The organism is Streptomyces sp. NBC_01116, assembly GCF_041435495.1.
Taxonomy (GTDB): domain Bacteria; phylum Actinomycetota; class Actinomycetes; order Streptomycetales; family Streptomycetaceae; genus Streptomyces.
This window is the reverse complement of sequence record NZ_CP108644.1, coordinates 5,661,747-5,717,832: the sequence shown is the minus strand read 5'-3', so window position 1 is coordinate 5,717,832 and position 56,086 is coordinate 5,661,747. Positions and strand designations below refer to the sequence as shown.

General features: G+C 69.8%; 55 protein-coding genes and 1 pseudogene (2 of these 56 only partly in view). 25 read left to right on the top strand and 31 right to left on the bottom strand.

Annotated elements, in window-relative coordinates; genetic code table 11:
- The 3 genes from OG245_RS25285 to OG245_RS25275 form a co-directional block, all read right to left on the bottom strand.
- A protein-coding gene (locus OG245_RS25285) for an ABC transporter permease (protein ID WP_371625736.1) crosses the window boundary here: on the bottom strand, nt 1-814 show its 5' portion. Its footprint begins 164 nt before the window's first position; the window shows 814 of its 978 coding nt (coding positions 1-814); it begins with the start codon at nt 812-814; its stop codon lies off the left edge, out of view.
- Entirely contained in the window at nt 807-1,730 is a 924-nt protein-coding gene (locus OG245_RS25280; protein ID WP_361874489.1) for an ABC transporter permease, read from the bottom strand. The genes OG245_RS25285 and OG245_RS25280 overlap by 8 nt, the downstream gene beginning before the upstream one ends.
- 101 nt (nt 1,731-1,831) lie before the next feature.
- A complete protein-coding gene (locus OG245_RS25275) occupies nt 1,832-3,466 on the bottom strand; it encodes an ABC transporter substrate-binding protein (protein ID WP_371625735.1) in 1,635 nt (544 codons plus the stop codon).
- Nucleotides 3,467-3,962: 496 nt separating this feature from the next.
- Here OG245_RS25275 and OG245_RS25270 point away from each other — a divergent pair, with 496 nt between their 5' ends.
- Both OG245_RS25270 and OG245_RS25265 read left to right on the top strand, forming a co-directional pair.
- Nucleotides 3,963-4,346, top strand: a complete 384-nt coding sequence (locus OG245_RS25270) for a hypothetical protein (protein ID WP_371625734.1) — start codon at nt 3,963-3,965, stop codon at nt 4,344-4,346.
- A 216-nt stretch (nt 4,347-4,562) separates the two neighbouring features.
- On the top strand, nt 4,563-5,171 hold the full coding sequence (locus OG245_RS25265) for a hypothetical protein (RefSeq protein WP_371625733.1): 609 nt from the start codon (nt 4,563-4,565) through the stop codon (nt 5,169-5,171).
- Between the two features lie 136 nt (nt 5,172-5,307).
- On the opposite strand, the gene OG245_RS25260 is transcribed toward OG245_RS25265, so the two are convergent.
- The 7 genes from OG245_RS25260 to OG245_RS25230 all read right to left on the bottom strand — a co-directional run bounded on the left by OG245_RS25260 (nt 5,308) and on the right by OG245_RS25230 (nt 16,493).
- Nucleotides 5,308-6,450 (bottom strand): ABC transporter ATP-binding protein, encoded by a 1,143-nt coding sequence (locus OG245_RS25260; RefSeq protein ID WP_371625732.1) that lies wholly within the window; start codon nt 6,448-6,450, stop codon nt 5,308-5,310.
- A complete protein-coding gene (locus OG245_RS25255) occupies nt 6,443-7,501 on the bottom strand; it encodes an ABC transporter ATP-binding protein (RefSeq protein WP_371625731.1) in 1,059 nt (352 codons plus the stop codon). Before OG245_RS25255 ends, OG245_RS25260 begins: the two co-directional genes overlap by 8 nt.
- Nucleotides 7,502-7,512: 11 nt before the next feature.
- Nucleotides 7,513-8,466, bottom strand: coding sequence for an ABC transporter permease (locus OG245_RS25250; RefSeq protein ID WP_371625730.1), 954 nt, complete (start codon nt 8,464-8,466; stop codon nt 7,513-7,515).
- Nucleotides 8,459-9,388, bottom strand: coding sequence for an ABC transporter permease (locus OG245_RS25245; protein WP_371625729.1), 930 nt, complete (start codon nt 9,386-9,388; stop codon nt 8,459-8,461). Before OG245_RS25245 ends, OG245_RS25250 begins: the two co-directional genes overlap by 8 nt.
- 128 nt (nt 9,389-9,516) lie before the next feature.
- Entirely contained in the window at nt 9,517-11,136 is a 1,620-nt protein-coding gene (locus OG245_RS25240) for an ABC transporter substrate-binding protein (RefSeq protein ID WP_371625728.1), read from the bottom strand.
- A gap of 644 nt (nt 11,137-11,780) precedes the next feature.
- Nucleotides 11,781-13,655 carry a translational GTPase TypA gene (gene typA, locus OG245_RS25235; protein ID WP_371625727.1) on the bottom strand — a complete coding sequence of 625 codons (1,875 nt, stop codon included), beginning with the start codon at nt 13,653-13,655 and terminating at the stop codon, nt 11,781-11,783.
- 366 nt (nt 13,656-14,021) lie between these two features.
- A complete protein-coding gene (locus tag OG245_RS25230; protein ID WP_371625726.1) occupies nt 14,022-16,493 on the bottom strand; it encodes an ABC transporter substrate-binding protein in 2,472 nt (823 codons plus the stop codon).
- A gap of 380 nt (nt 16,494-16,873) precedes the next feature.
- Here OG245_RS25230 and OG245_RS25225 point away from each other — a divergent pair, with 380 nt between their 5' ends.
- Complete coding sequence (locus OG245_RS25225) at nt 16,874-17,944, top strand: LacI family DNA-binding transcriptional regulator (RefSeq protein ID WP_371625725.1); 1,071 nt, start codon at nt 16,874-16,876, stop codon at nt 17,942-17,944.
- Nucleotides 17,945-18,047: 103 nt separating this feature from the next.
- On the opposite strand, the gene OG245_RS25220 is transcribed toward OG245_RS25225, so the two are convergent.
- The 3 genes from OG245_RS25220 to OG245_RS25210 all read right to left on the bottom strand — a co-directional run bounded on the left by OG245_RS25220 (nt 18,048) and on the right by OG245_RS25210 (nt 20,265).
- Complete coding sequence (locus OG245_RS25220) at nt 18,048-18,782, bottom strand: hypothetical protein (RefSeq protein ID WP_371625724.1); 735 nt, start codon at nt 18,780-18,782, stop codon at nt 18,048-18,050.
- Nucleotides 18,772-18,957, bottom strand: coding sequence for a hypothetical protein (locus OG245_RS25215; RefSeq protein WP_032793318.1), 186 nt, complete (start codon nt 18,955-18,957; stop codon nt 18,772-18,774). Before OG245_RS25215 ends, OG245_RS25220 begins: the two co-directional genes overlap by 11 nt.
- Before the next feature lie 294 nt (nt 18,958-19,251).
- On the bottom strand, nt 19,252-20,265 hold the full coding sequence (locus tag OG245_RS25210; RefSeq protein WP_371625723.1) for an acetylxylan esterase: 1,014 nt from the start codon (nt 20,263-20,265) through the stop codon (nt 19,252-19,254).
- Between the two features lie 286 nt (nt 20,266-20,551).
- Between OG245_RS25210 and OG245_RS25205 the strand changes: the two genes are divergently transcribed.
- The 11 genes and pseudogenes from OG245_RS25205 to OG245_RS25155 all read left to right on the top strand — a co-directional run bounded on the left by OG245_RS25205 (nt 20,552) and on the right by OG245_RS25155 (nt 29,824).
- Nucleotides 20,552-21,796, top strand: coding sequence for a sugar ABC transporter substrate-binding protein (locus OG245_RS25205; RefSeq protein WP_371625722.1), 1,245 nt, complete (start codon nt 20,552-20,554; stop codon nt 21,794-21,796).
- Between the two features lie 2 nt (nt 21,797-21,798).
- Complete coding sequence (locus tag OG245_RS25200; RefSeq protein WP_371625721.1) at nt 21,799-22,770, top strand: carbohydrate ABC transporter permease; 972 nt, start codon at nt 21,799-21,801, stop codon at nt 22,768-22,770.
- On the top strand, nt 22,767-23,648 hold the full coding sequence (locus OG245_RS25195; protein ID WP_371625720.1) for a carbohydrate ABC transporter permease: 882 nt from the start codon (nt 22,767-22,769) through the stop codon (nt 23,646-23,648). Before OG245_RS25200 ends, OG245_RS25195 begins: the two co-directional genes overlap by 4 nt.
- 97 nt (nt 23,649-23,745) lie before the next feature.
- Nucleotides 23,746-24,966: a glycoside hydrolase family 1 protein gene (locus tag OG245_RS25190; RefSeq protein ID WP_371625719.1), complete on the top strand. Its 1,221-nt coding sequence runs from the start codon at nt 23,746-23,748 to the stop codon at nt 24,964-24,966.
- A 363-nt stretch (nt 24,967-25,329) separates the two neighbouring features.
- Nucleotides 25,330-26,790, top strand: coding sequence for a glucoamylase family protein (locus OG245_RS25185; protein WP_371625718.1), 1,461 nt, complete (start codon nt 25,330-25,332; stop codon nt 26,788-26,790).
- 533 nt (nt 26,791-27,323) lie between these two features.
- Nucleotides 27,324-27,545, top strand: coding sequence for a hypothetical protein (locus OG245_RS25180; RefSeq protein ID WP_371625717.1), 222 nt, complete (start codon nt 27,324-27,326; stop codon nt 27,543-27,545).
- 40 nt (nt 27,546-27,585) lie between these two features.
- Entirely contained in the window at nt 27,586-27,777 is a 192-nt protein-coding gene (locus OG245_RS25175; RefSeq protein WP_371625716.1) for a hypothetical protein, read from the top strand.
- A gap of 180 nt (nt 27,778-27,957) precedes the next feature.
- A complete protein-coding gene (locus OG245_RS25170) occupies nt 27,958-28,098 on the top strand; it encodes a WD40 repeat domain-containing protein (protein WP_371625715.1) in 141 nt (46 codons plus the stop codon).
- A 296-nt stretch (nt 28,099-28,394) separates the two neighbouring features.
- A complete protein-coding gene (locus OG245_RS25165; RefSeq protein WP_371625714.1) occupies nt 28,395-29,117 on the top strand; it encodes a hypothetical protein in 723 nt (240 codons plus the stop codon).
- Nucleotides 29,118-29,264: pseudogene (locus OG245_RS25160) on the top strand (IS5/IS1182 family transposase); the annotation flags it as partial.
- A gap of 137 nt (nt 29,265-29,401) precedes the next feature.
- Nucleotides 29,402-29,824: a DUF6281 family protein gene (locus OG245_RS25155; RefSeq protein ID WP_371625713.1), complete on the top strand. Its 423-nt coding sequence runs from the start codon at nt 29,402-29,404 to the stop codon at nt 29,822-29,824.
- 209 nt (nt 29,825-30,033) lie between these two features.
- Here the strand turns inward: OG245_RS25155 and OG245_RS25150 are convergent, their stop codons facing one another.
- From OG245_RS25150 to OG245_RS25135, 4 genes are read right to left on the bottom strand one after another with little or no spacing between them, the layout of a single operon-like run.
- The gene (locus OG245_RS25150; protein WP_371625712.1) at nt 30,034-30,414 is read right to left on the bottom strand and encodes a hypothetical protein; all 381 of its coding nucleotides are present in this window, start codon (nt 30,412-30,414) and stop codon (nt 30,034-30,036) included.
- Between the two features lie 24 nt (nt 30,415-30,438).
- Nucleotides 30,439-30,912: a hypothetical protein gene (locus tag OG245_RS25145; RefSeq protein ID WP_371625711.1), complete on the bottom strand. Its 474-nt coding sequence runs from the start codon at nt 30,910-30,912 to the stop codon at nt 30,439-30,441.
- A gap of 4 nt (nt 30,913-30,916) precedes the next feature.
- The gene (locus tag OG245_RS25140; protein ID WP_371625710.1) at nt 30,917-31,345 is read right to left on the bottom strand and encodes a hypothetical protein; all 429 of its coding nucleotides are present in this window, start codon (nt 31,343-31,345) and stop codon (nt 30,917-30,919) included.
- A gap of 32 nt (nt 31,346-31,377) precedes the next feature.
- A complete protein-coding gene (locus OG245_RS25135) occupies nt 31,378-31,572 on the bottom strand; it encodes a hypothetical protein (protein WP_371625709.1) in 195 nt (64 codons plus the stop codon).
- Nucleotides 31,573-31,750: 178 nt separating this feature from the next.
- Here OG245_RS25135 and OG245_RS25130 point away from each other — a divergent pair, with 178 nt between their 5' ends.
- The 4 genes from OG245_RS25130 (at nt 31,751) to OG245_RS25115 (ending at nt 35,935) form a co-directional block, all read left to right on the top strand.
- The gene (locus OG245_RS25130; protein WP_371625708.1) at nt 31,751-33,103 is read left to right on the top strand and encodes a tetratricopeptide repeat protein; all 1,353 of its coding nucleotides are present in this window, start codon (nt 31,751-31,753) and stop codon (nt 33,101-33,103) included.
- Between the two features lie 188 nt (nt 33,104-33,291).
- Entirely contained in the window at nt 33,292-34,200 is a 909-nt protein-coding gene (locus OG245_RS25125; RefSeq protein ID WP_371625707.1) for an alpha/beta fold hydrolase, read from the top strand.
- A gap of 29 nt (nt 34,201-34,229) precedes the next feature.
- Nucleotides 34,230-35,105, top strand: a complete 876-nt coding sequence (locus OG245_RS25120; RefSeq protein WP_371625706.1) for a virginiamycin B lyase — start codon at nt 34,230-34,232, stop codon at nt 35,103-35,105.
- 158 nt (nt 35,106-35,263) lie between these two features.
- A complete protein-coding gene (locus OG245_RS25115; RefSeq protein WP_371625705.1) occupies nt 35,264-35,935 on the top strand; it encodes a class I SAM-dependent methyltransferase in 672 nt (223 codons plus the stop codon).
- 54 nt (nt 35,936-35,989) lie between these two features.
- Here OG245_RS25115 and OG245_RS25110 read toward each other — a convergent pair whose 3' ends face one another.
- Nucleotides 35,990-36,907 (bottom strand): MerR family transcriptional regulator, encoded by a 918-nt coding sequence (locus tag OG245_RS25110; RefSeq protein WP_371625704.1) that lies wholly within the window; start codon nt 36,905-36,907, stop codon nt 35,990-35,992.
- Nucleotides 36,908-37,277: 370 nt separating this feature from the next.
- On the opposite strand from OG245_RS25110, the gene fabG reads away from it, so the two are divergent.
- Nucleotides 37,278-38,069, top strand: coding sequence for a 3-oxoacyl-ACP reductase FabG (fabG, locus tag OG245_RS25105; RefSeq protein ID WP_371625703.1), 792 nt, complete (start codon nt 37,278-37,280; stop codon nt 38,067-38,069).
- On the opposite strand, the gene OG245_RS25100 is transcribed toward fabG, so the two are convergent.
- Together OG245_RS25100 and OG245_RS25095 are read right to left on the bottom strand one after the other, a co-directional pair.
- A complete protein-coding gene (locus OG245_RS25100; protein ID WP_371625702.1) occupies nt 38,000-38,632 on the bottom strand; it encodes a cupin domain-containing protein in 633 nt (210 codons plus the stop codon). The two genes, fabG and OG245_RS25100, sit on opposite strands and share 70 nt — an antisense overlap.
- 133 nt (nt 38,633-38,765) lie before the next feature.
- A complete protein-coding gene (locus OG245_RS25095) occupies nt 38,766-39,296 on the bottom strand; it encodes a MepB family protein (RefSeq protein ID WP_371625701.1) in 531 nt (176 codons plus the stop codon).
- A gap of 133 nt (nt 39,297-39,429) precedes the next feature.
- Here OG245_RS25095 and OG245_RS25090 point away from each other — a divergent pair, with 133 nt between their 5' ends.
- The gene (locus OG245_RS25090; RefSeq protein ID WP_371625700.1) at nt 39,430-40,212 is read left to right on the top strand and encodes a D-Ala-D-Ala carboxypeptidase family metallohydrolase; all 783 of its coding nucleotides are present in this window, start codon (nt 39,430-39,432) and stop codon (nt 40,210-40,212) included.
- 148 nt (nt 40,213-40,360) lie between these two features.
- On the opposite strand, the gene OG245_RS25085 is transcribed toward OG245_RS25090, so the two are convergent.
- Entirely contained in the window at nt 40,361-41,077 is a 717-nt protein-coding gene (locus tag OG245_RS25085) for a hypothetical protein (protein WP_371625699.1), read from the bottom strand.
- 132 nt (nt 41,078-41,209) lie between these two features.
- On the opposite strand from OG245_RS25085, the gene OG245_RS25080 reads away from it, so the two are divergent.
- From OG245_RS25080 to OG245_RS25065, 4 genes are all read left to right on the top strand, one after another.
- Nucleotides 41,210-42,223: a hypothetical protein gene (locus OG245_RS25080; protein WP_371625698.1), complete on the top strand. Its 1,014-nt coding sequence runs from the start codon at nt 41,210-41,212 to the stop codon at nt 42,221-42,223.
- Nucleotides 42,224-42,478: 255 nt separating this feature from the next.
- A complete protein-coding gene (locus tag OG245_RS25075) occupies nt 42,479-43,459 on the top strand; it encodes a glycoside hydrolase family 6 protein (protein ID WP_371625697.1) in 981 nt (326 codons plus the stop codon).
- A 334-nt stretch (nt 43,460-43,793) separates the two neighbouring features.
- The gene (locus OG245_RS25070) at nt 43,794-44,216 is read left to right on the top strand and encodes a tyrosinase family oxidase copper chaperone (protein WP_371625696.1); all 423 of its coding nucleotides are present in this window, start codon (nt 43,794-43,796) and stop codon (nt 44,214-44,216) included.
- A gap of 17 nt (nt 44,217-44,233) precedes the next feature.
- Nucleotides 44,234-45,058 carry a tyrosinase family protein gene (locus OG245_RS25065; protein ID WP_371625695.1) on the top strand — a complete coding sequence of 275 codons (825 nt, stop codon included), beginning with the start codon at nt 44,234-44,236 and terminating at the stop codon, nt 45,056-45,058.
- A gap of 156 nt (nt 45,059-45,214) precedes the next feature.
- Here OG245_RS25065 and OG245_RS25060 read toward each other — a convergent pair whose 3' ends face one another.
- From OG245_RS25060 to OG245_RS25025, 8 genes are all read right to left on the bottom strand, one after another.
- Complete coding sequence (locus tag OG245_RS25060; protein WP_371625694.1) at nt 45,215-45,454, bottom strand: hypothetical protein; 240 nt, start codon at nt 45,452-45,454, stop codon at nt 45,215-45,217.
- 11 nt (nt 45,455-45,465) lie between these two features.
- Nucleotides 45,466-46,815 carry a TRAP transporter large permease subunit gene (locus OG245_RS25055; RefSeq protein WP_371625693.1) on the bottom strand — a complete coding sequence of 450 codons (1,350 nt, stop codon included), beginning with the start codon at nt 46,813-46,815 and terminating at the stop codon, nt 45,466-45,468.
- Between the two features lie 60 nt (nt 46,816-46,875).
- The gene (locus OG245_RS25050) at nt 46,876-47,583 is read right to left on the bottom strand and encodes a molybdate ABC transporter substrate-binding protein (protein WP_371625692.1); all 708 of its coding nucleotides are present in this window, start codon (nt 47,581-47,583) and stop codon (nt 46,876-46,878) included.
- Nucleotides 47,584-47,676: 93 nt separating this feature from the next.
- Nucleotides 47,677-48,315 (bottom strand): aldolase, encoded by a 639-nt coding sequence (locus OG245_RS25045; protein ID WP_371625691.1) that lies wholly within the window; start codon nt 48,313-48,315, stop codon nt 47,677-47,679.
- On the bottom strand, nt 48,312-49,718 hold the full coding sequence (otnK, locus tag OG245_RS25040; protein ID WP_371625690.1) for a 3-oxo-tetronate kinase: 1,407 nt from the start codon (nt 49,716-49,718) through the stop codon (nt 48,312-48,314). The genes OG245_RS25045 and otnK overlap by 4 nt, the downstream gene beginning before the upstream one ends.
- Entirely contained in the window at nt 49,715-50,413 is a 699-nt protein-coding gene (locus OG245_RS25035; protein ID WP_371625689.1) for a hypothetical protein, read from the bottom strand. Before OG245_RS25035 ends, otnK begins: the two co-directional genes overlap by 4 nt.
- Entirely contained in the window at nt 50,410-51,237 is an 828-nt protein-coding gene (locus OG245_RS25030) for a hydroxypyruvate isomerase family protein (protein WP_371625688.1), read from the bottom strand. The genes OG245_RS25035 and OG245_RS25030 overlap by 4 nt, the downstream gene beginning before the upstream one ends.
- A complete protein-coding gene (locus tag OG245_RS25025) occupies nt 51,237-52,214 on the bottom strand; it encodes a phosphoglycerate dehydrogenase (protein WP_371625687.1) in 978 nt (325 codons plus the stop codon). The genes OG245_RS25030 and OG245_RS25025 overlap by 1 nt, the downstream gene beginning before the upstream one ends.
- 184 nt (nt 52,215-52,398) lie before the next feature.
- On the opposite strand from OG245_RS25025, the gene OG245_RS25020 reads away from it, so the two are divergent.
- Nucleotides 52,399-53,079: a GntR family transcriptional regulator gene (locus tag OG245_RS25020; RefSeq protein WP_371625686.1), complete on the top strand. Its 681-nt coding sequence runs from the start codon at nt 52,399-52,401 to the stop codon at nt 53,077-53,079.
- A gap of 30 nt (nt 53,080-53,109) precedes the next feature.
- Here the strand turns inward: OG245_RS25020 and OG245_RS25015 are convergent, their stop codons facing one another.
- Complete coding sequence (locus OG245_RS25015) at nt 53,110-54,618, bottom strand: DUF6056 family protein (RefSeq protein WP_371625685.1); 1,509 nt, start codon at nt 54,616-54,618, stop codon at nt 53,110-53,112.
- Between the two features lie 8 nt (nt 54,619-54,626).
- Nucleotides 54,627-56,086: the 3' portion of a glycosyltransferase gene (locus tag OG245_RS25010; protein ID WP_371625684.1), read on the bottom strand. 139 nt of this gene lie beyond the right edge of the window; only the last 1,460 of its 1,599 coding nucleotides appear in the window; the start codon falls outside the window, past its right edge — the gene reads right to left on this strand; it ends in the stop codon at nt 54,627-54,629.

Below are 56,086 nucleotides of genomic sequence, written 5' to 3'. Positions count from 1 at the left end.
CCTTCAGGCCCACGCCGAGGAAGGAGAGGGTCGCCTCCAGCGAGATGTACGTGCCGAGCGCGATGGTCGCCACGACGATGACCGGGGCGATGGCGTTCGGGGTGATGTGGCGCAGCATCATCCGGGAGTTGGAGGCGCCGAGCGCGCGGGCCGCCTGGACGTAGTCGTTCTGTTTGGCGGTGATGACCGAGCCGCGGGCGATGCGGGCGATCTGGGGCCAGCCGAGCAGGACGATGAAGCCGACGACGGGCCAGACGGTGGAGCTGGTGACGACGGAGAGGAAGACCAGGCCGCCGAGGACGACGGGGATGCCGAAGAAGACGTCGGTGAGGCGGGAGAGGATCGAGTCCCACCAGCCGCCGAAGAAGCCCGCGAGTCCGCCGAACACGCTGCCGAGGATCGCGACGCCGAGGGTGGCGCAGACGCCGACGGTCACCGAGGTGCGGGTGCCGTAGACGACCCGGGTGTAGACGTCGCGGCCCTGCGGGTCGAAGCCGAAGGGGTGACCGGGCTCCGAGCCCTTCTGGGCGTCGTCCAGGTTGGCCTGGAGGGGGTCGCCGCTCGCGATGAGCGAGGGCCAGATCGAGATGACGACCAGGAAGAGGATGACCAGCCCGGAGATGATGAAGACCGGGTTGCGCCGCAGGTCGCGCCAGGCGTCCGACCAGAGGCTGCGGGGTTTGCCGGTCGGCCCGGCGCCGTCGGGACCGACCGGGTTCTTCTCCAGGCTGGTGCCCTCCTCCAGGGCGAGGTCCATGGGGCCGCCGGCGCCCGCCGGGGAGATCGCTCCGTCCGATGACTGCGGCTCAGGCATAGCGGATCCTCGGGTCGAGTACGGCGTACAGGAGGTCGACGATCAGGTTGGCGGCCAGGAAGACGAGGACGAGGATCGTGACGAACCCGACGACGGTCTGGGAGTTCTGGCGCAGGATGCCCTGGTAGAGCTGGTAGCCGACGCCGTGGATGTTGAAGATCCGCTCGGTGACGATGGCCCCGCCCATCAGGGCTCCCACGTCGGTGCCGATGAACGTGACGACGGGGATCAGGGAGTTGCGCAGCAGGTGCCGTACGACGACCCTGCGGCGGGGCAGGCCCTTGGCGACGGCGGTGCGTACGTAGTCGGCGCGGGCGTTCTCGGCGATCGAGGTCCGGGTGAGCCGGGTGACGTAGGCGAGCGAGACCGAGGCGAGGACCAGTCCGGGGACGAGCAGTTCGTCGAAGGTGGGGTCGGCGGAGACCGAGGGCTTGATGATGCCCCACTTGACGCCCAGGAGGAGCTGGAGCAGCAGGCCGGTGACGAAGGTCGGGACGGCGATGACGACCAGCGTCAGGATGAGGACGGTGGTGTCGATGGGACGGCCGCGCCGCAGGCCGGTGACGACGCCGAGGCTGATGCCGATGACGACCTCGAAGACGACCGCGACGACGGTGAGCCGGATCGTGATGGGGAAGGCGGTGGCCATCAGCTCGGTGACCTTCTGCCCGTTGAACGCGGTGCCGAAGTCGCCGGTGAACACGTTGCCCATGTAGGTGAGGTATTGCTGCCAGACCGGCTTGTCGAGGCCGAATTCGGAGCGCAGCTGGGCGGCGGTGGCCGGGTCGCACTGGCGGTCGCCGCAGAGGCCCGCGATGGGGTCGCCCATCACGTTCACCATGAGGAAGATCAACAGCGTGGTGCCGAAGAAGACGGGGATCATCTGCAGCAGCCGCCGGATCACATAACGTCCCATGAGGGGCTCCGGGGGTTGGGTCAGGCAGTACCGGGCAAGGGGTGCGCGGACGGCCGGGGCGCTGGTGTCGGGCGTCCCGGCCGTCCGCGTCGCTCAGCGCGTCACTTGACGGTGATCTCTTCGTAGACCGGGACGCTGAACGGGTTCAGCTCGACGTTGTCCACCCGGTCCGAGTAGCCGGCGCTGCCGTTCTGGTACCAGAGCGGGATGACCGGCATCTCCGTGACGAGGATCTTCTCCGCGTCCTGGAAGGTGGTGACGGCCTTCGCCTTGTCGCTCTCGGCGTTGGCCTTGTCGACCAGGTCGTCGAACTCCTGGTTGCTCCACTTGCCGTCGTTGGACGGGGCGTTGGTGTAGTAGAGCGGCTGGAGGAAGTTCTGGATCAGCGGGTAGTCCATCTGCCAGCCCGCGCGCCAGGCGCCGGTGAGCTTCTGGGTGGAGACCTGGGCGCGGAAGTCGGCGAAGGTGCCGACGGGGCCGCCGACGCAGGCCTTGTTGTTGCCCATGACGTTGTTGATGCTGTTGCAGACGGCGTCGACCCATTCCTTGTGGGAGCCGGTGTCCGCGTTGTACGAGATCTTCAGCTGGCCGCCGGGGATGCCGCCGCCCTCGTCGATCAGCTTCTTGGCCGCGGCCTTGTCGTAGGTGCACTCCTTGCCGCAGAGGCCCTTCTTGAAGCCGCCGTCGTCGCCGAGGACCGGGGAGGTCCAGTCGGAGGCGGGGGTGCGGGTCTTCTGGAAGATCTGGTCGGTGATCTGCGGCCGGTTGATCGCCATCGAGAGGCCCTGGCGGACCTTGCGGGCGTCGTCGGTGTCCCACTCCTTGTCGTAGAAGGGGAAGGCCAGGGTCTGGATGATGCCGGCGGGGGTGTTGATGTACCGGTCGCCGAGGTCCGTCTCGACGTTGCGGAGCTGGGAGGCGGGCACGTCGTCGACGAGGTCGAGGTTGCCCGCGGTCAGGTCGGTGTAGGCGGTGTTGTTGTCGGTGAAGACCTTGAGGTCGACGCCGCCGTTCTTCGCCTTGTCGTCGCCCGGGTAGTCGTCCCACTTGCGCAGGTTCATCGAGGAGCCCTTGGCGTACGACTCGATGGTGTACGGGCCGTTCCCGACGGGCTTGGAGAGCCAGGCGTCGTGGTCGTCGTAGAACGCCTTGGGCAGGGGCACGAAGGCGGAGTAGCCGAGGGTGTCGGGCCAGAGGGAGAACTTCTGGGTGAGCTTGGCGGTGAAGGTCAGGTCGTCGACGACCTTCAGGCCGGACAGGGTCTCGGCGGAGGCCGAGCCGGACTCCGGGTGGACCTTGTCGTAGCCCTCGATGTACTGGAAGAAGTAGGCGTTCTTCTGGTTGTTCTTCAGCGCGGCACCGTAGTTCCAGGCGTCGACGAAGGACTTGGCGGTGACCTTCTCGCCGTCGGAGAACGTCCAGCCGTCCTTGAGCTTGATCGTGAAGTTCTGGGAGTCCTTCGAGTCGATGGACTCGGCGATCATGTTCTTGGCCTCGCCGGTCTTCGGGTCGTAGCGGATCAGTCCGCGGAAGACCATGTCGAGGACCTTGCCGCCCTGGACCTCGTTGGTGTTGGCGGGTTCCAGCGGGTTCTGCGGGTCTCCCCAGGAGGAGCTGACGATGCCGTCGGCGCCGCCGCTGCCGCCGTCGCCACCGTCACCGCCGCCGCAGGCCGTCGCTGCCAGGGCGACGGCCACCGCACATGCGGCCCACCTGACCTGTGTGGCTCCGCGCATGAAGTGCCTCCTAGAGTCATCGAGTAGCTCAATGCCTCATATCACCCCAGAACGCTATGTACCGCATGTGGGCTTACCCCGTACGGGCGGGACGGCGACCACCGCGCGCACGGAGCCTCTGCCACAAGGCGCCACCCTCTTCCGAAGGCCACGAAGACGCGGCCGGACAGGTTCCTGTGGCGCCCCTACCGCCACCCCCTTAACCCCCTCAGGCCCCGCCCGGCTCGCAGACAAGGCACACCAGGAGTCCATGTCCGGCCGAAATGGTAGCCAATGACGGGTAAAACACGAATTAACAGAGGGACCCCGGTGAAGATTCGCGCCAAAAGAAACCGAAAGGTCTTTAAACCCTGGCGCGACAGACACTCGAGTGTTTGAATGAGCCGACCGTTCACACAAGCGACGCAGCAATGCGCCGAGGGGAAGAGAAACAATGCGCACCTCAAGAAAGACCACTGTAATCCGCGGAGCCGCACTGACGCTCGCGATGGCAGCCATGTCCGTCGCCACCACAGCCGGACCCGCTCACGCAGAAAACGCGCGCGACTACGTCTGCAAAGCGTCCAGTTCCGCCAGCCCCACAGACTCCGGCGGCCGAGACGCCATTGCGACCTCTCGCAACAAGAACAACGGGACCCGTTTCTTCCGGATCGAGTTCGTTGCCGACGGCGAGATCATGCGCGTCGCCAACGTTTCAGTATTTAACCAGGTCGAGTACGAGGCCCACTTCGAGGGCACAGGGAAGAAGTGGTACTGGCTGCTCAACACGGGCGAGACCTACACCGACAACCTCAGCTTGCCCGAGGGACATGCCGTAGCCATCAACGCAGCCCCCACGGTCCCCTTCACCAACTGCGGTACGAACGGCGGCCGGACCTGATCCTCGCCCCGGACAACGGGTAGAAGAACACGGCGGCCAAGAAGCGCAGCTGTTGTGCCTCTTGGCCGCCACAGGCCAGCACCTCCACTCGCGCCCAGAAGTCGAGCCCGGAGGCACGAAGGAGGTGCCGCACCACCGAGCAATGGCAGGGAGCATCTCTTGTTTGAAGCACCATGGAAGCCTCAGCACACGAGGCGACCACTTCGCCGCAGGACCATGAGAATCTACCCTTTTGCCATCCTCGCCACCCTTATGGCAATGAGCGGATGCTCTACAGGCGACAAGCCGAGTAATGATTCCACGGCAAACGAGACCTGCAAGGGCGGGAAATTCGGCTGGGATGTCTCTACCAGTTGGCGACTCACCGTTCTGGATGAAGCCAAAATCGTAGAGGCCGGCTCGGAGATGGTGGCCGATTCCACGCCATTTGAGCCCCGGAAGGCCGAAGCGAAATCCACACAGGGGAAGTTGAGTTCGACAGTTGTATTCGAAGGGCTTGAGAAGCACCTGGGAAAGAAGATAGCGGAGCCAGGAACCAGCACCGCGACCGAGAAGCGCATCATGGGCGCGCGCTTTCCCGAGAGGGGCCAAGGAGTTTACTTCCGCGGCGTCAAACAGGTCTCAGGAACCTACACCCACACCTGCCTTGGCGAAACGAAACAAACCAAAGGGTTTGTTTTCACTTGGGAGACCGAGTCATCCACCACCGGGCTTGCCGACTGCGTACTCGGCCCGGAGGGAAACGCAAAGTCGGAACTCTCCAAGATGGCGATTGCCAGTCGGTGCCCCAAGGGCACGCCGGCCAGGGCTATCCTCAACGAATAGCAGGCGGACCTTAGAAGCTCCGCTTCCGCCTCCCGGTACGAGATTCCGTGACACAGCAGAGGGCGGCACCCCAGGCTTGGCCTGGGGTGCCGCCCTCTGCTGTACTCCTCGCGTAGAAGGACGCGGAATTGAACTGCTAGGCCGCGTGCACGACGTCCCGCTCCTCGGCGAAGTGGCACGCCGACTCGTGCGTGGCGGGCGTGGTTCCGGCGACGAAGCGCTCGGGGATCGCCAGCAGGGGCTCCTCCGTGGCGCAGCGCTCCTCCGCCTTCCAGCACCGGGTGCGGAAGCGGCAGCCCGAGGGCGGGTTCGCCGGTGACGGAACGTCACCGGACAGGATGATCCGGTCGCGTCCCTCACGGGCCGCCGGGTCGGGGACCGGGACCGCCGACAGCAGCGCCTGGGTGTAGGGGTGCGTCGGGTGGTCGTAGATCTGCGTGTCCGTACCGATCTCGGCCATCTTGCCGAGGTACATCACGCCGACCCGGTCGGAGATGTGCCGGACGATGGACAGGTCGTGCGCGATGAAGAGGTAGGACAGGTTGAACTCGTCCTGGAGCTTCTCCATCAGGTTGATGACCTGGGCCTGCACCGACACGTCGAGCGCGGAGACCGGCTCGTCGCAGATGATGATCTCCGGGTTGAGCGCGAGGCCGCGGGCGATGCCGATGCGCTGGCGCTGACCGCCGGAGAACTGGTGCGGATACCGGTTGATGTACTCCGGGTTCAGACCCACGACGTCCAGGAGCTCCTGGACGCGGCGGCGCCGGTCGCCCTTCGGGGCCACCTCGGGGTGGATCTCGAAGGTCTCCCCGATGATGTCGCCGACCGTCATCCGCGGGTTAAGCGAGGTGTACGGGTCCTGGAACACCATCTGGATGTTGCGGCGCACGGCCTTCAGCGCACGGCCGGACAGCTTGGTGATGTCCTGGCCCTTGTAGAAGACCTCGCCGGCGGTGGCCCGCTCCAGCGTCATCAGGAGCTTGGCGACCGTGGACTTGCCACAGCCGGACTCCCCGACGATGCCGAGGGTCTCACCGGCGTACAGGTCGAAGGAGATCCCGTCGACGGCCTTGACCGCGCCGATCTGCTTCTTGAAGAGGATGCCCTGGGTCAGCGGGAAGTGCTTGACCAGGTTCCGCACCTGGAGGATCGGCTCGCCCTGGCTGACGGGCGCGTCGATGGCGGCTACGGCCTCCGCCTCGGTCGCGACGTCCACGGTCTCCACGTCGGAGACGTTCGGGGTGGCGTCCACGGGCTCCTTCTTGAGCTCAGCCATGGATCGTCTCCTTCCAGAAGTGGCACGCGCTGCCGCGGCCGACGAGCTCAAGGCCGTCCTGCTCGGTCACCGGGGCGAGCGGCGGGACGTCCGTGCGGCAGATGTCCTGTGCCTTGGGGCAGCGCGGGCTGAAGGCACAGCCCGCGGGGATACGCGTGAGGTTGGGCGGCAGGCCCTTGATCGCGTAGAGCTCCTGGCCCTTCTGGTCCAGGCGCGGGATCGAGTCCAGCAGGCCCTTGGTGTATGGGTGCGCCGGGCGGCTGTACAGCTCGCCGACCGGGGCCGTCTCCACGATCCGGCCCGCGTACATCACGGCGATCTTGTCCGCGACGTCGGCGACCACGCCGAGGTCGTGGGTGATGAGGATCAGACCCATGTTGTACTCGCGCTGGAGCTCGGCCAGCAGGTCCATGACCTGGGCCTGCACCGTCACGTCGAGCGCGGTGGTCGGCTCGTCCGCGATGATCAGGTCCGGCTCCAGGGCCAGCGCCATGGCGATCATGATGCGCTGGCGCATACCGCCGGAGAACTGGTGCGGGAAGTCCGAGATACGGGCCGCCGCAGCCGGGATCTTGACCTGGTCCATCAGCTCGATGGACTTGGCCTTGGCCGCCTTCTTGGAAAGGCCCTGATGCACGCGGAACATCTCGCCGAGCTGGTAGCCGACGGAGAGGACCGGGTTCAGCGAGGAGAGCGCGTCCTGGAAGATCATCGCGATCTTGCGGCCGCGGACCTTCCGGCGCTCCTCGTTGGACATCTTCAGCATGTCCTGGCCGCGGAAGAGGATCTCGCCCTGCGTGATCTTCCCCGGCGGCATGTCGAGGATGCCCATGATGGTCTGCGCGGTCACGGACTTGCCGGAGCCGGACTCGCCGAGCACCGCGAGCGTCTCGCCGGCGCTGACGGTGTAGTTCACACCGTTGACCGCCTTGGCCACACCGTCGCGGGTGTGGAACTCCACGTGCAGGTCACGGACGTCGAGCAGTGGACCGTCGCCACTCACGGACTCCCGCGGTGCGGGGACGTGAGCCGTCTTGTCGATGGTGGTCACGAACGCCTCCCTCAGCGCATCTTGGGGTCGAGGGCGTTGCGGACCGCATCGCCGAACATCAGGAAGGACAGCACCGTGATCGAGACCATCACCGAGGGGATGATCAGGACGGACGGTACGTTGCGGAGCTGGTCCTTCGCAGCGGACACATCGATGCCCCACGAGACCGTCGGCTCGGCGAGGCCGATACCGAGGAACGACAGGGTGGCCTCGGCGGCGATGTAGCCGCCGAGCGCGATGGTGGCGACCACGATCACCGGAGCGATGGCGTTCGGCAGAATGTGCCGCGTCAGGATCCGGGTGGTGGAGGCGCCGAGCGCCTTGGCGGCGACCACGTAGTCGGCCTGCTTGATCGTGATGACCGAGCCACGGGCGACACGGGCGATGGAGGTCCAGCCGAGGAAGGCCATCGACAGGATGACGACCCAGACCGAGCGCTCCTCGAAGCTGGTCAGGATGACCATGGCACCGACGATGAAGGGGACGCCGAAGAAGACGTCGGTGATCCGGGACAGGATCGTGTCGATCCAGCCGCCGAAGTAGCCGGCGATCATGCCGATGGCCAGACCTGTGATGGTGACCGCGATGGTCACGACCACACCGACGGTGATCGAGGCGCGGGCCCCGTATACGACGCGCGCGTAGATCGAGCGACCCTGGACGTCGTAACCGAGCCAGTCGGGGGCGAAGAAGTTGCCCCAGTTCGGACGCTGCAGGTAGTGCTCGGCCAGGTTGGCATCCCGCGGCGAAGCGCTGGTGAACAGGCTCGGGAAGATCGCCATGGTGGCGAGCAGCAGGATCAGCACCATCGAGATGATGAAGAGAGGGTTGCGACGGAGATCGTGCCAGGCGTCCGACCAGAGGCTGCGCGGCTTGCCGGGCGCGGGCCCGGCGTCCGTGGCGGGCGGCGCGTCGACAGCCGTGGCCGGAGCGTCGGTGCTCTTGAGTGCGGTGGTGTCAGGCATACCGGATCCTCGGGTCCAGGACCGCGTAGAGCAGGTCGACGAGCAGGCTGGCGACGAGATAGACGACGACGAGCAACGTCACGACGCCGACGACGGTCGCGCCCTCACGCTTGCCGAGAGCGTCGAAGACGAGCGATCCGACGCCCTTGATGTTGAAGATGCCCTCGGTCACGATCGCGCCGCCCATCAGGGAGCCGATGTCGGTGCCGAGGAAGGTGACGACTGGGATGAGCGAGTTGCGCATCAGGTGGACGCCGATGACGCGGCGTCGGGGCAGGCCCTTGGCGACAGCCGTACGCATGTAGTCGGCGCGCATGTTCTCGGCGACCGAGGTACGGGTGAGGCGGGCCACGTAGGCGAGTGACAACGACGCCAGCACAACGGCCGGCATGATCAACTCGCCGTTGGTCGGTTCGAGACTAACGCTGGGCTTGGCGATGCCGAGCTGGAACGCGAAGAAGTTCTGGACCAGGAAGCCCAGCACGAAGGACGGCATGGAGATCAGCACCAGCGTCAGACCGAGCAGACCGCGGTCCCGGATGGACTCGGCCTTCAGACCCGCGATGATGCCGAGCGAGATACCGGCGACGACCGTGAAGACGAAGGCGAAGATCGCGAGTCTGACGGTGATCGGGTAAGCGTCGGCAATGACTTCGGCGACCGGACGCTGTGTTCCGATCTGGGTACCGAAGTCGCCCTGGAACAGATTGGCCAGGTAGTTCAGGTACTGCTGCCAGATCGGTTTGTCGAGGCCGTACTCGGCCTTCAGAGCGGCGATCTGCGTAGCGTCTACGTGCTGTTCACCGGCAAGTGCTCTGACGGGGTCGCCGGGCAGTGCGTACATCATCAGGAAGACCAGCAAGGTCGAGCCGATGAAGACCGGGATCATCTGGAGCAGTCGTCGTGCGACATAGCGCCCCATGGGTGCCTCCGTGTGGGGATAACTGCGGCGCGGGGGCCGCCTCTTCGCAGAGACGACCCCCGCGCCTCCGGCCGTGCTGAGGGGCAGCACGGGCGGATGACGGCCAGTTGGGGAATGACCCGCAGGCGTTACTTGGTGGTGACGCCGGTCAGTTCGAGGTCACCGTGGAAGTCGACCTTGACGTTGTCGACGTTCTTGCCGTGGCCGCCGTTGATCGCGTAGTACCAGAGCGGGATGGCGGGCATCTTGTCCACCAGGGCCTTCTCGACCTCCTGGTAGGCGGCGACGGACGCCTCCAGGGAGTCTGCCTTGTCGCCCTTCGCCATCAGCTCGTCGATCTCCTTGTCGGCGAACCGACCGTTGTTCGACTCCGCCTTGGAGTGGTAGAGCTCCTTGAGGAAGTTCACGTTGACGGGGTAGTCGGCCACCCAGCCACCGCGGTAGAAGCCCTTGACCTCGTTGTTGTCACGCGCTTCGAGGTCGGTCGGGAAGTCCGGCTTGGCGTCGCCCACGCAGTCGACCCCGGTGGAGTTGCGGATGGACTCGCAGACAGCGGTCACCCACTCCTTGTGCCCACCGTCGGCGTTGTACTGGATGGAGATCTTGTTCTCCGGGACACCGCCGCCGGCCTTGATGAGCTCCTTGGCCTTGGCCGGGTTGAACTTCAGGATGTCCGAGTCGAGCGTCTGGTTGCCCTTGACCTGCGGGGGCGTGAAGCTCGTCGCCGGGATGCGCGTGCCGTTCAGGACGGTCTTCGTGATCGTGTCACGGTCGATCGCCATGGACAGACCCTGGAGGACCTTGGGGTCGATGTCCTTGAACGTCTTCGAGTAGAACGCCGGGTTCAGCGACTGGATCGCCGCGTACGGCTGGTCGATGGCGCCGTCACCGAGGTCCGTCTTGTACTTCGGGAGGTCACGCGGGCCGACCTGACGGATCATGTCCAGGTTGCCGGAGACGAGATCGGTGTACGCGGCCTCGACGGTCGAGTAGTTCTTGAACTGGATGCCCTTGTTGGCAGCCTTGTTCGGGCCCTGGTACTCGTCCCAGGCCTTGACCTGGATGAGCTTCTTGTGGGTCCACTTCTCGAACGTGTACGGGCCGTTGCCGATCGGCTTCTGGCCGAACGCCTTCGGGTCGTCGTAGAAGACCTTGGGCAGCGGCGCGAACGTCGCGTAACCGAGCTTGTAGTTGAAGTACGGAACCTTGTTGCTCAGCTCGATCGTGAACGTGGTGTCGTCCACGGCCTTGAGGCCCGACATCTCCTTGGACTTGGCCGCACCCTTCTCGGGGTGGACGTCCTCGTAGCCCTTGATGTCGGAGAACCAGAACGCGTTCTGCTGCTTGTTGTCGACGTTGGCGTACCAGTTCCACGCGTCGATGTACGACTGCGCGGTCACGGCCTCACCGTTGTGGAACTTCCAGCCGGCCTTGAGCTTGACGGTCCACGTCTTGGAGTCCTCGGTCTCGACGGACTCGGCGTTCGTGAGAACGATCTCGCCCTTGTCGTCGAAGTCCAGCAGCTGGGTGAACAGCGACTGGATGACGTAGGAGCCGTTGCTCTCGTTCGTGTCGGCCGGCATCAGAGGCTTCTGGGGCTCACCGACGTCGATCGAGACGTAACCGGCGGGCTGGCCCGACGTGTTCTTCTTGCCACCGTCGCTGCTGTCGCTTCCGCCACAGGCAGTCGCGGCCAGGGCGATGACGGCCGCTCCCGCGACCCACTTGGCGCTCTTGGCACCGCGCATGGGTTTCCTCCTCATGAGTCCACTTTTGACTACAAGAGGGGCACTGGAGAGATTCACCGACACCCCTGACGGTGATCGTTCAGTGCCCCGAGTGTGCTCGTGAGTCGGCACTCCCCACAGTGCGTGACCCATTGACCCGAGCTCAATGGAGCCAACTATTGGGTACGGCCGGGCTGTAAACCACACTTAAAGGGTCTCGGTTTGACAACATCAGCACCCTCTGCGTGCCCGAAATCCGGACAAAGCGATCCCAGACAGACACGCCCGAAACGGACTGTTAACACATGTTCCGGAGAGCGACCCCCGATATCCGGACACCTCGGTCAGAAAAAGAGATTGACGCAGGCCCGGCCCATCACAGTGTCCGTGGTGGGCCGGGCCTTCTGTCAATGCCCACGCCGACGGACCGTCCGGCGGGCCCCCGGGGATCACGGAGCGCCTCCCCATACGGAGTGTGCGGCTCCGGGCCGATCGGAGGCTCTGGGGCCCTGGGACCGCCCGGTCTTCCCCGGAGCCCCCGGCGGGCCCCGGAGGGCCACACAGGTCCGCCCGGAAGCCCTCGGGGGGCGTCCGGGCGGTCCTCGGGGCCCATGGGGCCACGTGTCAGCCGTGTACGGGCCCGGCGTCGGCCTGTCGGGCCGGCGTCAGCCGTGCTTGGCGCGCGAGGCCGTGCGGCCGCGCTGCTTGGCGTCCAGGACGACCTTGCGGATGCGCACGGTCTCCGGGGTCACCTCGATGCACTCGTCCTCGCGGCAGAATTCCAGGGACTGCTCCAGCGACAGCTTGCGGGCCGGGACCACGTTCTCCGTGGTGTCCGCGGAGGCCGCACGCATGTTGGTGAGCTTCTTCTCCTTGGTGATGTTCACGTCCATGTCGTCGGCGCGGGAGTTCTCGCCGACGATCATGCCCTCGTAGACCTCGGTGCCGGCCTCGGTGAAGATGACACCGCGCTCCTGGAGGTTGACCATCGCGAACGGCGTGACGGAGCCCGAGCGGTCGGCCACGAGCGAGCCGTTGTGACGGGTGCGCAGCTCGCCGAACCACGGCTCGTGGCCCTCGAAGATCGAGTGCGCGATGCCGGTGCCGCGGGTCTGTGTCAGGAACTCCGTACGGAAGCCGATGAGGCCGCGGGAGGGAACGATCCACTCCATGCGGACCCAGCCCGAACCGTGGTTCGTCATGGTCTCCATACGGCCCTTGCGGGTCGCCATGAGCTGCGTGATGGCGCCGAGGTGCTCCTCCGGCGAGTCGATCGTCATACGCTCGATCGGCTCGTGGGTCTTGCCGTCGATCTGCTTGGTGACGACCTCGGGCTTGCCGACGGTCAGCTCGAAGCCCTCGCGGCGCATCTGCTCGACCAGGATGGCGAGCGCGAGCTCACCGCGGCCCTGGACCTCCCAGGCGTCGGGGCGCTCGGTGTCCAGGACGCGGAGCGAGACGTTGCCGATCAGCTCGCGGTCGAGGCGGTCCTTCACCTGGCGGGCGGTGACCTTGTGGCCCTTGCCGCCCTTGCCGACGAGCGGCGAGGTGTTGGTGCCGATGGTCATCGAGATGGCCGGCTCGTCGACTGTGATCAGCGGGAGCGCGATCGGGTTCTCGGGGTCGGCCAGGGTCTCGCCGATCATGATGTCCGGGAATCCGGCGACGGCGCAGATGTCGCCCGGGCCCGCCACCTCGGCCGGCTTGCGGGTGAGCGCCTCGGTCATCATCAGCTCGGTGATGCGGACGTTGGACATGGTGCCGTCGCGCTTGATCCAGGTGACCGTCTGGCCCTTGCGCAGCTCGCCCTGCTCGACGCGGCAGAGCGCGATACGGCCGAGGAAGTTGTCGGCGTCCAGGTTGGTGACGTGGGCCTGGAGCGGCGCGTCGGCGTCGAACTCCGGGGCCGGGACGTGCGACAGGATGGTGTTGAAGAACGGCTCCAGGTTCTCGCTGTCCGGCGGGACGGTGCCGTCCTCGGGCTTGGTCAGCGAGGCGACGCCGTCACGGGCGCAGGCGTAGACGATCGGGAACTCGATCTGGTCCTCGTCCGCGTCCAGGTCCAGGAACAGGTCGTACGTCTCGTCGACGACCTCGGCGATCCGGGAGTCCGGGCGGTCCGTCTTGTTGATGCACAGGATGACCGGCATCTTCGCGGCCAGCGCCTTGCGCAGCACGAAGCGGGTCTGGGGCAGCGGGCCCTCGGAGGCGTCGACGAGCAGCACGACCGCGTCCACCATCGACAGACCGCGCTCGACCTCGCCGCCGAAGTCGGCGTGGCCGGGGGTGTCGATGATGTTGATCGTGATCGGGTCCCCGCCGTCCTTGGGGTGATACTTCACCGCCGTGTTCTTGGCGAGGATCGTGATGCCCTTCTCACGCTCCAGGTCGTTCGAGTCCATCATGCGGTCGTCGAGGTGCTCGGCGGCGTGGGCGGCGAACGCTCCGGCCTGCTTGAGCATGGCGTCGACCAGCGTGGTCTTGCCGTGGTCGACGTGGGCGACGATGGCTACGTTACGGATGTCGTGGCGCGTGGGCATGGGTGGCTTGCGCTTCTCTCGGATCGTGGGATCAGGCGTCTCAGTCGGTCTTCGAGTCCTCGTACGCCCGCCGGGCGGCACGCCACGGCTCGTCCCATCGTACGGGCCCGGGGCCCACCGGGCTTCCCGGACCGATCCGCGGACGCGGTCTTCCCGTGTGATTCAGGCGATATTCAGCCGCTGTCAAGGGTCTGCCGGGCCATGGGAGTGGCCGGATTCGGGCGGAGCTGCGTGGGGGGTGAGGAGCGGTGAAGCGATGAACGGCCCGGGTCAGGGCAGACACCACACTGCCCGCCGGCGGAACCGGCGGGCAAGGGTTTTGAGGTGCATCTGAGCTTGGCGGCGCGGGGGTGTGGTATTTGGCGGCTACTTCTTGCGGTCTGCGGAGGAACCGGCCGCTTGCCGGTTCTTGAACCCGATGTCCTGGTACCGGGGGGCCGCGAAGCCGAACGCCCCGACGTTCGCGAGCTTCTTGTCGACCGCGACCAGCTGCGGGCGCTGGAAGAGCGGAATCGATCCGGCGGCGGCCCAGATCCGGGCGTCCGCCTGCTTCATCAGCTCCCGTGCGGCCTTCTCGTCGAGTTCGGCCGCGGCCTGGTCGAAGAGCTGGTCGATGTGGTCGGTGCCGACCCGGGTGTAGTTCTGCTCCACGAGGAGCGATCCGTCGGTGGCGGGCTCCGGCTTGGCGTAGATCGGGCGGCCGTCGGTGGCCGGGTAGGCGGTGGCGGGCCAGGAGTAGAGCGCCAGGTCGTAGACGCCGGAGGCGACGTGGTCCTTGAAGTAGCTCTCGTCGGGGACCTTGATGATCTCCGTGCCGATGCCGATCTTCTCCAGCATCACCGCGATCTTGTCGCCGACGCTGCGCAGCGACTGGGAGCCGGGCCCGGAGGGGAGCACGAAGCGCAGGGTCAGCGCCTTGCCGTCCTTGCCGAGCTGTCCCTTGGCCGCGGCGGGGGCCGGGGCGGCGGTGCCGACGGGGGCGTACGCTCCGGCGGCACCCCCGGGCTGCTTGTCCTGGGCGGCGACGGCGCCGTCCTCGCCGAGGGCGCCTGCCTGCCGGAGCAGGGCGGCGCTCTGGCCGGCGGCCGTCCGGGCGGGGGCCAGTACGTGGACGGCGGAGGCGCCACCGGTGGAGACGGCCTGCGCGGGGGCGTGGGAGCCGGGCTTGTTGTCCTGTCCGACGATGTAGAGGCCCTCGTCGCGGGAGGCCGCGCTGTCCTCGGAGGCCCGGTCGGCCTTCTCGCGCCCGGCCGCGGAGTCCTCGCCGTCCTTCTCCGCCTTCTTCCCGCCCGTGTCCTCGGCGTCCTGACCGGCCTTCTCCTCCGTACCCTGACCGGCCTCCTCGCTCTTCGCCTTCTTGTCGCTCTTCGTGCCCTCGGCGTCGCTCCCGTCGCCCTCGCCGCCCTTGTCCCCTTCGTCCTCCTCCTTCTTCTCCGCCTCGCTGCCCGCCTTGGTGTCCTTGGGCGGCTGCACCGCGCCGCCGCGCGTCCAGCCGGCGTCCGCCAGCAGGGCCTGGGCCTCCTTGGTGTTCTGGTCGCCGAGCGCCCCGCTGCCGTCCTTGTAGCCGGGCTGCCCCTCCAGGGCGAGGTGGCTGCCGAGCGGCTTCGCCGGAAGACCCAGCGGCCCCAGCACCGTCCGGGCCAGTTCCTCGCGGTCCAGGGCGCGGGCCACGGCCCGCCGGACCCGGTCGTCGGCGAGGGGGCCGGACTCACCGTTCAGCGCGAGCTGGGTGTAGGCGGGCTCCAGGGACTTGCGGACGGCGAAGTCGCGCAGGGCCTTCTGCTCCGCGGTGTACGCGACGACGGCCTTGCGGTTCTTCTCCCGGGCGGCCTGCGCGATCTCCGCGGCCTCCTCGTCGGAGCCGTGCGCCAGGGCCCAGGAGCGCAGGGCAGCGGCTGGCGTGGTCGCGGAGCCGGGGCCGTGGGCGAGCGGCTGGCCGTTGCTGCCCCGGTCGCGGCGGGCGAGCGTGACGCGGTCGGCGGTGGCCGCGTCGATGTCGGCGACGTCCACCGTGCCGTCGGCGAGGGCCTCGGTGCGGTCCTCGGCGGCGACCGCCCGGAAGACGAGGGTGTCCAGCTTGGCCTTGTCGCCCCACCAGCGCGGGCTGCGGGCCAGGGTGACGGTGCCCTGGGACTTGCTGACGCCGCGCAGGACGAAGGGCCCGGCGGTGTTCTTCAGGGTGGTGCGCGCGCCGTCGTTGAAGGCGTCCGGCGTGCCGGTGATCTCCTTGGGGTAGAGCGGCGAGAAGAGCGAGCGCCAGTCCGCGTACGGCTTGGAGAACGTGACCCGCACCTGGAGGTCGTCCGCGCCCCGCTCGATCGTGTCGATCCGCTCGTAGCCGGAGTTGCGGGCGGTCCAGAACGCGGAGTCCTTGCCCCTGAGCGCCCGCCACTGAGCGACGAAGTCGGGGGCCCCGATCTCCCGCCCGTCGCTCCACACCGCCTGCTGGTTGAGCTTGTAGAGCACGACCTGCTTCGGCTCGCGCTCGATGATCTTCGCGGACTCCAGGTAGTCCGGGTTGAGCTTCGGCCGCCCGGACTCGTCCATCGGGAAGAGGGTCGGGAGGAGGGCTCCGGTGATCCGGGTGGTGGCGCTGTCCGCGTCCGCCTGGAAGGCGTTGAAGGTGGCGGGCAGCGCGTCGACCGCCCAGTTCACCGTCGAACCGTCGGCGACCGCCGGGCGGGCGGTGCGCGCGATGTCCTGGGGCACGCCCCGGGAGGTCTCCTCGCCGTCGGAGCTGCATCCGGCCAGCGCCGGGATCGTGAGCACCCCCGCCGTGAGGAGCGCGAGCGATCGGCGCTTTCGGACCGTCCCGCGCGGGACGCCGACGTGGGACATGGCTGATACCTCCGGGGCCGGACCGGACCACCCCGTACCGGAATGGACCGGATAGTACGTACGTGGTGGCATTTGCAGTTGATCACACTGATTCCTCCCACCCACTGAAACGCCCCCTCGCGCGAGGGGGCGCAGACACGGCGGACGGCGGCCGCAAGCTCACCCGGCCGGAGGAACGTTTCGCTCCAGCGGGCCGACCGACTCCGGGCGCACGTTCGGCGCGGCTCCGGGCGGCCTTGCTCCCCCCGCGGCCCACGATCTAGGGTGAATGCGCTTTCACGGGCCTCGTGATCGCATCGGCGGGCGAGCGAGTCGCCGGCCCGGTACCAGCACACGCGCCCGGCGCGGCGCTACGAAAGAAGAAGCGGACGGTCGGTCGAGTGAGCGCCCCCACGGTGTACGACGTCGCCGAGCGGTCGGGCGTCTCCATTGCCACGGTCTCCCGGGTCTACCGGAACCCCGATTCCGTACGCGCCCAGACCCGCGAGAAGGTCATGGAGGCGGCCCGCGAGCTGGGGTACGTGCCGTCCGGCAGCGCCCGGGGCCTGGCCAGCCGGACGACCGGCGTGCTCGGGCTGTGCTTCCCGGACTACGCGGACCCGGACGCCGAGACCGCCGCGGCGGCGAGCGACGCGGACGACGACCAGGCCGTCATGCTCTACTCCGACCAGATCATCCGGGGCATGGAACGGGCGGCCCGGCGGCACGGCTACGCCCTGCTGATCGCCGCCTCGCTGGACGGCGGGCCGGAGAGCCTGGTGGCGAAGGTGGCGGGGCGGGTCGACGGGTTCGCCGTACTGGCGCGGACCGTGCCGACCGAGGACCTGGAGGTGATATCGCGCCGGCTGCCCGTGGTGATGCTCGCCGGACCACGCGAGATCGACCACCTGGACCACATCGTGGTGGCCAACACCGAGGGCGAGCGGGAGCTGACCCGCCACCTCATCGAGGACCACGGGCTGCGGAGGCTGGCGTTCATCGGCGGCGAGGAGAACTCACCGGACGCCGAGGCCCGGTTCCGGGGCTTCCAGGAGGGGTGCCGGGACGCGGGTCTTCCGGTTCCCTCCCGGCCGGAGCTGCGCGCCGGGATGATGACGCAGGCCGAGGGCGCGCTGGCGGCGGGCACCCTGCTGGACCGGTCGGAGGGTACGGGGGTGGAGCGGCCGGAGGCGATGCTGTTCGCCAACGACCAGATGGCGGTCGGCGCGCTCCAGGCGCTGGAGCGGCGCGGAGTGCGGGTGCCCGAGGACATCGCCGTGACCGGGTTCGACGGGATCCCGCTGAGCCGGATCGTCCGCCCGCCCCTGACGACCGTCCGGCAGCCGATCCGGCAGCTGGGCGAGCAGGCGGTGGAGCTGCTGGTGCAACGCCTGGCGGACCCGGGCCGCGCCCCGGTCTCGCTGGAACTGCCGGTCTCCGTGACCCGCCGCGCGAGCTGCGGCTGCGGCTGAGCGGCCCCGGCCACGGCGAGTGGCACGGGACCCTCGGGCACCAGCTCCCGCCGGACGGCGGGATCGAGCACGACTCACCGGCTTCGCACGGCATGCCTGGGCGTCAGGGCCAGAACAGCTTGACCTCATCCGAGGCCTGGCGCGCCTCAGGCACCAGCGGCTCGACCACTGTGTACCCAAGACCGCGCAGAACCTGGGCGGCAGCGTCAGGGGCATCCCTGACTGCCGTCTTCAGCTGCATCAGCCGCCAGCTGCGCAGATGTTCATCGATCACGGTCTTCCAGCCGTCGACCGTGTCAATCGCGAACTCCCGCTTCAGGAAGAGCAACACGTCCTCCAGTGCCGGACGCATCCTGTGCCCGCCAACCGGCAAGTGCAGTTCCGCCAAACGCGGAAGTCTGTTGAACCTCTGCTTCGGGCGCCCCTTCTCCGCCAGCCGCAGAAGGTAGGCGACCTCATCGCGGTGCGCGTGCACCTGCACGTGAGCACCCGGCGGCTCCTTGCTCCGCCGAACGTATTCAAAGCGGAACAACGGGTCGGGGCTCCCGGCGTAGAAGACGTGGACGTCGGCCTGATCGGTAGCCATGAACGTGCTGGACCCGTCCCAACAGCAGTAGAACCGGACCATGAGGCTGAGACGCTGCTCCCCACCGATGCTGACCGGGATTCGCTGAAGGACTTCGTCCTCCCGTATCGGCGAGACCCTGATCTTGGAACCCATGTTGATCGCATGAAACCGCGGGGTGTCCTCGCCGAGGACACCCCGCGTCAGGGCAGTCAGTTGGTCAGCGAAATCCGCCGCCGATACGTCGAGGGCCTTGGCCTCTTCAGCAGTCACCTTCGAGAAGGTAGTCGAGACCTTCGATCGTGTGCCACACGTCCAGCTCGTTCATGCTGAGGCTGTAGGTGGCAGCGCGTTCCGCGAGCTCGTCGTAGGTCATGTTCACGCTCGCCAGTAGCTGCTCACGCTGGGCCTCAAGCTCGCTGCGCGTCCTATGGATCACAGTCGGCATAACTCGCTCCCTGGGTTTGATGGCCACAGTCAAGCAGGGACCACTGACAGCTGCGTTACCTCTCCAGGGCAAAGTCACCCACAAGAGCCGAACTTTCCGCAACCCGTAACTCCCGTCATCCGCAATTCGGCGGGGAGCGGACGGGTGATCCGGCAGAGGCGACTGCGTCGCCATGCCAGGAGCGGAGACACGCCCCTCACGGTCGCGGCCCACATCTGACGGCCGTAACCGACGACGCACCAGACCATGAGCCGGCCGGGCCCACCGGGCTTCCGGGCCGCTCAGGCCACTGGATCAGCCCACCGCCGTCAGCCGCTCCCCGAAGAACCGCGTCCGGTTCGCGTCCAGCTCCGCCGCCTCGGCCACCATGCCCCGGTACGCGAAGTGCCCCGCCGTCAGCACCTGGAGCTCGCGCTCGCCGGCCAGCGCGTTGTACACGGCGAACTGCCCGGGCGGCGGCACGGAAGGGTCGAACAGCGCGGCCGCGACCAGCGTGGGCAGCGTCAGCCGGGTCGCCGCCGTCGCCGCGTCGAAGTAGCGGAGGACCTCCGTGACCTCGGGGTGCTCGCGGTGGTGCGCCCGGACCGCCTCGCCGCTGCCCGCGCAGGGCAGGGTCAGCCGCAGCGGGTGGTTGCCGAAGGTGGGGACCGTGAGCTGGGCCGCGCCGAAGCGGTCGTCCCAGGGCAGTGCGAGGGCCCCGAGCCCGCCGCCGAAGCTCTCGCCCAGGTAGCCGAGGCGGGGCCCGCCGGACTGCCCGGCCGCCGCCAGCTCCGGTACCAGTGCGGTGAGCGCGGAGGCGGCGCACCACAGGTCGGCCGCGCAGTCACCGATGACGTACGACTCGCGGGAGCCGATGCCGTGCAGGACGTGCGCGTCGGCCAGGTCCGGAATGGAGCCGACCAGGCCCCGCTCCCCCATGCCCCGTACGCACGGCAGGATCACCGCGGCCCCGGGCAGCGGCGCCGGAAGGTCGCGGCCGGGCGCCTGGCGGCCGCCGTAACCGTGCCCGACGACGAATCCGTACCGCACGGGTCCCCCGGCGGGCAGGGCGAGCCAGCCGCCGAGCCGGACGCCGCCCACGGAGGTGTAGGTCACGCCGTGGATCCGGAGGCCGTCGCGCTCCTCCTCGACCGGGCCGAGGACCGGGCGCGTGTCGACGGCGAGGGCTCGCGCGTACCGGCCCCGCCAGAAGGCGTCGAAGTCGCCGGGGGCGGACGGGGCGGGGACGCCCAGCAGGGCGTCCGGCACGTCGTACCCGTAGGCCGGATCGAACGGGAAGTCGTGGGAGAGGGCGACGGATGAGGCCATGCCGCGAGGGTAGACGCCGACCATGCCGACGCCACGCGTGCCCCTGGCGCCGGTCCCGGCGTCGGCCCGGCATCGGGGTTGACGACGAATCGGTCACATCGCCTGTTCTTCCACAAACAGTGCGTTTACGGTTCAACCACAAGGCGCCAGGGTGTCGAGCACGTTGCACGAGTGTGACCCAGCACCCTCTTGCGGATTCCCGAACGACTGGCGCAGAGTGATGTATGCGCTTACAGGCAGCGCATACATCGCGCAGCATCCGGATTGCTCAAGGAGGAGCCCTCCCATGTCCCGCATCGCCAGAACCGCTCCCGCCGGCATAGCGCTCGCGCTCGCCGTGACCCTTTCCGCCTGCGGCTCCTCCGGCGGCGACGTCGCGGCGGACGAGAAGCAGACGCTCACCGTGTGGGCCATGGGGGCCGAGGGCGAGAAGCTCGCCGACGTGGCCGAGGTCTACGAGAAGGCCAACCCGAACATCACGGTGAAGGTGACCCCGATCGGCTGGGACGTCGCCCACCAGAAGCTCGTCTCGGCAGCGGCGGCGGGCACCCTGCCCGACGTGGCGCAGATGGGCGGCACCTACATGGGCGAGTTCTCCGAGCTCGGCGTTCTGGAGCCGGTGGACACCGAGGTCTTCGACAAGAAGGACTTCTTCCCGGCGGGCTGGGAGCAGGGCGAGGTGGACGGCACCGCCTACGGCGTGCCGTGGTACGTCGACACCCGGGTCCTCTACTACCGCACGGACCTGGCCGAGAAGGCCGGCGTCACCGAGGCCCCGACCGACTGGAAGGGCCTGAAGGGCCTGGCGACCGCGTACCAGGAGAAGGCCGGTACGAAGTGGGGGCTGTCCATCCAGCCCAGCGGCCTGGACACCGTGCAGAACTTCTCCTCCTTCCTCTACTCGGCCGGCGGCGAGATCGTCAACGACAAGGGCGAGGCCGTCGTCGACAGCCCGGAGGCGGTCAAGGCGCTGAAGGAGTACGGCTCGTACTTCGACAAGGGCCTCTCCAACAAGTCCGTGCAGCCCGGCTACGACGTGGTGAAGGACTTCGGCAACGGCCGGGTCCCGATGTTCTTCGGCGGCCCCTGGCACGTGACGCTCCTCAACGAGGGCCAGCCGCAGATCAAGGGCAAGTGGGCCATAGCGAACGTTCCGGCGGACGCCTCCTCCACCTCCATGGCCGGCGGTTCCTCCCTCGTCGTCTCCAAGGACAGCGAGCACAAGGCCGCGGCCACCGAGTTCATCAAGTACCTGACCGACACCAAGGGCCAGTCCGACTGGTACGAGCGGACGAAGGACCTGCCCGCCAACACCTCCGCGTGGGAGTCCGGGACGCTCGCCGACGACGCCGACCTCCAGATCTTCAAGAAGCAGATGGACACCGCCAAGTCCTCGCCGTCCCTGGCCAACTGGTCCGAGATCACCGACAAGGTGGACCAGGCCATCGCCAAGGTGACGCAGGGCAAGGCTTCCGCCGAGGACGCGCTGAAGACCGCGCAGTCCGAGATCGAAGGCCTCGTGAAGCAGTAGCCATGAGCACCACGACCGAGAAGGCCCGAGGGCCCCGGAAGGCCGGGGCCGCACCGTCCCCGGCCGCCGGGGGCAGCCGGGGCCGTAAGCCGTCGATGGGCGTGCAGAACGCGGCGGGCTGGCTGTTCTCCACCCCGTTCCTCGTCCTGTTCACCGTCTTCATGGCGTTCCCGATCCTCGCCACGCTGGTGATGAGCTTCACCGACTTCGGGCTGCGCAACGTGACGCGCCCGTGGGAAGCGGAGTTCATCGGGTTCGAGAACTACGTCAACCTCTTCGGTGACGAGAAGTTCCTCAAGTCCCTCTTCAACACGGGGTACTTCGTCGTCATCGGCGTGCCGCTGACCATCGGCATCGGGCTGGTCGTCGCCGTTCTGCTGAACAACGGCATCGACCGGGCGCGGACCTTCTTCCGGGTCGGCTTCTACGCCCCGGTGGTCACCACCATCGTCGCGGTGGCCGTCGTCTGGCGGTTCGTCCTCGATCCGAGCGACGGGCTGATCGCGGGGCTCTTCTCCGAAGTGGGCTGGACCGCACCGGACTTCCTCGGCTCCGAGACGCTGGCGATGCCGTCGCTGATCGTCATGGCGGTCTGGCGGAACGTCGGCACGGTGATGGTGCTGTTCATCGCGGGCCTCCAGGCGATCCCCACCGAGGTGCGGGAGGCCGCGAAGCTCGACGGCGCGAGCGTCTGGCAGGAGTTCCGGTCCATCACGATCCCGCTCCTGCGACCGACCGTCCTCTACGCCACCGTGATCACGACGATCGGCTACCTCAACGTGTTCGAGGAGCCGTTCGTGATGACCCAGGGCGGTCCGTCCGACTCGACCCTCACGGTCTCGCTGAACATGTACCGCGAAGGGTTCAACTTCTTCCACATGGGCTACGCGAGCGCCATGGCGTACGTCCTCTTCGTGGTGATCATGGGCATCACGGTGCTCCAGCTCCGACTGCTGAAGGACAACACGAAATGAGCGCCACCAGCAGCAAGGCACCGGTCGAGCCGCTGAAGTCCCGGGCCCCGAAGCAGCGGAGCGCCTCGCGCCCCGTCGTGTACACCCTGCTCTCGCTCGGCCTGCTGGTCATGTCGGCGCCCTTCCTCTGGATGGGGCTCTCCGCCTTCAAGACGCAGAGCGAGCTGTCGGCCAGCCCGCCGGTGTGGATCCCCACCGAGTGGACCCTGGAGAACTTCCGGCAGCTGCTCGACAAGCTGGACCTGCCGCTGTACTTCATGAACTCCGTGATCGTGGCGGTCCTGGTGACCGTCTCGAACCTGGTCTTCTGCTCGATGCTCGGCTACGCCCTGGCCAAGCTGAACTTCGTCGGCCGCAACAAGATCTTCGGCCTGGTGCTGGGCGCGCTGATGGTGCCCGGCAACCTGATGCTGCTGCCGCTGTTCGTGCTGATGAGCAAGCTCCAGCTGATCGACAGCTACGCGGGTCTGGTGCTGCCGTTCGCCGCCGGGGCGTTCGGGGTCTTCCTGATGCGCCAGTTCATGCAGTCGATCCCGGACGAGCTGCTGGAGGCGGCCCGGATGGACGGCGCGAGCGAGTGGTACATCTTCTGGCGGATCGTGATGCCGCTGGTGAAGCCCGCCCTCGCGACCCTGTCGATCTTCACGTTCCTGGGTTCCTGGAACAACTTCGTCTGGCCGCTGATCGCGACCAACGACCCCGACAAATACACCCTCCCGGTGGCCCTGGCGACCTTCGCCACCGACCCCAACAAGGCCGGCGGCTCCAACGGGATGCTGATGGCCGGGGCCTTCCTGATCGTGCTGCCGGTGCTGGTCGTCTTCATCGCACTGCAACGGCACTTCACGCAGGGCATCGCCACGGCGGGCATGAAGTAACGCGTCCGCCCGGGCACTTCACGTACGAGGCCGCACCCCACCCCGTTGTCACCGAGCGCGGCCACACCCCTCACCACCACCAGAAAGACATGTCGCGATGACCCACACCCCTGCTTCGGACCAGAAGACCCCCGTCCCGTTCCCCGAGGGATTCCTCTGGGGCGCGTCCACGGCCGCCCACCAGATCGAGGGCAACAACACCGACTGCGACTGGTGGGTCAAGGAGCACGCCGCCGGCACCCACATCGCGGAGCCGAGCCTGGACGCGTGCGACAGCTACCACCGCTGGCCCGAGGACATGGACCTGCTGGCCTCCCTCGGCTTCACCGACTACCGCTTCTCCATCGAGTGGGCCCGCATCGAGCCGGTCGAAGGCCGCTTCTCCCGCGCCCAGCTCGCCCACTACCGGCGGATGGTGGAGGGCGCGATCGAGCGCGGCCTGCGCCCGATGGTGACCCTGCACCACTTCACCGTCCCGCAGTGGTTCGAGGCGCGCGGCGGCTGGACGGCCGAGGGCGCGGTGGAGCTGTTCGCGCGGTACGTGGCGGCCTGCGCCCCCGTCATCTCCGAGGGCGTCAGCCACGTCTGCACGATCAACGAGCCGAACATGATCGCCGTGATGGCGGGCCAGGCCAAGCGCGGCGACAACAGCTTCCCGCCCGCCGGCCTGCCCACCCCCGACGACGAGACGACCGCCGCCGTCATCGCCGCCCACCACGCGGCCGTCAAGGAGGTCCGGGCCCTGGACGCGGGCATCCAGGTCGGCTGGACCATCGCCAACCAGGTCTACCAGGCCCTCCCCGGCGCGGAGGACGTCACCGCCGCCTACCGCCACCCGCGCGAGGACGTCTTCATCGAGGCGGCGCGCGGCGACGACTGGATCGGCGTGCAGTCCTACACCCGTACGCGGATCGGCCCCGACGGACCGATCCCGGCGGCCGACGACGTCGAGCGGACGCTGACGTCGTGGGAGTACTACCCGACGGCGGTCGGCGAGGCGCTGCGCCACACGGCCGCCGTGGTGGGCGACGTCCCGCTGATCGTCACGGAGAACGGCATCGCCACCGCCGACGACAGCCGCCGCGTCGACTACTACGCGGGCGCGCTGGACGAGGTCGCCTCCGCGCTGGCCGACGGCATCGACATCCGGGGCTACCTGGCGTGGAGCGCCCTGGACAACTACGAATGGGGCACGTACAAGGCCACGTTCGGATTGATCGCCATCGACTGGGAGACCTTCGAGCGCACCCCGCGCGACTCGGCGAAGTGGCTGGGCTCGCTCGGCCGCACCCGCGAACTCCCGCGCACGGCAGCCTGACGCACCCCCGGGGCTGCCCCTCCATACGGGGAGCCACCTGACGGCTTCCTCGGGTGGGCCGGGGGCCGGCGGATCCTGACGACCGCCGGCCCCCGGCACCAACCCCCTCACTCCCGGCCCGACTTCACGTATGCCCGGCGCGCCCGCACGGTCTCGCGTCCCCCGCGCGACGCCACGTACGCCCGCACGGTCTCGCGTCCCCCGCGCGACGCCACGTACGCCCGCACAGTCTCGCGTCCCCCGCGCGACGCCACGTACGCCCGCGCGACGTCACACGCGCCCGCACGACCTCGCATTCCCCCGCACGGCCGAACACCACGACTTGCCCTTCCCCTCCCCCTTCTGCCACCAGGAGCCGGAACGATGGACCGTCGCACGTTTCTCACCGCCGCAGGGACCGGGGCCGCGGCCCTGTCACTCGGAGCCGTAACCGCCCCGGCGGCTGTCGCCGCCCCCGCCGACCCACGCCTTCTGAAGACCTGGTTCCGCGACACGTACCGCTCGATCGAGGCGATGACGACCGACTTCGGCCTCGTCACCGACAAGATCGACCTCAGTGGCCCCGGAGCCCCCGTCCAGTCCGCCCAGACCTCGCCGACCAACATCGGATGCGGCCTGTGGTCGACGGTCGCCGCCGCGGGCCTCGGCGTGATCCGCGAGAGCGCGATGATCCGGGCCCTGACCCGCACGGTCGCCGCCGTCGAGAAGCTGGAGCGCCATCACGGCTTCTGGCTCAACTGGTACGACGCACACGACGGTTCGGTACTCACCCAGTGGCCGGGCACCGGCGATCCGGTCCGCCCGTTCCTGTCCTCCGTCGACAACGCCTGGCTGGTGACGGGCCTGCGGATAGCCGCCGACGCCGCGCCCTCGCTGCGCCCGCGCATCCACCGCATCCTGGACACGGCGGACTGGTCGTACTTCTACACCCCCTACGACCCCGCCGACCCGGTCGCGGGCCCAGGCCAGCTGCGCGGCGGTGTCTGGACCGACACGGACGAGCCGACCCCGCACCACTACGGAGCGCTCAACACCGAGCCCCGCATGGCCAGTTACCTCGGTATCGCGGACGGCTCCCTCCCGGGCGACCACTACTGGCACCTGCTGCGGACGATGCTGCCGGAGCACGAGCAGGAGCAGAAGCCGGGCGGCGGGTACGTCACCGTCGACGGCGTGCGCGTCTGGAACGGGCACTACACCCACCGCGGCCGCAAGGTGGTCCCCACCTGGGGCGGCTCGATGTTCGAGGCGCTGATGGTGCCGCTGTTCGTGCCGGAGCAGCAGTGGTCGCCGCGCGCGTGGGGCGTGACCCACCACCGCTACGTGCGCGGCCAGATCGACCACGGCCTGCGGGAGGCGGAGTACGGCTACTGGGGCTTCTCCCCCTCCAACGTCCCCGAGGACGGCTACCAGGAGTACGGGGTCGACGCGCTCGGCATGGCGGTCGACGGCTACGCCTCCAACACCGACCGCACGCACACCACGGACGGCGAACCCCTGCCGCCGCCCTCGGCGTTCACCAACGGCGTCGTCACCCCGCACGCCTCCTTCCTGGCGCTGCCGTACGCGGGCCGGGAGGCGGTCGCCAACCTGCGGGCGCTGGAACGGGACTTCGGCGCGTACGAGGACGGGCTCGGCTTCCGGGACTCGGTGAACGTGTCCACGGGCCGGGTCAGCGACTTCATGCTCGCCCTGGACCAGGGAATGATCGTCGCGGCCCTCGCCCAGGAGCTGCGGCCCGGCCTGCTCCAGCAGCCGTTCCGCACGGGCGGCTTCCGGTCCCGGGTGCGGCCGCTGCTGGAGCGGGAGCGGTTCTCGGTCTGAGACCGCAGATGGGCCGGGGCGCGCCACCGGAACCGTCCCGCGCCCCGGGAACCGTCCCGCGCCTAGGGAACCGTCCCGCGCCTCGGGTGGCGTGCCCGGCGACGCGGCGGCCACGGCTGTCCAGGGCCTCGGCACAGTCGGCCGCCGCCGTCCGATTCGTGGCGGGACGGCAAGAGCCCGCGCGGCGCGGCCAGGGCGAACGGCCGGAAGATTCGTCTGCCCGCCGAGGCCCTGCCGCCCGGTCCGCCGCCTCAACGGCCGGATCGGACGGGATTCAACCGCGGACCCGGGGGCACGCTGAACTGCATGAGATGTGGGGGAAGAACCGTCGCTACGACGCACCTTCCCACAACCGGGGAAAGGGAAGGCCGCGATGCGGGACATTCTTCTTTCGGCCGGAAATCGACCCGATGGGCCGTCCTGGTCCCCCTACCTGGCCGTGGGCATTTTCATCGTGTTCGGGATCATCATCGCTCTCCTGTACCTGCGCAATCGTGCGAAGTAGGGGCATCGGGCCGCAGAAAGGGGCTGGGGTGAGCGGGCCGGAGCCGCACGTCGGATGGACGGTGGAACAGCGCGCAGCCGTCAAGCGGTATCTGCAGTTCGGCGCCGTATTCGCCTTCGCGGGTGTCGTTCTTTCCGTTTTCCTGATCGCTTCCGGAAACAGCGGAGGGTGGGGACTGCTCCTACTCCTCGGATGCATCTCCATCACCGGCTACTTCTTCGTCCAAAGAGGGAAGAACGGCCCTGCTTGACAGCCGGGTCCGGCGGGATACGCCCAGAAAGGGTCCGCGTGTGACCAACGAGAAGGCAACGATCAGCAAGGTGTTCGGGATCTTCATCCTGGCCATGACTGCGGTCATGGTGATATCGGTCGTCGTCATGCTGGCCAGTGGCGCGAAGCTCGTTCCGGTGATGGCCGCTCCCGTTGTTTCCCTGATCATCGGCGTGCTGATGTACAGGTCCGGGAGGAGGAGGTCCGCGTAGGCCGTCGGCCTCCGCGGACGGGAAAGGTGCGACGAGAGCCGGCCGGACAGGGACCGCGGATCCGGCCGTCCCTCGGACCGGTGACGTTCCCCGGATCGCCTGACAGGTGTTCCACCGCCGTCGCCATACTCCTCGGGTGTTGATGAGAACCCCGCGGGGTGCGCGCCTTCGAGAAGTCGGATGGACCCGTGGGCCAGGCTCACGTTACGCAGGACCCTCCACAGCCATGGAGCTCCCGTCGTCACCATGGACTTCGACGCGGACGGCAGTCGGCTGGTGACCGGGGACATGGACGGAACCGTTCGGATCTGGGACAGGTGAGCTTCGCTCCGTGAAGCTACGGCCGTGAGAAATATCCGAGGGGCGCAGGGAGGCGGGGAGCAGGTGACTGCCCGCGCCGTCGAGGCGGCGATGGCATTCACTGAATGCCTTTGCAGCGCTGCTTCTCCAGGGTGAGGATGGCCTTGGCGATGGACGTCGTGCGATGGGGCCGCACCGCGCTCTTCGGAAGGTCCGCCATTCAACGGGACGCCCGTGCTGTCGGATTGAGGCGCCGAACGCCTCCCGCGACGTCTCGTGTCTCTCGTGCGTTGTGGCCGACCGGTGAGAGGTAGAGCATGACCTATCAGGTGACGACGGATCTGGATACGGGCGTGGACATCGATGGTGTCGGTGCGTGGGACGAGCGGCTGGGGTGGGCGTACGGGCTGATAGCCGGCGACCCGGCTGTACGCGCTGCGGCGCTCGTCCGCCTGGCTGAAGCCCGGAGGAACACCCGGGATGCCCTGGATCGGAACGGCAGGACGTGGCGACGGAGGTATTCGCCGAGGCGGAAAGCGGCGAGGAGGAACTACGAGGAGATCCGCACGTATGCGCTGCCCGACGCGTTGTGGGACCGGCCGACCGGTCCCGACATCGTCACGTGGGCGGAGCTCTCCTACGCACTGCTCTTCCTGGAGTGGGAGGCGAGATATCCGCAGGAGTGGACACGACACGCCAAGGCATGGGGAACGAAGCAGGACCTCATCCGAGACGTGGCTGTCGCCCACCACGAGGAGACGGTCAGGACCAAGCTCGCCGACCTGATCGAGATCGTCGTCCAGCGGCCTTACCGGTGCAAGGACCGCGAGTACGTGCGCGCGGCCAGGGCTGTGGACGGTGAGGACCTGCGCACCAGGCTGAAGACGGCCGCCCGTTCGGACAATCCATGGGCGCAGCGCCATGCCGGATACGTCCTCTGGCTCCTGGACCACCCCGAAGTGCCGAACACGCGTCACGTCTGGCGCACCTGGCTGGCGGCGGCATCCGGGGAGCCCCCGAACCGGCGCAAGGTGAACTGAGCACGGGCCCAGGCCCGGGCACCCGCCGAACGCGGGATCGCACGGCTGAGGACCTGGCACATCTTCCGCCGGTCGTCCCGTGTAGGCCCCAACCGCACGACGTCGACCGCCGCAGCAGCAGCCCTGACGCTGGAGAGGCGGCGCTGAAAAGGCTCGGTGAACCTTTCGCGGCCTTGTGGCGTCGAAGGTGCGGCAGGCCGCAAGGTGCGGCAGCTGAGGGGGGTCAGTTCATGACGGGCAAGCAGACGGTCGGTCGGACGGCGCGCGGAAGGCTCGCGCGGTCCGTGAGCGTACGGATGGCGCTCGCGGCGACGGCCCTGATCATGTCCACATCCTGTGCCGGGGCGGGCACCACGCAAGGTGGTGCGGGCGGTTCCTGCGCGGCGCTGCTCACGTACGAGGGTCACACCTATTTCGGCCACGCGCTCCATCCCCATGACGAAGACGACGGCGACGGCGTCAGGGCGGGCAGACGGCTGGGCACAGGAGTCGTCCCTGGATGTGACGACACTCCCAACGAAGGTGTCCGGAAGCCGACGTCGGAGCCGGTAACCGTGTACGCGATCGAGGGTGTGGACCCTGTCCACGCCGTGACCGTGGACCATCCGGCCGGCGGAACCCTCTACATCGAGGAGGCGTCGAAGAAGACCCTGCCGGAGCTACGGAAACTGATCGAGGCCCAGGACCTGGACGCGGCCACCACGTGAGGCGCGTCCGCGGGCGGAGTGCTCTCCAGCCATGAGTAGCGGGTGTGGGTGGGTCCCGTCCCGCAGGCACCCACCGAGGGCGGGTGGTTCCGGCCGAGCCTGATCCCGACGGTCGCCCGGCTTCCGGCGACACGGCGACGGCCTCGGCCCACGGCCCGGGCCGTCGCCCGCGGGATCCTCCTTCCGGGCCGGTCCGCGACGACGGCGCATCACACACCGTCGCGTCGCCGTGCGAGATGCGGGCGCCCCTGAGCGAGGACTGCGTCCACCGCCGCGAGCGTCGGGTCGACGATGTCCCAGCCGTGGGCGGAGGGATGGCCGACGAACAGCCCGCACGCGTCCTCACCCCGGGGGTCGATCGCGCCGCAATAGGCCAGCTCCGCCAAGACCGCCAGGTCGCCGCTCCAGCGGGCCCAGACAGCGGTGTGGTTCGCGTCGTCGTCCCACAGCGCCGTCGTGTGGTCGCCTTCGTGGCCGGCGGCCAGCTCGCAGAAGAGGTATCCGGCCTCCGGGAGACTGCCGCCGGGCGCGGCGAGCCTGATCAGGAACTCCGGGGGTGGCAGCAGGGCCACAGCGGTGCACCGGTTCATGCGGTGGAGAACCTCCGGTCGCCGTCAGGGCGCGTCGGTGTCGGGTACGTCAGGGGCATCGGGCGCACCGAGGGCGTCGCCCTCGGAGACGAGTCGCCGGACCTCGCTGTGGACGTGTTCGGCGATGAGGTCACCGAGCGGGTCGGTCACGGAGAAGGAGTGCGGCCCGGGGTGGTGGTCGAAGAACGCGCACGTGGTGACCGTGCGGGTCGCCAACTCGCGGAGCACGGCGGGGCACAGCCGCAGCGTGTCGAGCCGGTGGACGCGGTGGGCGCCGGTCCCCGACCAGAGGAACCACAGGTCCCGGTCGTCCGGCACGTCCGCCGTCCACAGGTGCACCGCGTGCTCGGCCGTCTCGTCGTGGTCGGCCAGCTCGCACAGGACGAAGTCCTCCGCCTCCACGACGTCGGGCGGGTGCTCGGGCCCGCCCTCCATGGTGGCGAGCGCCAGCAGCGTTTCCGCATAGGGGACTTGGGCCACGGCGGTGCATTGCAGCACGAGGTCAGGCCCCTTCCGCTTCCGTACGGGGCGGATACGGGTGGTCCGCCGAGGCCGCCGCCACCCACCCGCACAGATCGACGGGCCACGCGCCGAGGGTGACCCCCAGCCCCACGAAGGGGTCGACCACGGTGAGCAGGGCGGGGCGCCCGGATTCCAGTGCGCTCATGGCGTGGTCCTGGCTGCCGTGGTCGCCCGCCCACGCCCGGAGTGCCTCGGGGGCGTCGGAACCGTGGAAGGTCACCGGCCGGACGTCTCGCGCACCGAGCCACGGAGCACCCCGGGCCGGATCGCGCCCGTGCCCGTCCGCCAGGCGCAGGGCCTGCCGCCGGAGCCAGCGGAGGACGAGCCGACGGTTCGGCAGTGCGACTCCGCCGATCGGGAGAGCCCTGCCGCCGACCGTCACCGTGACGGCCGCGACGTAGTCCAGCACCCTCACACGGCCCGGGCCCGGAGAGGCCGGCCTCACAGCACTTCTCCCCGGCTGCGGGCGTTGAGCCGCGCGGTACGGGCCCGAAGCTGCTCCATGAGCAACGCGGGCCGCACGTAGCGCGGTTCGACCTCCCACTCACGCCCACCACCGACCGGCCGGAGGGACCAGTACGGACCGGCGACGCCCCGGAACTCCGCAACACCGTCTCCACGGCTTATGTCCACCATGAACGCACCCACGACAGGCAGTAACGGCTCCCTATCCACCTGGCCCTCTTTCCAGCTCGTGACCGACCGGCCACTCCAGGTAATCGCGTGAGCGCGCCTGGCGGTAATGTTGGGAGGCGAGCAAGGATTAAGAGCGTTAAGCGCTCGACGCCGCCGCACAGGGGGAGTTGACGGAAGCTTGGGTACCGGCCGGCCGAACACGAGCCTTGATCGACTGTTCCGCGAGACAGGGTGGACGCTCAGACAGTGTGCGCAAGCGGTCAACCGAATCGGAACTGAACGCGGAACTCCTCAGCAGTACCGCGCTCCTTCCGTGCATCAATGGTTAAGCGGGAGCGTTCCGCGCGAGAATGCCCGGTCACTGATCCTGGAAGCCTTCGCTCGTAAGCTCGGGCGGCCCGTCACTTCGTCCGAGGCCGGCTTCCCCGTGCCGAAGGCCGAGCGCGGGACGGAGATAGCGCCGTTCAGCACGGTGGACGGAGTCATCGACCTCGGAAGGCTGGACATGGATCCTTCCCGGCGCAGCGTGCTGGGAGTCGCCCTGTTCTCCGTAGCTCTCACCGTGCCGGACTGGCCGGACGTGGTGGGACGAATGGAAGCCGCGCAGCTGGGCGTTCGATCGCGCCTCGGTATGTCAGACGTACACACGGTAACGGCGATGACCGAGCAACTGTCCTCGATGGACGACCAGTTCGGCGGGCGCACCGCCAGGCCGCTCGCAGCCACGTTCCTCGTGAACACCGTTGCGCCCTTTCTCCGGACAAGCGGCCACGAGGACGTACGCAGGGCGATGATGTCGGCGGCGTCGGACCTCTGCTACCTCACGGGATACATGGCGGTCGACGAGGGACTCCACGGCCTCGCGCAGCGCTACTACCTCAAGGCCCTGGAGCTTGCCGGAGCGTCCGAGGATCATCTGACGTTCTGCACCACGCTCCGTGGAATGAGCGTGCAAGCGGTGGATCTGCGACAAGGGCCGGTGGCCATGCGTCTCGCTGATGCCGCCGCGGCATCATCCCCCAAGGCAGGCCCCCGTATGCGTGCCTTCCTCACGGGCCAGCAGGCGCATGCTGCGGCACAGACCGGTGATCGCCGCTCGGCTCTGATGTATTTGCAGGAAGCCGAATTCGCCATGGACAAAGCGGAGGCACGTGGGAAGGTTTTCGGCTCCTACGATCCGGCGTCCTTGAGCTACCACACCAGCCAGGTACGGTTCGAAATGGGCGACGTACACGGTGCCGTCGCGGCCATGGAGGAATCGGACCGCCTGCGGTACGGCATTTACCGTCGTACGCGCGTCAAGGAGCGGGCCATCCTCGCCGAGCGCCAACTGGCGACGGGGCATCTGGAAGCGGCCTGCAAGACGTGGGGGCTGGCGCTGGACGACTATCCGCTGGTGAATTCGGGTCGCATCGACAAGCGCATGGTGGACATGTTCCATCTCATCGCTCCCCATCTCAAGAACCACGACGCACAGGCTCTTTACCAGCGTGCCCGGGGCACCGTCCGCCCTGAACTGATCCCGGCGTGAGGACGTCGGCGAGGAGCGGCTGCGGGCTGAAACGTGCGGTGGCTTCGACACCACCGTCTGACCGCCGCCGCTGCCACCGCTCCGGCTACGCCTCACCGTGCCTGCGCGGTGAGGCGTCCTCATCCCGCGCCCGCCTCCCGCGAGCAAAGCGGTTGCGCTCGTCGGCTTCCGGTCGTCAGGCTGCGATGGTGATCGGAACGGACATCGAACTCCCCGTCGCGGACGGAGTCCTCTCGGGTGTGGACTTCGGTGGCCACGGTGAGGGGGTGCTGCTGGTCCACGGCAGCGGACAGAACGCCGTCGCCTGGGCGGATGTGGCCTCCCGGCTGGTGAGCGAGTGTCATCCGGTCGCCATCGACCTGCGGGGCCACGGGCAGACCCGGCTCGACTCCACCGGACCCGAGCAGTACTGGCGGGACCTCGGTGGCGTCGTCGCCACGCTGGGCTGGGAGCACCCCGTGCTGGTGGGCCACTCCACCGGCGGGTACGCGGTGACGGCTGCCACTGCCGCGGGCCTCGTGGAACCGGCCGCCCTCTGCGTCGTGGACGGCGTGGTGCTCAATGACCGTAACGCGTCACTCGCCGAACACGCCGCCGCGCGGACCACCGAGGCGGCGGACCGTTTGCGGGCGATGTTCCGCTACGGCTGGGAAGCGGACGACGACCGGATGCGTGCCTACGTCGAGCAGTGCGTGCGGGAGGCCGGAGGGGACTGGCTCAACGCCGGAGCACGGCACGAACTCGTCGAGGAGGTCACGCGGCGCTCCTTCCTGCGCCGCGGCCACCAGTGGGTACGGCGACCGGCCATCGAGGAAATCGTGGCTGTCACCGCTGTGGAGCCCGGCGCGGAGGTCTTCCCCAGCGTCGAGGTGTACGAACGCCTCACCTGTCCGCTGACGATCGTGCTGGCCGAGCAGGGTTTCCACGCCTCGCGACGCGACGACGTGCGTGCCGTCGTCGATGCCGCCCCCGGCCGCCGGCTGACCGACATCAGCTCGAACCACAACATCCCCATGACCCGGCCTGCCGACCTCGCCGCGATCATTCTCGACCTGGTGCGAGAGCGAGCTGCGGCATCGGCCGAGAACGTCGGTTGATCCCCGTCCCACCCCTCGAAGGAGTTGCTGTGGCCGTAAGCGAGATGCCCATCGCGGACAAGGGCGCCGGGCCGTACGGCATCACAGCCGGACCTGACGGCGCACTGTGGCTCACCTTCGCGCACAGCGGCCGCATCGCGCGCCTCACCCTGGACGGCGAACTCCACGAGTACCCCCTGGAACCGCCCTGGTGCCGCCCTACGGTCATCGCCCCCGGGCCCGACGGAGCACTGTGGTTCACCCGGTCCCAGGACCACCGGATCGGCCGCATCACCGTCGACGGTGAAACGGAGTCCTTCCCCGTACCCACGCCCGACAGCGGGCCCTTCGGGATCACCGCCGGTCCGGACGGTGCGATGTGGTTCACGGAGATGAACACCGACCGTATCGGTCGCATCACCAGCCGGGGAGAGATCACCGAGTTCGCCCTTCCCTGTACGGGCGCCTATCCCTCGGCGATCACCGCGGGTCCTGACGGGGCCCTGTGGTTCACCCTCAACCAGGCGAACGCGATCGGCCGCATCACCGTCCATGGAGACATCGTCATCCACTCGCTCCCCACCCCGGGCGCCGCGCCCGTGGGCATCACCAGCGACGGCGCCGCCTTGTGGTTCGTCGAGATCGCGGCGGGCCAGATCGGCAGGATCTCGGTGGCCGGCGCGGTCGAGGAGTTCCCGCTCCCCGACCGCACGGCCAAACCCCACGCCATCGTCGCGGCCTCCACCGGTGACTGCTGGTTCACCGAATGGGGAGCCAACAGCGTGGGCCGCATCACCGGGAGCGGCAAGGTCACCGAGTACGGCCTGCCGTCGCCGTCGTCCGAGCCGCACGGCATCGCCCTGGGTCCCGACGGCGCCCTGTGGGCGGCCCTCGAAACGGGAGGGGTCGCGCGGCTCGAACCGTAGCCCCAGGACGGTGGACTGCCGCCACTGCGAAGCTCCGGAGCTCCGCATCCATGCTGCGAGCAAGCGCCCGGGCGTCCGTGTGCCGGCGCCGCGCCACGCGAGTCGCCGACGCGCCCCTCCCGCACCACGGGCCCCGGCGCCTCTGATGGACTCACCTCATGACGGCCCAACTCCCCCGCGTCCTGCGCGCACTCGACCGGTTCCACGCCGCCCACCCGTGGGATCACAACGCCCACTACCACCGGTGGATCCTGCGCCGGCTCCCCGGACGCTCCGCCCGCGCCCTGGACGTCGGATCGGGCAGTGGCGACCTCGCCCGGCTGCTGGCCTCCCGGGCAGACGCGGTGCACGGCATCGACGCCGACCCCGCCATCGTCGATCGCGCGCGGGAGCGCACAGCTCCCGGGGTTCCGGTGACCTTCTCCGTCGGGGACGCGCTGGAGGAGGTTCCGTCCGGGCCCTACGACGTCATCACCTGCGTCGCGACCCTCCACCACCTGCCGTTGAGCGAAGCGCTCACGCACTTCCGCCGACGCCTGGCTCCCGGGGGAACCCTGATCGTCGTCGGCCTCTACCGCCCGCGGTCCCGGAGCGACTACCTGATCGACGCCGTCGCCATTGGGCCGAACATCGCCATGGCCTGGATCAAGAACAAGGGCCGCAGAGCACCGCGCCCCGTCGCCATGACCGCGCCGACCCGACCGGCGACCACGGCCTTCCCGGACATCGTTCGCGACGCCCGCCGCGTGCTGCCCGGCGCGCGGCTGCGCCGACGGCTGTTCTGGCGCTACACCTTGGTCTGGAAGCAGGGCCTGTCCCCTGCGGAGTGAAGCTCGCCTCGCCTCCGGGCCGCTCCCAACCTCTGCGGGCCGCCAGGCCGTGTTTCACGTACCGGGTGCGTCCTGGGCGGAGAGTTCCACGGCCAGTTCCATACAACGCAGGCGGGCCGGGGAGAAGTCGTAGGGCATCTTGCCGATGGCGTCCAACACGCTCATGGAGTCGGCCTCCCGCCCCCCGGAGCCGGGATCGGCTCCCTCCTCGCCGCCGCCGTCGTCGGCGGTGTCCGGGTGCGCGGCCTCCCAGGCGTCGAAGAGGGCCTCGTCCTCCTCGTCCAGGCCGGACTCCTCGATGAAGGCGTGCAGGGCGTTCTCGAAGGCGTACCGCTCGGCGGCCACTTGGGCCACCCGCGGATCATCGACGGCCACGGTGTCGTCGAGTGCCTCCTCGGCGTCGTCGACGCGGTCGGATTCCCGCCGCAGGGTGGGATGCGTGGCCAGGGCGATGAAGCGGGTGGCCTGGACCGCCGCACCGAGGGGGCCGAAGATCCGCTCGGTGACCAGCAGGGTGTCCAGGTCCGCCTGGCGCAGGGAGCCCTCGGGCAGGGTCTTGAGGCGGCCGGTGACGAGGTCGGAGAGCAGGCCCATCCGGCTGCCTTCGGTGCGCATCCGCCGCACGGCGGCCCGCTGCCGCCGCAGCTCCGCCTCCTGCCCGGCGAGGGTTTCCTCCAACCGCTCCAGGACGCCCGCGATGGCTTCCCCGCTGTCGGCACCGGCGGAGTCCGTGCCGGTCGCGAAGGCGTCGCGGATGTCGTCCAGGGCGATCCCGGCCTCGGCCGTCCTGCGGATCCACAGCAGGCGGATCATGTTTTCGTAGCCGTAACGGCGGCGGCCGTCGCCGCCCCGCTCGGGCTCGGGGAGCAGGCCGATCTCGTGGTAGTGGCGAATCGCCCGCGGAGTGCTGCCGGCGAAGGCCGCCGCGTCACCGATCTTGATCCGGCGGGGCGGCACGAAGGACGAATGCATGAGCAGGGGCCTTTTCTCCAGGAACCGGGACCGGGGCGTAGGACCACCGGACCACATGCCGCTACGGAAGGTGCAACCGCGGCCCCCGCACAGCGCCCCGTGCCGATGCCGGGCGGAGAGCGCCTCGCCCGGGTCGTCCTCGTCCCGGCCCCTGCCGTGATCGCGGCTCAGCTCCGCCTCTGCCCGGTTCCGCTCCCTCTGTTTCCCCTTGTCGGTTCTCGGCCTGATCCGACGCGGTATCCGGCCGGAGTGCCGCGGTCCTGGGCGCACGCACCACCGGTGACCTAGCGTGTTGATCATCGCCATGGTGGCTACGTGTGGTCACGAGGCCACGAGGTACGGGCGCGGGCGCGGGGCACGAAGGAGCTTGATGGTGACGGAGACCGATTGGCGACGGCGGTCCGTGGTCGTGACGGGCGCGACGCGGGGTATCGGGCGGGGCATCGCGGAACTGTTCGCCCGTCGTGGTGCCGCCGTCGTCGTCACGGGGCGGGACGAGGAGGCCGCCCGCGCCGTGGCGGACGGACTCGCACGGACCACCGGGTCCCGGGTTGCCGGTCTGGGCGTGGATCTCCGGGACCCGAGCGCGATCGAGGCGATGGCCCACGAGGCCGAGGCACGCCACGGGCATGTGGACGTGGTGTGCGCGAACGCCGGGATCTTTCCCGAGAAGTCCCTCAGGGAGATGACGGCCGCGGATGTGGACGAGGTCCTCGCCGTCAATCTGCGGGGCTCGATCCTGACGACGAAGGCGTTCCTGCCGGCCATGGACCGCTCGGGACACGGACGCGTGGTGCTCACCTCCTCGATCACCGGGCCGACCACGGGTTACCGCGGGTGGTCCCACTACGGGGCGAGCAAGGCGGGCCAGCTGGGGTTCCTCCGGAGCGCCGCCCTGGAACTGGCCCCGGCGGGCATCACGGTCAACGCCGTCCTGCCCGGGAACGTCCGCACCGAGGGGCTGAGCGACCTGGGCGAGGACTACCTGCGCCGCATGGCCGCCACGATCCCGGCGGGCCGGCTCGGCGAGACCTCCGACATCGCCCACGCCGTGCTCTTCCTCGCGTCCGACGAGGCCTCGTTCGTCACCGGTCAGACGCTCGTCGTCGACGGCGGCCAGACCCTGCCCGAGTCGCTGGACTCCTTCGTCCCGCTCACCTGAGACCGGCCGCCCGGCGGCGTGACACTCATCGGCGCTTCGCCCCCGGCCCGATCCGCCGGCCCCCGCGCGGAGTCCGGGCGGCAGTAGCGCTGGATCAGCGCCGCGTGCCGGGGGAAGCGGGTGGTCAGGTCGTCGGGGTCCCCGAGCGTCATGTCCGCGTAGTCGAAGCCGGGTGCCACTGCCTCGCTGATCAGGGCGTGGTCCCCGCAGTCGAGGGAGGTCGCCTTCCACACGCCGCCGGGAACGGCGAGGGTCAGCGCCTGCCCCTGGCGCGGGTCCTGGCCGAGGAGCAACGACTCCGCACGGCCGTCCGGGTGGATCAGGTGGTAGGTGAGGGGAGCACCGGAGTGGTGGAAGTGGAGGATGTCCGACCGGTTGAGGTGCCAATACCCGATGGGCGACTCCTCGGTGAGCAGGTAGTGGATGGAGGTGAGCAGAAGGCGTTCGCCTCGCGGGGTCGGCACCGGCGGACGGCGGTCCGCCTGGAAGGTACGCCGGAAGTACCCGCCCTCCACGTGCGGTTCAAGTTCCAGAGCGTCGATCCATTGCCGTGCGGTGAGCACCCGGTCCTCCCAGGGGGTGACGCGGCCCTGCGGGGCCGCGGAGTTCGCGGAACGAGCGGGTTGTTCCCCGGACCGTGGGGTACGCACACGCACGTACGGGCAAAGACGTCGGCCACGCCGGGAGACCCGTGCGCTACGGGTGGTAGAGGCCCCGGGCGCGCACCGGGTCGACGGGCCCGCGCCCGTCCTCCCCGATGTCCAGGTGGTACGTCACCTGCCACTTCCGGGTGGCGCGCGCCTGTCGGCCGGTCGTGACCGCGCCGGGCGGGTAGACGCGGAAGCGGCGCTTCCCGCCCACACCGTTACGGGACACGATGCCGCGCTCGCACAGGACGTCGAGCGGGAACACGAACTGGCCGGAGCGGCCCTCGTCGCGGCTGCCGATGACGACGAGGTCGAACCCGTCGTCGGCGTCGTACGGCCGGATCGGACCCTCCGCGGACCGCTGCCACAGGGTGACGAACTGACCGGCCTCGGCCGGGGTGGTCCTGGCCGCGCGAAAGGCGACCACCCGCCCGTCGAGCGTGAACCGGTGAGCCGCGTAGTCGGCGCTCTCCGGTTCGGGCACCGGCTGCGAGCAGGTGAAGCCACCCGGGTCGTACACCGACGGCTTCGCTGCCCGCAGCTCATCGTGGAGCCCTGCCCACGGTCGATTTATCGCCATACTCCCATCCTGTCACTCCATCAGGAGGCCGGACCCTTGGCAGCATGTTGACATGACCTTGACACCTTCGGTCCCGCGCCCGACGCTCGGATTCCCCCCATGGACAGCTTGACGACAATGAGGTGTAGCCCCCATGCGATCACGCCCCATCGGATTCCTCCTCTCGGCCCTCGCCGGCGCGGCCCTCGCGTTCGGCGGCACCACGGCCGCCTCCGCGATCCCGTCCACGACCTCCACCCCCGGATCCGCGTCGGCCGGTGACGTCGGTACGGCCGACGCCTGTTACACCTGGAGCGGCACGCTCCGGGAAGGCTCCAGCGGCGAAGCCGTACGCCAGCTCCAGATCCGGGTCGCCGGCTACCCGGGCACCGGCAACCAGATCGCCATCGACGGGGCGTTCGGCCCGGCCACGAAGGCGGCCGTGTCGCGCTTCCAGGCCGCGTACGGGCTGGCCGCCGACGGCATCGCGGGCCCCGCGACCTTCGGCAAGATCTACCAGTTGCAGGACGACGACTGCACCCCGGTCAACTTCACCTACGCCGAGCTGAACCGCTGCAACTCCGACTGGTCCGGGGGCAAGGTCGGCGCCGCCACCGCCCGCGCCAACGCCCTGGTCACCATGTGGAAGCTCCAGGCCATGCGGCACGCCATGGGTGACCGGCCCATGACCGTCAACGGCGGCTTCCGCAGCGTGTCCTGCAACAGCGCCGTCGGCGGCGCCGCCAACAGCCGCCACATGTACGGCCACGCGGCCGACCTCGGCGCGGGATCCCAGGGCTTCTGCGCCCTCGCCCAGGCGGCGCGCAACCACGGCTTCACCGAGATCCTCGGCCCGGGCTACCCGGGCCACAACGACCACACCCACGTCGCCGGCGGCAGCGGCCGCTTCTGGTCCGCGCCCAGCTGCGGCATCTGAGGCCGGGCCGTCCCACGGAACTCGGGGGCCTCCGGTCAGCGGACCGGAGGCCCTCGGTGCGTCTTCAGCCGTGCGTCTTCAGCGGGGCGTTTTCATCGGCGCGTCTTCATCGGTGCGACCGCGCCGGTACACCCGGTTCACTCGCGGTTCAGGAGGACGGTGCGTCCAGGTTCGGCTTCCGCCTCACCTCGGCCACGGACACGCTCTCGTCCTCGGGGGCGCCGAAGGGTTCCGCGATCACGCCTGTTCCGGTGCCGATGACCTCCACTGCCAGGCAGGAGCCCATGAACCGGAGGTCCACGCGGGCGCGCGGGTCGCCGCCGAGGTCGGGCATCTTGTGGATGCGGTCGGTGGGGTATCCGGCGGCGACCACGGTCTGCTGAAGTGTGCTGTAGGCGGTGTGCGGCTTTCCGGCCGCTTCGGTGGTCAGGCGCTCGGCGTGCTTGGCGGCGGCGCACTTCTCGATTCCGCCGAGTTCGGCTTCCCGGGGCGGGCCGGACTGCATGGGTTTGTCGGGCATCTCACCCGACTCATCGACGGGGATGGGTAGGTCGCCGTTCCCGTCAGGTGTCCCCGCGGGCTTGTCGGTGCGGGGGGCTGCACCGCTGGGGATGCCGCCGGGCAGCGTCCCGGGATCCGGTGCGGCGCCGCTGCCGCTGGGGGCGTCGGGGGAGCATGGGCGCGCGAACTTGTCGAGGAGATCGAGGAACTGCTTCTCGGTGGGCTGCCGGGCAAGTGCGGCGGAAACCTGGGAGCCGACCGGGGTGGTGGATGTGGATGAGGCTGTCCGGGTGCCGCAGGCGGTCAGGGCGAGGAGGCCCGCAGCCGCTAAGACCACGGACGCGGTGAAGCGAATCGATGACATGGAGGAATCTTCGCCACCCGCTCACAGGGGGCGCATGAGTGTGCGTACTCAAGGCTTGATCGCGGGGCACAAGCAGCCGTCAACATCCGTCCCGCGGAACCTCGTCGGCACCGCACCACTACTGTCTGCCGGATGGAGTACATGATCCCCCGGGGCAGCTGGCTCGACGACGACATCTTCCGCAAGCTGGTACGCGAGGTCACTCCGCTCCGCTTCGGCTCGTGGAGCCTGTCGGATTTCGAGCACGCCACCTCGGGGCTGGGCTGGGAACTCCGGGATCCCCAGGAGGTCGTGGGCCAGGTCTGGCGCAGATTCGCTCCCCGGAAGGGGCCCTGGGGCGGCTACGGCACGGTGATCGCCGACGCGTCGGCCCCCGATCAGGTGCGCAGACTGAACGTACGCGTCGTCGACCTGCCCGCCGAGGACATAGCCTCCGCCGCCGGCCTCGTCCGCGCCGCCTGGTGGGTCATGGAGGAGGAGCTGGGGCCGCCCACGATGTGGGGAGGCGACTCGGGCCCATGGATGCTGTGGCGGCTCCCCGGTGCCTGCCTCCTCGTGCACACGCACGACGAGGGCGAGGTGAGCCTCGAACTGCTCCCTCCCGACGCGGGCTCCGACGCCGCCGGAGGCGGCTACTCCCATGGCCGCTGGCGCGCCGCCGAGCAGGCAGGGCTGCCGACCGTGCCGGCCGCTTCCGGCGCCACATGGGAGGACGTGGAGAAGCGCCTGTCGGAAACCCTGCGCTCCCTCGGCCACGACACCCCGTTCTTCCCCGGCAGGTTCATCCTGCACCTGGGATCCGCCGACGATCCGCAGCGCTTCGTCCAGTGCTGGAGCCAGGATCCGGGCCTCGTCATCGAAGCCACCGGCCACCTGCACCGGCCGGAAGCGGCCGACCCCGACCGCCTGGCGCGGAACGGCTGGGACTCCTCCCCCTCGGTCCCACAACGCCGCTTCCCCGACACCATGGGTGAACCCGCGCACGCCGCGACGGCCGCCCGCATGCTCGTCGAGGAGCTGCGGCACCTGGGCATCGACCTGGCCGGCCTCTCCTACGACGGCACGATGACCGGTCGCGGGCGCCGCTTCCACCTCGACCTGCCGGACCTGGGAATCCGCCGCGTCCACCACCGTCCCGCCGTCTGAGAACGGTCGCGGTTCCCCGGACACCCCCGCGCGGGGGAACCGCTGCCGGACTCATTGACACCGGGATGCGCCGCTGTCACCGTCTGGTCTGACGACGGCACGCGCGGACCGAATCCCCACCCGGTCCGCCGCACGAACTCCGCACCGCCCTCCGCGCCTTCCTCCTCCCCCTCCCCCCCCATCCCGCGCCCCCTCCCCCGTATCGTCTCCACGCCGTCGTCGATTGGGAGCGCTCCCACAGAAGGGCCGCCACGTATGAGAAGACTCCTGCGCACGCTCGCCGCATCGGCGTTCGCCTGCCTCCTGCTCCCCCTCGGCGCGGGGCAGCAGGCCACCGCCGCCACCGCTCAGGCCGACCCGATCGGCATGACCGACGGGTTCTACACCGACCCGAACTCGACGCCCGCCGCCTGGGCCGCCGCCAACCCCGGCGACGGGCGCGCCGCCGCCATCCGCGACACCATCGCCTCGCGCCCCATGGCCCGGTGGTTCGGCTCCTGGAGCGGGGACATCGGGGCGGCGGTCGGCTCCTACGTGGGCGCCGCCGACGCCGCCGACAGGCTGCCCGTCCTGATCGCGTACAACATCCCCGGCCGCGACGCCTGCGGCGGGCACTCCGGCGGAGGCGCGGGCACCCCGAGCGCGTACCGCGCGTGGATCTCCGCGTTCGCCTCGGCGATCGGCTCCCGGCCCGCGCTGGTGGTCATCGAGCCCGACTCCCTCGGCGACTTCAGCTGCCTGAACCAGGCGCAGATCGACGAGCGCAACGGGATGCTCAAGGACGCGCTCGCCCGGTTCGCCGCCCAGGCGCCCAACACCTGGACCTATCTGGACGCGGGGAACCCGGCCTGGATCGGCGCCGCCACCATGGCGCAGCACCTCGACGGCGCGGGAGCCCGGCAGGCGCACGGCTTCTCGCTGAACATCTCGAACTACTACGGCACCGGGGAGAACTCCGCGTACGGCAACGCCGTCAACGGGTCCCTCTCGGCGTCCTACGGCTATACGAAGCCGTACGTCATCGACACCAGTCGCAACGGGAACGGCTCCGACGGCGCCTGGTGCAACCCGGGCGGGCGCAGGACGGGTGCGGTCGGCCAGACGGGCGGCGGGGCCGAGATGCTGCTCTGGCTGAAGACGCCCGGAGAGTCCGACGGTGACTGCGGAGTCGGCGCCGGCTCGGTGGCCGGGCAGTTCCTGCCGGAGGTCGCGTACAAGATGATCTACGGCTACTGAGGGCCGGTCCGTCCGGCCGGCGGACGGACGGAGGGAGAAGTTCCGGCCAGCCGCAGATGATCGTCCCGGTGGTCGACAGTGCGTCGAATAACGAAGATCCTTCACAGTCGGGGCACATGGACGGCAAGACCTCCACCTCCTGACCCCTCCGGCGCCGACACGGAGCGGCGCGAGCGGCCGGAGACGCCCCTATGACCGTGCATACGTGTCCATATGAGAGCCAACCCCTTTTCGCCTCCTTATGCGGAGAGTCACCCCCGTGTACACATGATCACGGCGGCCCCGAACAGCCCGGGGGACGCCTCAGCCATGTGTATTTGGGGGTACATCCGTCATGCCCGGACCCACCCGCCGTCAGGCCCTCGGGGCCGTCATCGGCGTCGCCGCGGGAGGCGCGCTCGTCGGCGTCACCTCCGCGTCCGCGGACACCGTTCCAGCAGGGACCAGCAGCGAAGGCACCGCACCAGGCGGGGCCGGAGCATCCGGTTCCTTCGACGAGGTCTTCAAGGGCCGCCGCATCCAGGGCACACCCGCCGAGGCCCACGCGAGCGCCCACGCACACGGGCACGCAGGGCACGGCGCCGGCTACCGCGTGCTGATCGACGGCCGTGAACTTCCCGTGATGCAGCACGGCAAGAGCGGCTGGAGCAGCACGATCAACCACTACGAGAGATTCGCGACCCCGCTGGAGGCCGCTCGCACCGCGGTCATCTCGCTCAAGGGCGCCGTCGTCGTTCCGTTCGACCCCATCGCCTGACCCGGGAGCAGCCAGCCATGACCGTACGGAAGAACCAGGCGAACCTCACGGCCCCCGAGAAGAAGGCCTTCGTCGACGCGGTACTGGAGGTCAAACGCCTGGGCATATACGACGAGTTCGTACTCGCCCATCGCACGCGGTTCTCCATAGACATGAACACCGGCGTGTACGTCGGCCACTTCGGGCCGTCGTTCCTGCCGTGGCACCGCAAGTTCCTCATCGACTTCGAGAACGAACTCCAGAAGATCGACGCGTCGGTCTCGATCCCCTACTGGGACTGGACCGCCGACAACACCGTCGGCTCCTCGCTCTGGGCCCCGGACTTCCTCGGCGGCACCGGACGGCCCCTGGACGACCAGGTGATGGACGGGCCCTTCGCGCACTCCGGCGGGAAGTGGACGATCAACGTATCGGTCGACAGCCGCGCCTTCCTCGCCCGCAATCTCGCCTACCGCGTCCCCTCGCTCCCGCCCCGGGCCGACGTCGACGCCGCCCTCGCCATGCCCACCTACGACTCCGCACCCTTCCGTGACGGCTCGACCGGCTTCCGCTCCGCGCTGGAGGGCTCCGCGGGGTACATGAGCATGCACAACCGGGTGCACACCTGGGTCTGGGGCCACATGGAGACGAGCGTCTCCCCGAACGATCCGGTGTTCTGGCTGCACCACGCGTTCGTCGACAAGCTCTGGGCCGACTGGCACGCACTCCACCCGACGAGCGCCGAGTACCTCCCCGCCGGCGGGACGGTCGACGTGATCGACCTGAACGACACCATGCCGCCCTGGCCGAACACGACCCCGCAGAACATGCTGGACCACACGCAGTTCTACACCTACGCCTGATTCGTCGTCACGGAACCGCCCCGGCCCCGCCCGTGACCCGGGCGAGCGGGGCGGTTCCCGCCGGAGGCCGCGCCCGAGGACGATCTGCGGGTGTCGAGGCCGGGAACGGCCGACGGGGGCAGCGTGTCCGTGCTGCCCCCGTCATGCCCCGTCACCTCATTCGGCCCACTCGCTCGCCCGTTCCTTCCCCTCGTCCGTGTAGAGCAGCAGGAAGGCGAAGATGCCCGCCAGGCCCGCCAGGACGCAGACGGCCTCGGCGACGTCCGTACCGAAACCCGTCATCAACCCGGCGGAACCGACAGCGATGGCCACCGTCTGACCCAGGACCACCACGATTCCGCCGATCAGGAACAGCGCGACGAGAACGCGGGAGGCGTTCAGACAGATCCTGTACATCCTCGTACTCCTCATCCGGGAATCCATACGGCACCGAGCACCATCAGCACGCCCATGGCGTAGGAGGGCAGCAGGTAGTAGAGCGTCACCGGAACGAAGATCCGCACCGGATTGATCGAAGCGATACCCGCGGCCACGTACAGCGGAGCCGCGCCCGGAGGCGAGCAGCCCTCGGACGAGGCCCACACGATGATGGCGGCGAAGGCGATGTACGGCGGGACGTCGGCCGCCGTCAGTGCCGCGAAGGCGACCGGCCCGACGGCCGCGAGGGTGGACGTCGTGTTGAGGGGACCCGCGACGACCACCACGATCAGCCCGACGACGAGCGCCGCGACGATCTGCGGTACCCCCTCCAGGCTCTCCAGGTAGGGCGCGAGCTGTTCGCCGATGCCCAGGGTGTTGAGCACGTTGGAGGCGGCGAAGGCCGAGACCATCGTGACGCCGATCAACCCGAGTTTCGGGCTGATCTCCGACAGCAGCGACCACCACGCCCCGGCGCCGCGCGGCAGCGCTCGCCGCTCGACGACCAGTCCGGCGAGCAGCATGACCACCGGGAGCCAGACCAGCAGGGGCACGGCGTCGGAGACGTCCAGTCCTCCCAGCCGGTCGCCGATGAGATCGCTGGTCGGCGACGCCGTCAGCACGATGGGCACCGCGATGGCCGCCAGAACGATCAGCGAGGTCCAGCCGGCCGCGAAGGACCGGCGGAGCGGGTGGATGTCCTCCGCCGCCATCGCGCCCACGCCCCGTCGTTTGACGATGACGTAGGCGATGACCAGCCGCATCGCGACCATCCAGGCACCCACGACGAAGATCGTGCCGACCACGTCCTCCGCCCGCAGGACCGGCAGGACGGTCGGTGCCGCGAGCAGGATGAAGAAGGCGCCGCTGAACGGGAAGGTGGCACCGACGCCCGCGTTGCCGGCGAGGACCAGGGCGGCGGTCTCGCCGCTCGCCCTGGAGCGCTTCATCCAGGGAATGGTGATGGACCCGATGGTGGCCACGATCGCCGCGCCGTTGTGCGCGACGGCGCCGAAGAGTCCGGCGGAAACAGTCGCCGCGTAGGCGGAGCCGCCCTCGCGACGGCCGAACATCGAACTGAGAATGTCGATCATCCGCTGCACGAGCCCCGTTCTCGTCAGCAGTTCGCTGACGAAGACGAATGCCAGGGCAGCGAAGGTGATCTCCGACGTCAGCCCCTCCACGAGGCTCTCCCACACGACGCGCGGCGCTTCGGTGCCGGCGAAGGCGGCGCTGACCAGGAAGCCGATGACCATGGCTTCGCCGATGTTGCGTTTGACCGCCACGTTCCACACGATGATGGCCCCGATGAAGGCGACCAGTGCGAGTATCGCGTTCATCGACAACCCCCCGGGCAGGCGGGGCACGAAGCGGTCGGCCGGTCTTCGGCCGTGTACCGCTCAGTCCTGTCGCGACGCTTCCAGTCCGGTTCTCCGGTAGGCATCTGCCGCCTCCTTCCCGGTGAGGAAGGCGTGCAGCGCACCGGCCCGTCCGCCGGCCCCGGCACCGAGGGCCGCCGAGAGTTCGGTGAAGTGCTGGGCCCCGTCCGGCAGCGGTCCCACCACCTCCGCCTCGGGCACGAACAGCAGCTCGCTCATCTGCTGTACGGCCAGATCGGCGCGGCCGTCGACCACCGCCAGCGCGGTGAAGCCCTTCTCCACGACGGTGGCGCGGGCGTTCACCTCGTCCGCGATCCCGAGGCGCTCCAGCAGCCCGGCGAAGTGGACTCCGCTGGCCCCGGTGCGGGAGTAGGCGACCGAACGGGCCGAGCGGAGCGTGGCGATCAGTGCGTCGACCGTGTCGATGGCGGGTGCCTCGGCACCGGGCGGCATGGCCAGGCCGATGCCGACCCGGGCTACGTCGCGCACCGAGGACGGGTCGATCACCCCGGCCCCGCACAGGGCCGGGAACGCCCCGGTCACTCCGACCATGACCTCCGGCCGGGCGCCCTCCTCGATCCTCCGCAACAACACGTTCGTCGGGTCGTAGACGGTGTCGACGCCCGTTGCGGTCTTCGCGGTGAATGCCGCGAGAACGTCGTCGTCGAGGGCCTTCTTCACCGCCAGGGCGCTGAAGAGCGACACGGTGTGCGGTATGTCCACGGACATCTTCGTCCTTTCACAGGGGTGGGGCGACGGCTGCCGTCGGGAGAGTGTCCCGGCGTGTCCGTGCGGTCTCCCCGGGATGTTTCGGGGGGTGGGTCAGTGGGAGGCGGGGCGCAGCACGGCACGCTGGGCCGTGGTCAGCGGACGCGTGGGGACACCGCGCAGCAGCAGGAAGAGCTTCGCCGTCTCCTCTATCTCCTCGGCCATCTCCAGCGCGCGCCGGAGGTCGGGCGCGGCGGCGACCGGCCCGTGGTTGCTCAGCAGGAGTGCGGCGTGCTCGCGGGCCGACGCTTCGACGGCGTCGGTCGCCCGGTGGTCGCCGGGGGCGAAGTACGGGAGCAGCGCGAGGCTGCCGACGCGCATCGCGTAGTAGGCCGTCAGCGGCGGCAGGACGTCCCGCCGGTCGACCAGGGCCAGGCACGAGACGGCCGCCGCATGCGTGGAGTGGGTGTGCACCACCGCGCCGGCGCCCGGTCGGGCCCGGTACATGGCAGCGTGCAGGAACGCCTCCTTGGACGGTGGGGCGCCGGACACATGGGCTCCGGCGGCATCGATGACGGACAGGTCCTCCGCACGCACGGTGGCCAGGCTCGAACCGGTGGGGGTCACCAGGATGTGGTCGCCGGCGCGCACCGAGACGTTGCCCGTGCTCCCGTGCGTCAGCGAACGGGCGGCGACGGCCCGGGCGGTGGCGACGAGGTGGGCGCGTTCGGCTTCGTCGTCCCGCCCGCTCATGTGCGGTCCGCCGGTTCCACGGAGGACGCGGAGGACGCGGAGGCGTCGAGGAGAAGGCCGGCGTCACCGAAGTTGCCCGACTTGAGCAGCAACGCCAAGGAGTGCTCGCCCAGGGGGTGGATCCACGGCACCCCTCGCGCGGCTTCCGCGCCGACGTGCGCGCCGGTGACTCCGAGAGCGGCGACGACGGCGCCGGAGGTCTCTCCCCCGGCCGCGACCAGTCTGCGCACGCCCCGCTCGACCAGTCCTGTCGCGATGAGCCCCGTCGCCTCCTCCAGCAGGGCCGCGGACCGTTCCACGCCCAGCGCACGCTGTGTCTCGCGCAGCGTTTCCGGGGCTGCCGAGGAGTAGATGACGGGCGCGTCGCCGTTCGGGGGCAGGGTGTCGTACCAGGCGAGGGCTGCTTCGGCGAGCGCCACGGCATGCGGTGTCGCCACCGGGTCGAGACGGTAGCCGGGCCGGCCCGCGTCGGCGAGCACCGCGAGCTGTTCCAGGGTGCGGTGGGAGCAGCTGCCGCTCAGCACTGCGGCCGGTCCGTCCGGCGGGCCCGGGGCGCCGGCGGCCTCCCGCTCGTCGTCGGCCGTATCCCGCCCGGCGCCGAGGGTGCGGCCGGTCCGCTCCTCCGCGTACGCGTGCGCCAGGCCGGCGGCCAGTCCCGCGGCGCCCGCGACGAGGGGGGAGTCGAGGGCGGCCCGCCCCAGCGTGCGCAGATCGTTCTCGTCGATGCCGTCGGCCAGCACGTAGCGCGCGCCGCGCGCTCCGGCGGCCCCCAGCGCTTCGCGCACCGCCGCGCCGCCCTCCCGGACTGTTCCGAGTCCGATCAGTGCCACCTTCTCGCGGGTCTGGGCCCGCAGCAGCCTGGGCAGATACGAGTCCGTCATGGGGGTGACCGGGTGATCGCGCATGTGCGACTCCCCGAGCAGCACGTCATCCACGAAGAGACAGCCCTGGTACTGGGTCCGCAGGTGCTCGGGCGAACTCGGCGTCAGCGGCACCGTACCGGCGCCCGTCGCCTCGGCCAGCCGGTCCAGGACCGGGCCGATGTTGCCACGCGGGGTGGAGTCGAAGGTCGAGCAGAACTTGAAGTAGATCTGCCCCGCGCCCTGTCCGCGCAGCCAGTCCAGCGCCCCCAGGGACGAGGCGACCGCGTCGGCCGGGGGCGCCATCCGGCTCTTCAACGCGACGACCAGGGCGTCGTGTCCGGGCAGCCGATCCGCGTCGGGCTCCGGCTCCTCCTGCCCCGTACGGTCCGGCGCGCCGAAGAACAGCAGAGTCCGCAGTCCTGCGCGGCGCAGCGCCACGGCGACGTCCGTGGCGCCGGTGAAGTCGTCGGCGATGACCCCGAGCGGTGCCGTGTCGCGGGGCCGGTCCGTCGGGCGGCGAGTGTTTCGGCTTCGGGTCACAGCGGCCTCCCGGTGAGGGCGGTGCGCAGGGCGGCGGCCGCGGCGTGCGGACCGGAGACGACGGGCACCCCCAGCGCGGTGGAGAGGAACGCGGCGGCGGGCGCCAGGGAGAACTGGGCGAGCAGGACCGTGTCCGCGCCGGTGACGTGCGGCAGGCACGCGTCCCGCAGCGCGTCGCGGAGCGTGGAGAGGTCGCCTTGGCGGGCCGCGTCGAACGCGTCGGGCGCGACCACTCCGACCGGCTCCGTCGCCGGTCCGGCCGCGGCGGCGACCGCGGTGAAGCGCTTCAGCGAGTCCCGCATCGCTGCCTCGAACGAGGCGAGCACGAGCACCCGGCCCCGTCCGGCGGAGAGAGCCAGCGCCTGCTCGAAGGCAGCGGTGTCGGGGGCCAGGAGCGGGACCGGCGTCTCGACCGCCTCGGCGACCGAGCCGTAGAGCGAACAGGTCAGCAGCACTCCGTCGGCCCCACCGGCCAGGGCGTGGCCGATCAGCCGGGCCATCCGGTCCACGAGGGCCGGGGACAGCGGGCCGTCCTCCGGCGCGTCGTCGAGCAGCCGGTCGTCCAGCAGGTTCCAGGGCTCGGCCGCCGGGAACTCCTCGGCCAGTCCCGCGACCGCCGGGGCGATGGCGGTGGGTGTGGCGCTGATCAGCGCGATCCTCGGTGCGCGGGCACGCCGCGCCGCTACCCCGCTCATCGGTGCGCCTCCGCCGGTGACGCCGCTGCTCCGGTGTGCCGGACGACCCAGGAGAGACCGTTCACCGTGCCGTTCGCCGGGCGGTACTCACAGCCGATCCAGCCCTGGTAGGAGGCGTCCAGGAGGGTGCCGAAGACACGCTGCCAGGAGATCTCGCCGCTGCCGGGCTCCGTGCGTTCCGGCGGGTCGGCGATCTGCAGGTGGCGGACCCGGGGCAGGTGCTCGCGCAGGGTCGTGACGAGGTCGCCCTCCTGGACCTGTACGTGGTAGAGGTCCAGGAGCAGTCCGATCCCGTCGCCGCCCAGGGCCTCCACGACGGCTGCGGCCCGCGCCTGGGTGTCCAGCAGGAACCCGGGCACGTCACGGCCGTTCTGTGCCTCCAGGACCAGGCACACCCCCGTGCCCCGGGCCCGTTCGACGGCCCAGGTCAGGTTGGTGACGAACGTGGCGAAGGCCCGGTCGTGGCTGACGCCGGGCGGCCTGATGCCGCCCAGCACGTGCAGGAAGTCGCTGCCCAGCTCGGCCGCGTAGTCGAGGCCGCGCTCCAGGCCCCCGCGGAACTCGGCGGCCCGGCCGGGGAGGCAGGCAACGCCCGCCCGCTCGGGCGAACCGGGCTCGCCCATCGGTGCGTTGATCAGTACCTGGTGGAGACCCGCGTCGTCGAGGCGTCGGCGCAGGCGGGTTGCCGGGTACGGGTAGGGGTCGGCGTACTCGACGCCGGTGAAGCCGGCCGCGGCGGCGGCGTCGAACCGTTCCTCGAAGGGGACTTCGGTGAACAGCCACTTGAGGTTGGCGTCGAAGCGCTGCCCGTTCGGCGCCCGCATCAGCGCGCTCCCGTGCCGGCGGCGACGCTCACGCTGCCGGGGTTGACCAGGTGGTCCGGGATGCGCCCGGCGAGCAGCTCGACCACCTGCCGGGCGGCCATCGCGCCGGACCTGGCACGGGCCTCGACGGTGGCGGCGGCGATGTGCGCGGTCACGATGACGCTGTCGAGCCCGCGCAGCCTGCTGTCGGCGGGCAGCGGTTCGTGCTCGGTCACGTCCAGCGCGGCGCCCGCCAGCCGGCCCGCCCGGACCGCGTCGGCCAGTGCGTCCTCGTCCACGACTCCGCCCCGGGAGGTGTTGATCAGATACGCGTCGGGCTTCATGCGGCGCAGGGCGACCGCGTCGATCAGGTGCCGGGTGGTCGCGTCCAGGGAGATGTGCAGGGTGAGGAAGTCCGCCTCGGTCAGCACGTCGTCGAGGGACCGCGCCTCGACCCCGGTCTCCTTCAGGAAGTCCTCGTCCAGCCAGGGGTCATGGGCGACCACCCGCATACCGAGGGCGAGCGCCGCACGGGCGACGGTCCGGCCGATGGAGCCGAGGCCGACGATCCCGAGCGTGGTGCCGTGCAGTTCCCGGCCGCTCTCCTGTGTCCAGCCGCCCTCCCGCACCGCGGTGAGGTTCTGCGGAATGCGCCGGGCGCAGTTCAGCATCAGCGCCAGGACGTGTTCGGCGACGGATATGCGGTTGGTCCCCGGGGTGATGGTGACCGCGACGCCGCGCCGGGTCGCCGCCGCGACGTCGATGTTGTCGTGGCCGACGCCGCAGCGGCTGAGGATCCTCAGTCCGGGTGCCGCTTCGATGACCTCCGCGGAGAAGGGGTCGGTGCCGGCGACGACACCGGCCACGTCGGCGACGCATTCCGCCAGCGAGGCGCCGGTGGCCTCCCGGTCGGCGCGCCGGGCGAAGACCGTTTCCAGGCCGGCGTCCCGGAGGATGCGGTCGACCGGGCCGCCGGGTTCGAGGTAAGGCGTTGTCACGAGTACACGGGGCGCACGTTCTTCGGAGGGCTGCGTCATGGGGATCCTCTGCGTTCTGCGGTGGCGCACAACCAATGAGATCGCGACTATAGTATACGATTCTTAGTAACGCTATAGCATTTACTCGAACAGGTGATCACTAAGGAGGGGGCGCGCTACCATCGGGCGACGAAGGAGACCTTGCATGCCTACGCGCCCGTCCGAGCGGCAACCCCTGGCCGATCAGATGTACGAAGTGCTGCTCGGACAGTTCATGGACGGACTGTGGTCACCGGGCCGGCCACTCAACATCGGCGCCCTGTCCCGCGAGCTGAACGTCAGCCAGACGCCTCTGCGTGAGGCGCTCGCCCGGCTCGAACACACCGGCCTGGTGCGCCGCGAGGCCCTCAAGGGCTACCGGGTGGCGCCGCTGTTCAGCGAGACCGAGCTGATCAAACTGATGGACGCCCGGCTGGTGCTGGAGCCGACCCTCGCCTACGAGGCGGGCCGCCGGACCACCCCCGAGTTCCTCCAGGACGTCGCCGACAGCATCGAGGAGCTGCGGCGCTGCACGACTGGGGACGGCTCGACGTCGCTGCGCGCCTACCTGTCGGCGGACGAGCGCTTCCACTTCCTGATCGCCCGGCAGTCGGCCAACCCCTTCCTGGAGTCGGCGTACCGTTCGCTGAGCGGCCACGTCCAGCGCTTCCGGCTCTTCACCGAGCTCGGATCGTCCGACGCGGAGTCGCCCGCCCGCGATCACGCGGCCGTCCACGACGCCCTGGTCGCGGGCGATGCCGAGGGGGCCGCCGACCGGATGCGGGAACACATCGAGAACGCGAAGGCGCGTGCGCTGAAGGACCGTCAGGCGGTTGCGAACGAATGACCCCGGCCCGTCACGGCTCCACCTCACGGATCAGCGGTGCCCGGCCCCGTCCGTGACCCGGTCGAGCCCGTAGAGGTCGGCGACGCAGCCGCCCGGCCAGTAGCGGCGCCCGCCTTCGCTGAACGGCTCCAGCATGTTACTGATCACCAGGCGCTCGTACGGCAGGACCCGCTTCCCGGCCCGCGCCCCCTCGCGCAGCCGGCGGTCCTGGGCGTCCCACTTCTCGGCACGGGCCCGCATCGCGGTGTCCAGGTCGGTGAGCGACAGGGCCGGGCCGAAGCAGACCAGCACGCAGAGCGCGGCGCACACCGCCTTCGCCGGGGCGGTGCGGCGGGTGAGGCCGCGCAGGCCGAGGCCCAGCAGGGCGCCCACGCCGACGAGCACGATCACGTACAGCAGGAGGTAGTCGTTCCACAGCCGGTTGGCGCTCGGGTCGCTCACCCGGTCGCGGAACACCGGGTAGGCGATGACCGTGCAGAGGTAGCCGGAGACGAGGAGCGCGAGCACCCCGGCGGCCGTGAGCAGGGGCCAGTGCGCGGGCGGGCGGGGCGTCGTCCCGTCCGCCCGGCGGCACAGCAGCCCCAGCAGGACGCCCACCGCGACCGCGCCCACGTACTGCCAGGTCGTGACCACGGTGACGGTGATCTCCGCGAACGCGCGCAGCGACGCGGCGAGGGAGTCCGGGGCGAGCAGGGAGGCGGTCCCCGCTCCGAAGCGCTCCCTGCGGGTCATGGAGCCGGGTGAGGTGATGAGGACCAGCGCCCCGGCCGCCGTCCCGGCGATGCCTCCGGCGCACCACAGGCGGACGAACCCCCGGTCGACGGCGGGGACGACCCGGCCGGAGACGAGGAGCGCCGCCAGCAGCACCACCACGACGACGATCGCCGTCTCCTCGGACAGCGTGGCGAGGAAGGCCGCCATCAGCGCCGCGACGACGATGGCGATGACCCGCCCCCGGCGGGTACGGGCGAGCAGAAGCGGAATCGACGCGGCGCACGCCAGGACGGGCGGCAGGGTGTGCGAGACGGACGCGGCGGGCCAGTAGAACGTCTTGTACGTGTTCGGCGTGACGAACAGGAAGAGCACGGCGGTCAGCGCCGCGAGCAGGAGCGGCAGCCCGCGCGGGGTGCGCAGCCGGGCCCGGCGCAGTGCCAGGACGGCCACCGCCCAGAGGACCGCGAGCACCAGGACGGCGCTGACCAGGGGGTACCACTGGTGTCCCGCGACCTGGAACTTCGCGTACGCGCCGACCAGGAGGGCGTTGGCGACCCGCCCGTTGTCGTCGAAGTAGAACGTCCCGACGAGGCCGGTGATGCCGTCGTCCCGGACGGCGGGCAGGAAGCACCAGTCGTCCGCGCCGGGCCTCACCCACCGCCCGAACCAGGAGGCGGCGGCGAGCAGGGCGAGGGGCGGGAGCGCGAGGGCGCTCACCCAGAGGGCGGTCCAGGGGCTCTCCGAGGGGCGCGCGGCCGGGTCCGACGTCTCCTCGCCCCTCCGCGGCTCCTCCGGGGCGGTGGTCACGGGAACGTCGTCGGGCATCGCGGACGTCACCCCTCCCGGGACGAGCGGGTGGGCAGCGGTTCGGGCGCCGGGCGGCCGGGCGGCGGTTCGGCCCGCGGCGCCGCTTCGGCGGCCTTGGTCCGGCCCGAGGTGATCGCCCACCGGGCCAGCAGGAACGAGACCGGGGTGACGAGGACGCCCGCCGCCAGCGCGGCGAGGTTCTTGTCCATCCCGAGGCCGCTCACCGCCCCGTAGAGCAGCGCTCCGGACGCCACCAGGTTGACGAGGCTGGAGAGGGGATAGCGGACGAACCCGTGCCAGGTCGGCCGCGTCCGGCAGGTGACGTAGGAGTTGAGCAGGAACGAGCACACGATGCTGACCGCGAAGCCGATGACATGGGCCGACAGGTAGGGGATCCAGCGGTTCAGCGAGGCGTAGACACCGAGGTAGACGGCGGTGTTCACACAGCCGATGAGGAGGAAGCTGCCGAACTGGCGGACGGTACGGGACCGGCCGGGGGCGCCGGACTCCGGGGCGGGGGCCGGGGCGGGGGCGTCGGTCGCGGGGGCTCCGGTCGCAGGGACCGGGGCGGGCGCTCCGGTCGCGGGGGCCGGGGGAAGCGTGGCGGTCGCGGGGGCCGGGGGAAGCGTGGCGGCGCGTTCGCCGGGGCCTCCGGTGAGTTGCGGGCGCGGCGGCGGGCCGTCCGGCAGTGCCCGCCGGGTCGCGTCGGTCTCCCGCACGACGTAGGGCGGTCGGTGTTTCGCCTCGTGGTAGATGCGGCCCACGTACTCGCCGATGACCCCGAGCGTCACCAGCTGGATGCCGCTGAGGGCGACGACGGCGGTGAGGAGGGTGGCGTAGCCGGGGGTGTCGGCGCCGTGCAGGACGACGCCCACGACGGTCCACAGGGCGTAGACCAGGGCCGAGACGAAGACCCAGAAGCCGGTGTAGATCGCGAGGCGGAGCGGCCGGTTGTTGAAGGAGAGCAGTCCGTCGATGCCGTAGTTCAGCAGCCGCTTGCTGCCCCATTTCGACCGGCCCGCCACCCGCTCGCTGTTGCGGTAGCGGAAGGTGACCGTGTCGAAGCCGATCCAGGAGAAGATCCCCTTGGAGAAGCGGTTGCTCTCGGGAAGGGACAGGACGCTCTCCACGGCCCGCCTCGACAGCAGCCGGAAGTCCCCCGACCCGTCGATGAGCTCCACGTCCATGCAGCGGCGGACGAGCGCGTAGTAGGTGTGGCTGAGGGTGGTGCGGAGCATGCCCTCGCCCGCGCGGTCGCGGCGCGGGATGACCTGGTCGTAGCCGTGCCGGTGCAGTTCCAGCATGCGGGGGATCAGCTCGGGCGGGTGCTGGAGGTCGGCGTCCATGATGACCACGGCAGCTCCCCTCGACATGCGGAGGCCGGCGAGCATGGCGGCCTCCTTGCCGAAGTTGCGGCTGAAGGCGGTGTAGTGGACGCGTGGGTCGCGCGCGGCGAGGGCGCTGAGCAGGAGGCGGGTGCGGTCCC

Excerpts from the sequence above, each read along its gene's own strand:
- OG245_RS25280 (WP_361874489.1), bottom strand. The coding sequence starts at position 1,730 with ATGGGACGTTATGTGATCCGGCGGCTGCTGCAGATGATCCCCGTCTTC.
- OG245_RS25070 (WP_371625696.1), top strand. The coding sequence starts at position 43,794 with ATGCCCGGACCCACCCGCCGTCAGGCCCTCGGGGCCGTCATCGGCGTC.
- OG245_RS25275 (WP_371625735.1), bottom strand. The coding sequence starts at position 3,466 with ATGCGCGGAGCCACACAGGTCAGGTGGGCCGCATGTGCGGTGGCCGTC.
- OG245_RS25035 (WP_371625689.1), bottom strand. The coding sequence starts at position 50,413 with ATGAGCGGGGTAGCGGCGCGGCGTGCCCGCGCACCGAGGATCGCGCTG.
- OG245_RS25185 (WP_371625718.1), top strand. The coding sequence starts at position 25,330 with ATGGACCGTCGCACGTTTCTCACCGCCGCAGGGACCGGGGCCGCGGCC.
- OG245_RS25080 (WP_371625698.1), top strand. The coding sequence starts at position 41,210 with ATGGAGTACATGATCCCCCGGGGCAGCTGGCTCGACGACGACATCTTC.
- OG245_RS25270 (WP_371625734.1), top strand. The coding sequence starts at position 3,963 with ATGTCCGTCGCCACCACAGCCGGACCCGCTCACGCAGAAAACGCGCGC.
- OG245_RS25075 (WP_371625697.1), top strand. The coding sequence starts at position 42,479 with ATGAGAAGACTCCTGCGCACGCTCGCCGCATCGGCGTTCGCCTGCCTC.
- OG245_RS25190 (WP_371625719.1), top strand. The coding sequence starts at position 23,746 with ATGACCCACACCCCTGCTTCGGACCAGAAGACCCCCGTCCCGTTCCCC.
- OG245_RS25195 (WP_371625720.1), top strand. The coding sequence starts at position 22,767 with ATGAGCGCCACCAGCAGCAAGGCACCGGTCGAGCCGCTGAAGTCCCGG.
- OG245_RS25045 (WP_371625691.1), bottom strand. The coding sequence starts at position 48,315 with ATGAGCGGGCGGGACGACGAAGCCGAACGCGCCCACCTCGTCGCCACC.
- OG245_RS25135 (WP_371625709.1), bottom strand. The coding sequence starts at position 31,572 with ATGGTGGACATAAGCCGTGGAGACGGTGTTGCGGAGTTCCGGGGCGTC.
- OG245_RS25085 (WP_371625699.1), bottom strand. The coding sequence starts at position 41,077 with ATGTCATCGATTCGCTTCACCGCGTCCGTGGTCTTAGCGGCTGCGGGC.
- OG245_RS25020 (WP_371625686.1), top strand. The coding sequence starts at position 52,399 with ATGCCTACGCGCCCGTCCGAGCGGCAACCCCTGGCCGATCAGATGTAC.
- OG245_RS25210 (WP_371625723.1), bottom strand. The coding sequence starts at position 20,265 with ATGGCCTCATCCGTCGCCCTCTCCCACGACTTCCCGTTCGATCCGGCC.
- OG245_RS25200 (WP_371625721.1), top strand. The coding sequence starts at position 21,799 with ATGAGCACCACGACCGAGAAGGCCCGAGGGCCCCGGAAGGCCGGGGCC.
- OG245_RS25095 (WP_371625701.1), bottom strand. The coding sequence starts at position 39,296 with ATGGCGATAAATCGACCGTGGGCAGGGCTCCACGATGAGCTGCGGGCA.
- typA (WP_371625727.1), bottom strand. The coding sequence starts at position 13,655 with ATGCCCACGCGCCACGACATCCGTAACGTAGCCATCGTCGCCCACGTC.
- OG245_RS25265 (WP_371625733.1), top strand. The coding sequence starts at position 4,563 with ATGAGAATCTACCCTTTTGCCATCCTCGCCACCCTTATGGCAATGAGC.
- OG245_RS25110 (WP_371625704.1), bottom strand. The coding sequence starts at position 36,907 with ATGCATTCGTCCTTCGTGCCGCCCCGCCGGATCAAGATCGGTGACGCG.
- OG245_RS25250 (WP_371625730.1), bottom strand. The coding sequence starts at position 8,466 with ATGCCTGACACCACCGCACTCAAGAGCACCGACGCTCCGGCCACGGCT.
- OG245_RS25245 (WP_371625729.1), bottom strand. The coding sequence starts at position 9,388 with ATGGGGCGCTATGTCGCACGACGACTGCTCCAGATGATCCCGGTCTTC.
- OG245_RS25115 (WP_371625705.1), top strand. The coding sequence starts at position 35,264 with ATGACGGCCCAACTCCCCCGCGTCCTGCGCGCACTCGACCGGTTCCAC.
- OG245_RS25165 (WP_371625714.1), top strand. The coding sequence starts at position 28,395 with ATGACCTATCAGGTGACGACGGATCTGGATACGGGCGTGGACATCGAT.
- OG245_RS25065 (WP_371625695.1), top strand. The coding sequence starts at position 44,234 with ATGACCGTACGGAAGAACCAGGCGAACCTCACGGCCCCCGAGAAGAAG.
- OG245_RS25240 (WP_371625728.1), bottom strand. The coding sequence starts at position 11,136 with ATGCGCGGTGCCAAGAGCGCCAAGTGGGTCGCGGGAGCGGCCGTCATC.
- OG245_RS25230 (WP_371625726.1), bottom strand. The coding sequence starts at position 16,493 with ATGTCCCACGTCGGCGTCCCGCGCGGGACGGTCCGAAAGCGCCGATCG.
- OG245_RS25060 (WP_371625694.1), bottom strand. The coding sequence starts at position 45,454 with ATGTACAGGATCTGTCTGAACGCCTCCCGCGTTCTCGTCGCGCTGTTC.
- OG245_RS25170 (WP_371625715.1), top strand. The coding sequence starts at position 27,958 with ATGGACCCGTGGGCCAGGCTCACGTTACGCAGGACCCTCCACAGCCAT.
- OG245_RS25205 (WP_371625722.1), top strand. The coding sequence starts at position 20,552 with ATGTCCCGCATCGCCAGAACCGCTCCCGCCGGCATAGCGCTCGCGCTC.
- OG245_RS25055 (WP_371625693.1), bottom strand. The coding sequence starts at position 46,815 with ATGAACGCGATACTCGCACTGGTCGCCTTCATCGGGGCCATCATCGTG.
- fabG (WP_371625703.1), top strand. The coding sequence starts at position 37,278 with ATGGTGACGGAGACCGATTGGCGACGGCGGTCCGTGGTCGTGACGGGC.
- OG245_RS25090 (WP_371625700.1), top strand. The coding sequence starts at position 39,430 with ATGCGATCACGCCCCATCGGATTCCTCCTCTCGGCCCTCGCCGGCGCG.
- OG245_RS25215 (WP_032793318.1), bottom strand. The coding sequence starts at position 18,957 with ATGCCGACTGTGATCCATAGGACGCGCAGCGAGCTTGAGGCCCAGCGT.
- OG245_RS25050 (WP_371625692.1), bottom strand. The coding sequence starts at position 47,583 with ATGTCCGTGGACATACCGCACACCGTGTCGCTCTTCAGCGCCCTGGCG.
- OG245_RS25015 (WP_371625685.1), bottom strand. The coding sequence starts at position 54,618 with ATGCCCGACGACGTTCCCGTGACCACCGCCCCGGAGGAGCCGCGGAGG.
- OG245_RS25030 (WP_371625688.1), bottom strand. The coding sequence starts at position 51,237 with ATGCGGGCGCCGAACGGGCAGCGCTTCGACGCCAACCTCAAGTGGCTG.
- OG245_RS25150 (WP_371625712.1), bottom strand. The coding sequence starts at position 30,414 with ATGAACCGGTGCACCGCTGTGGCCCTGCTGCCACCCCCGGAGTTCCTG.
- OG245_RS25260 (WP_371625732.1), bottom strand. The coding sequence starts at position 6,450 with ATGGCTGAGCTCAAGAAGGAGCCCGTGGACGCCACCCCGAACGTCTCC.